Source organism: Methylophilus sp. VKM B-3414, assembly GCF_032248435.1.
In the GTDB taxonomy this organism is placed as follows: Bacteria; Pseudomonadota; Gammaproteobacteria; order Burkholderiales; family Methylophilaceae; genus Methylophilus; species Methylophilus glucosoxydans.
In genome coordinates this window covers 111,212-168,882 of the sequence record NZ_JAVTLI010000010.1, presented here as the reverse complement: position 1 = coordinate 168,882, position 57,671 = coordinate 111,212, and the positions used below count along the sequence as shown (strand labels likewise).

Below are 57,671 nucleotides of genomic sequence, written 5' to 3'. Positions count from 1 at the left end.
CAGGCTTCAGCCCATTTAATAGTTTGTCTAACTGTAACAGTATTTCCATCAATGCCATCTGTTCTTCAGGAGAAGGGGCAAGTGCTTCCGGCAGGTGAGTAAGCGCCTGTAGGTATGCCTGTTCGACCGCGTTGCGCCGAAACTGGTCTACCATGAGACCATGTGCAATGGTGGTTAAAAAGGCACGTGGTTCATCTACCTGTGAAATGATTAAGGATTTTGTAATTAACCTCAGGAAGGTGTCATGGGCCAGATCATTGGCATGGTGTATACAACCTAATCGCCGCTTTAGCCAGCCGACTAACCATCCATGATGGGCGTGATAGATCGTATGAATTTCTTGTTGCGGTGAGGCATCCACAGGGAGTGTATTTTTTGATATTGATAATTATTCTCAATATAATATGACGCTGACATATTACTGTCAATCATGTGACTGGTAAGTAGAGCTAAATCATAAGGCTGGAAAGACAGGTTTTTTGCTTCGACTGGAGGAGGTGATGTCATAAATGAATTTGCTGGCATACGTATGGTTGCATAATTCATTCGTCATTCAGTTCAATAGGTCGTGAGCATCTAGGCGTGTTTTGAAGGGCAGGATTTGTAATCGTGTTCATCCTTGTAAAAGGGATGTCATGATCAGTATGCAACCATATCAATTTGCACGATTTGTCTTTAATAAAAAACGCCAGCTTGCTGGCGTTTTTTGTAGAGTCATATAGCTAACCTGCTTAATACAAGCTTTCCCAGAATTTCCACCAGACTTTTTCTTCTTCCTGAACCTTACCGGCAATCATAGGATTATCAGGATAGTTGGTTTTTAAAACACGCAGCGCTTCATTTTTCAGGTCTGTCATGTCCATGGCATCGTAAGCACTGATCTCCATGACCAGCGCATCTTCGATGGAGCTGGAATTGGGATAGGTCTCAAGCACATAGCGAGCACGATTGAGTGCGGCGACGTAGGCTTTGCGTTGCATGTAATAACGCGCGACATGCATTTCGTGCAGTGCCAGTGTATTGACCAGGTAAATCATGCGCTGGGTGGCGTCGTTTTTATAACGGCTGGTAGGGAAACGCTCAACCAGCTCTTTAAAGGCGTTAAACGAAATACGCAGAGTTTTGGGGTCGCGGTCGTTAATTTCTTGCTTGGTATATTTTTCAATGACGCCTCGCTCGTTAAAGGTGGCCAGGCCCTTGAGATAGTAGGCGTAATCGAGGTTGGGGTGATTAGGGTGGAGCTTGATAAAGCGGTCTATCGCAGACAGGCAAAGAATCGGTTCTGATTTTTTGTAGTAGGCATAAGCAACTTCGAGTTGGGACTGCGTCGCATACGCACCATGCGGATAACGTGCCTCCAGCTTCTGGAAGTACTCAATCGCCTTGTCATAGTTACGGTCAACCATTTTTTCCTGGCCCGTGGCATAAAGGCGTTGTTCGCTCCAGCCTTTGGTTTCGTCAGGGGGATTCGGATTGCCGAAAATGGCACAGGCACTCAAGGCCAGCGCGCCAATCAAAATAAAAGCACGCGTGAACAGGGTGTTAAGCGGTAAAATGCGAAGCATGTTGATTTATGTTGTTTTATCAAGGGAACTCAAAGCATTATAACTGATGCTGTTTGAAAATATGAAAGAAAGCACCTCCTTACAGCTGGTCGTCCCCAGCAACCTTGGCGGGCAGCGCCTGGACCTGGCCTTGCAGCAGATGTTGCCAGACCATTCTCGCAGCCGCCTGCAGGCCTGGATTAAAGAGGGTCTGGTCTTGCTCGATGGCAAGGCGCCCACGGCCAAAACCAAGGTGTGGGGGGGCGAGCGACTGGTGGTGACTCCCCCTAAAAATGCGCAGGACAATGCGTTTGAGCCAGAAGACATTGCACTGGATGTTGTATACGAAGACGATGCACTGATCATTATTAACAAGCCTGCTGGTCTGGTAGTGCATCCGGCGGCCGGCAACTGGAGCGGCACCTTGCTCAATGCCTTGCTGTTTCACTGGCCAGCGCTCAAAGAGGTGCCACGTGCCGGTATTGTGCACCGGCTGGACAAGGATACCAGCGGTTTGCTGGTGGTTGCCAAAACGCTGGAAGCACAGACCAGCCTGGTGCGTCAATTGCAGGCGCGCACGGTTAAACGTGAGTACCGGGCCATCGTTTGGGGCCAGTTGTGGCGTAATGGTAAGGTGGATCAGCCGATAGGGCGCCATCCGCACCACAGAACCAAAATGGCGGTGGTGCGACGAGGTAAAACCGCCATCACGCATTACGAGATCCTTGAGCGGTTTGGCACCAATACCTATTTGCGCTGCAACCTGGAAACCGGTCGTACCCACCAGATCCGCGTGCATTTGCAGCATCTGAAAGCGCCTATGGTCGGTGATCCGCTGTATGGCATAGGCAATATTATTCCGCACAAGATGATGACGCCGGAATTGCGTGAGGTCATCGGCAATTTCAAGCGTCAGGCCTTGCATGCGATCAAGCTCGGCTTGATTCACCCGGTGACGAATGCGCCCATGGAATGGCAGATTGAGCTTGCTGATGACATGCGTGAACTGCTGGACGCTATGCGCACGACCGACTTGCCCGATGAGCCGCTGGCGCCTGTCGATTTCAATGTGGATGAAAACGGCTTGTTCATTGGTGAAGATGACGAAGATTGGGGCGATGAAGATTTTGACGAGGATCTCGATACTGAGCTAGATGAGGATGTCTGGGATGAAGAAGGCGAAGAGGACGAGGCATAATGGCTGACTTGCCTGTTATTTTGCCTGATTGGCCCGCGCCTGCTTGCGTGAAGGCCTTGCAAACCACGCGTCTTGGCGGTGTTAGTCAAGGCATCTATGCCAGTCTGAACTTGGGGGATCATGTCAAGGACTTGCCTCAGCATGTGGCGGCCAACAGACAATTACTGAGTCCCTATTTGCCGAGTGAGCCGGTGTGGCTTAACCAGGTGCATGGGGTACGCGTGATAGATGCGGCGTTATCCTCATGCCTGGAAAGCGCGGATGCCAGTTTTAGCACCCGCAAACAGGTGGTCTGCGTCACCATGACCGCCGATTGCCTGCCTGTATTACTCTGTGATCAGGCGGGGAGTGTGGTGGCGGCTGTGCATGCTGGCTGGCGCAGTTTGTGTGACGGGGTGATAGAAGCGACGGTAAAAGCCATGCCGGTTGAGCCTGCCAGGCTCATGGCCTGGTTAGGTCCGGCCATTGGCCCGCAAGCGTTTGAAGTGGGGAGTGAAGTGCGCGCGCAATTTATGGCGCAAGATGAACAGGCAGAACATGCATTTCAGGCGCATGGTGAAAAATGGCTGGGAGACATGTATACGATTGCGCGACAACGGCTTTCCAGGCTAGGAGTGACGCAGGTCTATGGCGGTGGACGCTGTACTTATCGTGAACCAGAGACGTTTTTCAGCTTTAGGCGTGATGGCGATACCGGGCGTATGGCCAGCTTGATTTGGCTGGAGTAGTGTATTTCGCCATAGTGGATACAGCGTCAGGCACGAACGTATTGGATCCTCATGAGGATTCATACGCTGGAGTATGTGAATATTGCGCTATTGCAAGCTGGTTGATAGAGATTGATCTCTGAGTGCCCTGTGGCTCAACCCAATATATTATTTAAATAATGAAAAAACATCTGATTTTTGACCTCGATGGCACGCTCATCGATTCCGCACCCAGTATTCTGCATTGTTTTGAGTCGGCTTTCCGTTCGACCAATACGCCACTCGGGATGGCACTGGGCAATGAGGTGATTGGCCCGCCGCTCATGGAAACGCTTAAACGGCTGTCTGGCAGCGAAGATGCGGCTGTGTTGAACGCCTTGGCCGCAGCTTTCAAGCAGCATTATGACAGCACCGGTTATCAGCAGTCAGTGGTGTTTGATGGTGTTCCGGCCATGCTGCAGCAACTCAAGGCAGAGGGCTATACGCTGTATATTGCGACCAATAAACGCTTTGATCCGACTGAAAAAATCATGGTCTATCTGGGCTGGCAGGACTTTTTTGCGGGCATCTATGCACTGGATTATTTCAGCCCGGCATTGAAGTCTAAAGCGCAGATGATAGGGCGCGTGGTCGCCGAGCATGATTTAAAAATCCAGGATTGCTTGTATATCGGTGACCGTCTTGAAGATGGCCAGTCGGCCGAGGCCAACCTGATGGACTTCGTGCTGGTGACCTGGGGCTATGCCGGCGATGTGGCCTTGCGTCAACCGCATTGGCAGTGCTGCGTCGCTGTGCCTGACTTGCCTGCCCTGGTGGCCGGGCTATGCGTGGATAGTGCCTTATGATGAAAAGATTGCGCGCCAGGCGGCACCCGGCAAATACACCGGGGGAGGTGAGCGCTACGCGTAGTACATTGCGCGCCTGGCCACAAATGGTATTGTTCGCGGTGGCTTTGCTTTGCTTGTTTTTACTGGGGCAGCATTTCCATTGGGATACGCGGGTACTGGCGGCGGTCACGCTGTTGTTCGGCCTGTTGTCAGGGTTGCTGGTGTGGCTGGTCGGCGTAATTGGCCTGGTGCCATTGATTGGCCCCATCATTGTCAAGGTGCTCAGCTTTGGCTTTATCTGGCTGCTCAATGCCGTAGGTTACCTAATGTCTTACATTGCCATTCGTCGTGGTTACTCACGGGATGTGTTGACCTACCGCGGATTGACCATGGCCTTGCTGATCGGCATTGTGATTGGCTACATCATTGCGCAGTTTATTTGAGCCAGCTGACCTGGCATCTGCACGCGTTAACTAATTGTTTATGCTTTGTTTTTTTGATAACTCACGTATAATGCGCGGCTTCCTTTAATCACTCGGCATGTTTGCTTTGACCCCTTTGTTGACTGATATTTCGCCTTTTACCGGCATGATGCTGGCCTGTTTGCTAGGGGGCGTGCTCAGTGTGTGTGTCGCAGCCCTGTTTGCGCTCAATGCTCAAAAGCATTGGGTGCCTTTGCTGGTGAGTTATGCGATTGGCGCCTTGCTGGCCGCGGTGTTTCTTGAGATTTTGCCGCACGCGATTGAAAGCAGCCCCAATATCGAGGCGATGACCGGTACCATGCTGTTTGGTGTGCTACTGTTTTTTACGCTGGAAAAACTGGTGCTGTGGCGGCATTGTCATGGCGAGCACTGTGAAATACATGCCATGCATGACGAGGCCCATTGCCCCGAGTTACATCCAGGCCAGCCTGTTACCAAAAAGCCGCAAGGCGCAATCAAGTTCAGATTGCCCGCGGCGCAGCCTAGCCAGATGATAGGGCATCCTCATTTACATGGTCACGCGCACGGCCATGATGGTGGCCGCAGTGGTTTGATGATCATGGTAGGCGATACCTTTCACAATTTTGTTGATGGCATCCTGATCTGCGCGGCATTTATGGTGGATATGCAGGTGGGCGTAGTGACTGCACTGGCGATTATCGCTCATGAGATTCCGCAGGAAGTCGGCGACTTCCTGATTTTGTTACATTCCGGTTACAGTAAACAAAAAGCCTTTTTGTTCAATATCGGCTCCAGTCTGGCCACCGTGCTTGGCGGTATCATTGCGTATTTTGCGCTGCATGCGGTGCAGCACTGGGTGCCCTATATCTTGAGTCTTGCCGCAGCCAGCATGCTCTATGTGGCGGTGGCGGACCTGATTCCAGGCTTGCACAAGCGTACGGCATTGCGCGATACCATGAATCAGTTATTGTTAATTGTGTTGGGGGTGGCTTCAGTTGCCCTGACCAAATGGTTGGTAGAAGGTTAAGAGGGAAGCATCATGCAAAGTTCACCTAAAGTTGGTTTCGTCTCATTGGGTTGCCCCAAGGCAGGCTCCGATTCCGAGCGTATCCTGACCCAGTTGCGGGCCGAAGGCTATGAAATCAGCAACAGTTACGAGCAGTCTGACCTGGTGGTGGTGAATACCTGTGGTTTTATTGACTCTGCGGTGCAAGAGTCGCTGGATGCGATTGGCGAGGCGCTCAACAAAAACGGCAAGGTGATTGTGACAGGTTGCCTGGGTGCGAAAAAAGACGTGGTCACGGACGCACACCCCAGCGTGTTGGCCGTGACTGGCCCGCATGCCCTGGAAGAGGTGATGGGGCATGTACATACACACCTGCCCAAACCGCACGACCCCTACACCGACCTGGTGCCGCCGCAAGGCATTCGTCTCACGCCCAAGCATTATGCTTACCTTAAAATTTCAGAAGGTTGTAACCACCGTTGCAGCTTCTGCATTATCCCCAGCATGCGCGGCGATTTGGTCAGCCGTCCGATTGGTGACGTGCTCAATGAGGCTGAGAGCTTGGTGAATGCTGGTGTCTCCGAAATTTTGGTCATTTCGCAGGATACCTCAGCCTATGGCGTGGACATGAAATTCCGCAAAGGCTTCTGGAACGGCAGGCCAGTTAGAACGCATATGACCGAACTCAGTAAAGCCTTGGGCGAGCTGGGCGTTTGGGTGCGCTTACACTATGTGTATCCCTACCCACATGTTGATGACGTGATCCCATTGATGGCAGAAGGGGCGATTTTGCCGTACCTCGATGTGCCGCTCCAACATGCCAGCCCGGCGGTGCTCAAAGCCATGAAGCGTCCGGCCAGCAGTGAAAACAACCTGGCCCGTATCAAGGCCTGGCGTGATATTTGCCCGGAAATCGCTATCCGTAGTACCTTTATTGTCGGCTTCCCCGGCGAGACTGAAGATGACTTTAAAATGCTGCTCGACTTTATGGAAGAAGCGCAGCTGGACCGCGTCGGTTGCTTTGCCTATTCGGCAGTGGATGGCGCAGCGGCCAACCATTTGCCTAATCCGGTGGCTGAAGAAATCAAACAAGAGCGCCTGAGCCGCTTTATGGAAGTGCAGGAACGCATTAGTGCCGCCAAGGTGGCGGCTAAAATCGGCAGCCTGCAAACCGTGCTAGTGGATGAACTCACTGAAGATGACGATGGAAACATCATCGGCATTGCCCGCACCAAGGCAGATGCGCCCGAAATTGATGGCATTGTTTATCTGCAAGATGCAGATGGCTTGAACCCGGGTGATTTTGTGGATGTACAGATTATCGATGCGCAAGGCCATGATTTGATCGGGGCGCCACCGGAGTTTTAGGGCTGCTAGGCCAAGTCGTTGATTCAGGCCACTTTAAATCAGACAGGCTTTTAAGCAGATCGCTGTCGTAGTGCTCAATTAGCGTTGAGATAAAAGGGTGACGCGTTTCAGCTTGGGTAGGCAACGGCCTAGCCTACCGTCTTTTTAAATGGCGAGCTGTGGCCGTTCGCTATCCGCGCGTTCAGCAAAAATATCGGTGGTAAACGGACAGCGTGTGAGCTTGGTGGCCGCATTTTTTTTACGTTTGTTGGCCTGTTGCAAGTTGACGTAAGGTGTTTGACTCAGGCGGATGTAGCCGGATTGCAGCAGCTTGCCGGCTGTGGTCTCAAACTGACTGAGCGGATTGTCCATATTTTGCAAGGTGATGCCCTGTTTGTGAACAGCCAGCACGTGATACAAGACGGCAATGTGGCCATCGGCGTCTGGCTTGCCATAGAGCTCGCCTACATGAATTTCCAAGTTTGTATCTAATTGCGCAGTTTGCATACGCGCATCTTAGCGTGATTTTAAACCAGCTTCAATGCGTCCTCTGCGCGCACGGCTTCAATCTTAACCAGACTAAACACGGTGTTGACAGGCGGCATGTTAAAATGCACGCCTGTTTTAATTTCAAGAGTCATCATGCAAGCTGTTAAAACCCGTTTTGCCCCCAGTCCTACCGGTTATCTGCATATTGGCGGTGCGCGTACCGCCTTGTTCTCATGGGCGTATGCCAAGCGCCATGGCGGCAAGTTTATTTTGCGTATTGAAGATACGGATGTTGCACGCTCCACGCCGGAAGCCGTGCAGGCCATTCTGGATGGCATGGCCTGGTTGCAACTGGATCATGACGAAGGTCCGTTTTACCAGATGCAGCGCATGGAGACTTACAAAAAAATGATCCAGCAGATGCTGGATGCTGGCCATGCTTATTATTGCTATTGCAGCAAAGAAGAGCTGGATGCCTTGCGTGAAAGCCAGATGCAGCAGGGTTTGAAGCCGCGTTACGATGGCCGCTGGCGGCCTGAGCCCGGTAAAGTGTTGCCTGAGCCGCCTAAGGATGTGCCACCGGTCGTGCGTTTCAAAAACCCGACCGAAGGCGTGGTGGCCTGGGAGGATATGGTGAAGGGTCGCATTGAGATTGCCAATGCCGAGCTGGATGACCTGATTATTGCGCGGGCTGACGGTACGCCAACCTATAACTTCTGTGTGGTGGTGGATGACTGGGAAATGGGCGTCACGCAAGTGATTCGCGGCGATGACCATGTCAACAACACTCCGCGCCAGATCAACATGCTCCAGGCACTGGGTGCACAGGTGCCGCAGTATGCGCACTTGTCCATGATTTTGGGTGATGATGGTCAGAAGCTGTCCAAGCGCCATGGTGCCGTGAGCGTCATGCAATACCATGAAGACGGTTATTTGCGTGAGGCGGTACTCAACTATCTGGCGCGTCTGGGCTGGTCGCATGGGGATGATGAAGTGTTCAGCATGGCGCAGTTCTGTGAGTGGTTTGATCTGGACCATATCACGCCGTCCGCCGCACAGTTCAATACTGAAAAACTCAACTGGCTCAATGCGCATTACATTAAAACCTTGCCCTTGGAGCGGATTGCCGATGAAGTCAAACCCCGTTTGGCTGCATTAGGCGTCACAGAAACACAGTCGCCAGATTTGCTGGCAGTATTGAATTTATACCGTGAGCGTGCCAATAACCTCAATCAACTGGCCAGGGAAATTGCCTTCTTCTACCAGATGCCTGAGATCAATGAGGCGGATAAAACCAAACATGTGTTGCCGGAAACCACTGGCTATATCGAACTTTTTTTAGAAAAAACTCAAGATTCTGACTGGACTGCCGATATGCTTCACGATGCGCTAAATCAGGTGGTCACTGAGCAGCAGATCAAGTTCCCCAAGCTGGCGATGCCTTTGCGGGTAGCTTTGATCGGCATAGCACAGTCGCCTAGCATTGATCAGGTGATGTCAATTCTGGGTAAAGAGGCTTGTCTGCAGCGCATCCGCGCTTTATTTCCAAAAAAGTAAAGCGCGGGGATTGAAAAAGGAACAAATTAGTACAATCATAGTCACTATGAGGGATTGGTGTTCAAGATAATAAAACTCCAATACGATTAAAACAAACAAGGAGCAATTCCATGAATAATAAAGGCCAAATGCTGCAAGATCCGTTTTTGAATGCACTCAGAAAAGAGCACGTTCAAGTGTCCATTTATCTGGTAAACGGCATTAAATTGCAAGGGCAGGTCGATTCTTTTGATCAATATGTCATTTTGTTAAAAAACACCGTGACACAAATGGTGTACAAGCACGCCATTTCCACCATCGTTCCTGCACGTCCAGTCAGCCTCGGATCGCACGACGCCGCTCAAGAATCTTAATGCATGTTTGATAGACCAAGCGGCGGAGATGCCGTCGTTCTGGTCAGCGTCAACTTTGGTGATGCTGACTACGCAGAAAGTTTGCAAGAACTCCGCCACCTGGCCGGAACTGCTGGCCTCAATATCTCAGCGACGCTGGAAGGCAAGCGTCATGCGCCTGATCCCAAATACTTTATCGGCTCTGGCAAGGCAGATGAGTTAAAGGCCTTGATGGCCGCCTATCACAGCAAAGTCGCGGCTTTCAATCACGACTTGAGCCCCTCGCAACAGCGCAACCTTGAAAAGTTGCTTGAAGCACGTGTGGTAGACCGCACCGGCCTGATTCTGGATATCTTTGCCCAACGTGCGCAATCGCACGAAGGTAAGCTGCAAGTCGAGCTTGCCCAACTGGAGCATTTGTCTACGCGGTTGGTGCGTGGCTGGACCCACCTTGAACGACAAAAGGGCGGGATTGGCGTGCGAGGCGGCCCTGGTGAAACCCAGCTCGAGCTGGACAGACGCATGCTGCGCGTGCGAGTCAAGCAGTTGCGTGAAAAGCTGGATAAACTCAAGCAGCAACGTGGCATGCAACGCCGTGCGCGCAAACGCTCCAACCTGATGACCGTGTCTCTGGTCGGCTATACCAACGCGGGTAAATCCACCTTGTTTAATCGCCTGACACACTCGGGTGTCTATGCGGCGGATCAGCTGTTTGCCACACTGGATACCACCTCTCGTAAAATGCACCTGCCGGAAGGTTATCCGGTGGTGTTGTCAGATACGGTCGGCTTTATCAAGCATTTGCCTACGACTTTGATTGAAGCCTTTGGTGCTACGCTTGAAGAGGCCGCGCAGGCCGATTTATTACTGCATGTGGTTGATGTGGCCAGCCCGAACCGTGATGCGCAAATCGAACAAGTCAATATCGTATTGAACGAGATTGGTGCTGCTAGGGTCCCACAGATTCTGGTGCTTAACCAGATTGACCGCATGGGCATGCCGCCCGGAATCGACCGCGACGAGTATGGTAATATCCGAACTGTTCGTGTGTCAGCCAGGGATGGCATAGGCATAGAGGATTTACGCCAGGCGCTGTTAGAGCATCAGCAATACCTGAAAAAACTCAGCACCGAAGAAAGTGCTTACGTTTAAAAAGATCAAAACATACGGAGTACACGCATGAAAAAATTTCCAGGCTTTTGGAATAAAAACAATGAAGGCCCGCCCGATCTAGACGAGGTGTTCAAGGATTTAAATCAAAAGCTGAACCGGTTATTTGGCAACAATAAAGGCGGGCAGGGTGGTCCGCGTGGATCAGCACCTGCGCCACAATCCTTGCCAGTGGCCCCGATTTTAGGGTTGGTGGCGCTGATCTGGCTGGGCTCTGGCTTTTATATTGTTGATCAGGGCTCTCGCGGTGTGGTGTTACGTTTTGGCAAACATGTGGAAACCACCATGCCTGGCCCGCGCTGGCATTTGCCATTTCCGATTGAGACCGTGGAAAACGTGAACCTCGAGCAGGTGCGTACCATTGAAATGGGCTACCGTTCTTATGAGGGCGAATCTGGCCGTAGCAAAGAGCTTAAAGAGTCTTTAATGTTGACCGATGACGAAAACATTATTGATTTGCAGGTGGCTGTGCAATACAACCTGAAGTCGGTGGAAGATTATCAGTTTAGCAACCGCTCCACCGAAGAAAGCGTGCGTGGTGTGGCAGAGACAGCCATCCGCGAAGTGGTAGGCAAGAGCAAGATGGACTTCGTGCTGTATGAAGGCCGGGATGATGTGGCTGCCAAAGCGAAAAAACTCATGCAGGACATGCTGGACAGATATCAATCCGGCGTCAATATTGTTAACGTCACCATGCAGAATGCACAGCCCCCAGAACAGGTACAGGCGGCATTTGATGATGCAGTCAAGGCCAAGCAAGATTTGGAACGCCAGAAAAATGAAGGTCAGGCCTATGCCAATGATGTGATCCCTAAAGCACGTGGTACAGCGTCGCGGTTGGCCGAAGAGGCCGCGGGTTACAAGCTGCGGGTGGAGAACGAAGCCAAGGGTAATGCAGACCGTTTCGAGCAGATTCTGGCGCAGTACAACAAGGCACCAGAAGTAACCCGCCAGCGTTTGTATCTCGATACGCAGGAACATATTTTGGCCAATACCAGCAAAGTGCTGGTTGATCAGAAAAATGGCAACAGCATGCTGTATTTGCCACTGGATAAACTCATGAGCATGAGTGGTGCAGGCAGTAATGCCGCAGCTGGCTCTGCCGTCCCGGCGGATAAGCCAGCCATCGAGCCACCGGCTGACGCGAGTGTGCTAGACCGCTCCAGGGATGCCATGCGTAGTCGTGATCGCGAATATCGCTAGTCTGCCCCTCAAGGAAAATACATGATGAGAAATATTGGAAGTTTGTTAATTGGGGTGTTTGTCTTGCTGGTCTTGGTGACATCATCAGCATATACGGTTGATCAGCGTGAATATGCGCTGGTCTTCCGTCTGGGCGAAATTGTCTCGGTGAAAAAAGACCCTGGTCTTTACTTCAAGATGCCTATGGTGGAGAACATCCGCTATTACGACAAGCGTATTCTGACGCTGAACTGGGAAGAACCAGACCGCTTTATCACCAGTGAAAAGAAAAACGTATTGGTGGATTCGTTTGTGAAATGGCGCATTATCGACCCGGCCAAATACTACGTTTCTGTGCGTGGCGATGAAGTGCAGGCCGAGCGTCGTTTGTCGCAGATGGTCAATGACGGCTTGCGTGCGGAATTTGGTAAACACACCATCCACGATGTCGTCTCTGGCGAGCGTTCACAGATCATGGAAATCCTGCGTCAACGCGCAGACAAGGAAAGCCGCCAAATGGGCATCCAGATTATGGACGTGCGCTTGCGTCGTGTAGATCTGCCGAAAGAAGTCAGCGAATCCGTGTATCAACGCATGGAGGCCGAGCGTAAATCGGTGGCCAATGAGTTGCGCTCACAAGGTGCAGCAGCGGCAGAAAAAATTCGTGCCGATGCTGACAAGCAGCGTGAAGTGATTATTGCTGAAGCCTATCGCGATGCGCAGAAAATCAAAGGCGAGGGCGATGCCAAAGCCTCAGAAGTCTATGCTCAGGCGTTTGGTAAAAATCCTGAGTTTTATGCCTTCTACCGCAGCCAGGAAGCTTACAAAAACAGCTTCAAGAGCAAGTCTGACGTGATGGTGATTGACCAAAGTTCAGACTTCTTTAAATACATGCGTAGCAGCGGTAAAAAGTAATACTTGCGCCATGAACTGGTGGTGGAGTGTGCTGGGCGGCGTGTTGCTGATTGAAGGCTTGATGCCGCTGTTATTAACCAAAGCCTGGCGCAATACTTTTGAGCGAATGCTACAACTGCGAGATGGTCAAATTCGCTTTATTGGTTTTATTTCCATGCTGTTTGGTTTGTTCATTCTCTGGTTAAATCGTTAACGGGTGAATGCCACCAAGCTGATATGGTTAAGCGTTTTAAAAAAAGCACACCTTGCGTGTGCTTTTTTGTTTGGATTTTAACGGAGTGCAAGGCTGACGCGACTTGCTGGCAGGTTGCTAAAGCCGTGCTTTCGGCAGGGGTTTGCAGGTATAATGGCGGGATGCATAATTGGTTACTCCCTGAATATATTGAAGATGTGCTGCCTGCTGAAGCAGCACGGCTTGAGTCCTACCGTCGGCAACTGCTGGATTTGTTCCGTGTCCATGGCTACCAGTATGTGATGCCGCCCATGATGGAATATGTTGAATCCCTGCTCACCGGGACCGGTCACGATCTGGATATCGCCACCTTTAAAGTGGTGGATCAACTGACCGGGCGCTTGATGGGCTTGCGTGCTGATACGACGCCACAGGCTGCGCGCATTGATGCGCATATGCTCAATCATGCCGGTGTCTCGCGCTTGTGTTATGCCGGGACCGTTTTGAGAACCAAGCCGGATGGCCTGGCGCGCACCCGTGAGCCTTTGCAACTCGGGGCAGAGTTGTATGGTCATGCCGGTATTGCCAGCGATATTGAAGTGCAGCGGCTGATGGTCAAAGCCTTGCAGTTGTTAGGCATGGAAACCTTGTTTGTGGACCTGAGTCATGCAGCGATTTTCGCCAGCCTGTCGCATACCGCGCAATTGGGCCTGCCGCAAGAACAAGCCCTGCAAGCGGCTTTGCAAGCCAAAGACATCTCATTGGTAGAGCAACTGGTGGTGAATCTGCCCGAAAAATCCAGGCAAGCTTTTATTGCCCTGGCCCAACTCAATGGTGGCATTGAGGTGTTGGATCAGGCGCGTGAAGTATTGCCTGACTCTGAAGAGATCGAACAGGCTTTGCTTGAGTTGGAGGCAGTCGCGAAAGCGCTGGGTGATCGTAATGTGACGGTGACCATTGATTTAAGTGAGTTGCGTGGATATCACTACCATAGCGGCATCGTCTTCGCGGCCTATGCCAAAGGCTATGCTGGCCCCATTGCACTGGGTGGCCGCTATGATGAGGTGGGGGCTGCCTTTGGCCGGGCACGTCCGGCGACAGGCTTTAGCCTGGATCTGCGTGGTGCCTTACTCGCCTTGGGCCCTGCGAGCATGGACAAAGGGATTTTGGCGCCTGCAACGCAGGATGCTGACTTGGTAGCCCTGATAGAGACCTTACGCGCGCAAGGTCAGGTGGTGGTTGAAGCCTTGCCTGATGCGCAGGTGGATTATTCTGAATTGGCCTGTGACCGTCTGTTGCAAAAGGTGGATGGTCGCTGGCAAGTGGTGGCTGTGTAATACGCCGCCTCTTTAATTTGTATAGACAAGATATTGATTGAACATGACACAATTTAAGCAAGCAAAGAACGTCGTTGTGATTGGCACCCAATGGGGCGACGAAGGTAAAGGTAAAATTGTTGACTGGCTGACCGACCATGCGCAAGGTGTAGTGCGTTTTCAGGGTGGTCACAATGCGGGTCACACCCTGGTCGTCGGCCAAGGGGATGCGCAAAAAGTCTACAAGTTAAACCTGGTGCCTTCTGGTATTGTGCGCGATGGCGTCAATTGCTATATCGGTAATGGCGTGGTGCTGGATACCACCCATTTGCTGCATGAGATTTCCACGCTGGAACAAGGCGGGCTGGATGTTAAAAACCGTCTCAAAGTCAGTCCTGGCTGTCCATTGATTTTGTCTCATCACGTTGCGGTTGATTTGGCACGTGAAGCCAAGCGCAGCGCCGAGAAAAAAATTGGCACTACAGGCAAGGGCATTGGCCCTGCCTATGAAGACAAGGTCGCACGCCGCGCCTTGCGTGTCTATGATTTGTTCCACCCTGAGCGCTTCGCCGAAAAGCTGCGCGAAGTCATGGATTATCACAATTTTGTATTGACCAATTATCTGGGTTCTGCTGCGGTAGATTTCCAGCAGCAATACGATGCCAGCATGCAGCACGCTGTGGCGTTGAAGCCGATGGTGGCTGATATTTCTGCGGCGTTATATGAAGCCAATGCCCGTGGCGAACACTTGCTGTTTGAAGGCGCACAAGGCACCTTGCTGGATGTGGACCATGGGACTTACCCCTATGTGACTTCCAGCAACTGTATCGCTGGCCAAGCCTCAGCAGGGACCGGTGTTGGTGCCAACATGCTGCACTATGTGCTTGGTATTACCAAAGCCTACACGACGCGTGTGGGTGGCGGCCCCTTCCCAAGCGAGCTGGATATTGAAACAGAAGGCGCACCAGGTTACCAGATGTCTCACAAGGGACAGGAAATCGGGACTGTGACCAAACGTAAACGCCGCTGTGGCTGGTTTGATGCTGCAGCCTTGCGTCGCTCTGCGCGAATCAACGGCTTGACTGGCTTGTGTATTACCAAGCTGGATGTGCTGGATGGCATTGAGTCACTGGATATTTGCACGGGTTACAAGCTGGATGGCAAAGTGGTTGATATGCTGCCGGTCGGTGCGGATGACGTCGCCCGTTGTGAGCCGATTTATGAAACCGTGCCAGGCTGGAGCGAAACCACCTTCGGTGTCAAAACCTGGGATGCATTACCCAAAAATGCGCAGCATTACCTCAAGCGTCTGGAAGCGGTCTGTGGCGTGCCGATTGCCATTGTCTCGACTGGCCCGGAGCGGGATGAAACCATCGTGCTGCAACATCCTTTCGCCTGAGTAAGGTGACTTGACATGCGTGCACAACGATTGGCATGGGCAATTACCGGTTCCGGCCATTATCTGCGAGAGTCATTGGCCATTCTGCAAACCTTGCAGGAGGTCGATATTTACCTGAGCCGTGCAGCGGCCGAAATTATCCAGCAATATGGCTTTCAGGCTGCACTGGAAGCCTCTGGCCACAAGGTCTATCAGGACAAAACAGCCAGCAGCGTCCCGGTCGAGCGTTTTTATGAGGGCGTATATCACACGCTGGTGATTTCACCTGCGACGTCTAATACTATCGCCAAAATGGCATATGGCTTTTCGGATAGCCTGGTCACCAACCTGTTTGCGCAAGCAGGTAAAACGCGGATCCAAAGCATTGTGTTTGCATGTGATACGGCGCCAGAGTTGGAGTCGGAAGCACCCAGAGACAACGTGGTCAAGGTCTATCCACGCCAGATCGATCTGGATAATGTGGCCCAGTTAAAACGCTTTGCGGATACCACGGTCGTTGAAGACATGGCTGGTTTGCAGCATGCGATCATGGCGCGTCTGGCAGCCGTGCATGAGTTGCATTTGCATCAGGGCGTACAGGTAGAGCACACTCACGACTAACACCATGAATCGACTGCTGTTTCTTACCGGAAAACTGGCAGAACACAGTCTGCATCAGGTATTACAAGCGATACAGGCCGACAGTAAACAGTCTCCGTTTGAATATGAAGTGAAACAGATCGGGGTGTCTGTTGCGGCATTGATGACGCCGCCCCTGATCGCCCGCCGCTTACCCAAAGTCGAGAATATTGATAAAGTCATTTTACCTGGTCTCTGTCAGGGCGATCTCGGCCTGCTGGAGTCGCAGTGGGGTGTGCCTGTAGAGCGAGGACCTAAAGACTTGAAGGATTTGCCACAATATTTTGGTCAGCAAGGAAAAGTGCCCGATTTAAGCCAGCATAGTGTGCTGATTTTTGCTGAAATTGTCGATGCACCAGATCTGACGGTTGAGCAAATCATCGCCAAAGCGCAGCATTTCAAACAGCAGGGGGCCGATGTCATCGACCTCGGCTGCCTGCCGGGAAAAGCATTTGCGCACATGACAGAGAGCGTGCGTGCGCTCAAGTCAGCAGGTTTTCAGGTAAGTGTAGATTCCATGCGTGAAGACGATCTGCTGGCAGCGGGTAAAGCCGGTGCCGATTACCTCTTAAGCCTGCATGAAAACAGTCTCTGGATTGCAGAAGAAGTCGCTTCTACCCCCGTGTTGATTCCAGCCAAGCCTGGCAGCATGCCCAGCTTGCAACGGGCCATCGAGTACTGCCTTAAACGGGAGCTTGCGTTTATTGCCGATCCTATTTTGGATCCCATCCATTTTGGTTTCACCGAATCGATTGTACGTTATCACAAGCTACGCAAAAAATATCCGGATATCGCGATCATGATGGGCGTGGGCAATCTGACAGAGTTGACGGATGCCGATACCACCGGGATTAACGCCATGCTGTTCGGGATGATCAGTGAACTGAATATCAACGCTGTCCTGGCGACCTCGGTTAGCGCGCATGCCTGTGAAGCTGTGGCTGAGGCAGATATCGCGCGCCGTGTTATGTACCGTGCCAAACAGGACAAACGGTTGCCCCGTGGCTATGATGCGGGCTTGCTTGGCCTGCATGATCGCAAGCCGTTTCCTTACAGTGCGGCGGAAATTGGCGAGATGGCCAGGCAAATTAAGGACCCCAGTTTTCGCATCATGGTGAGCGAAGCGGGTGTACATGTCTATAATCGGGATGGTCTGCAGCAAGCGACGGATCCCTATGTATTTTATCCAGAACTGCAGGTACAAGACGATGCTTCGCATGCGTTTTATTTGGGGGTAGAGCTGGCCCGCGCGCAAATTGCCTGGCAACTGAAGAAACGCTATGTGCAGGATGAAATGCTGGAGTGGGGCGTTGCCTCAGTCGCTCAAAATAAGCAGGCCAAGGTTGCACATCGTGAGGCTTCCATCAAAGAGCGTCAGGAAGCGACTAAACCTGATCAAGCCAGTGGTGCCACGGTTCACGCATCAGCGGAAAAGCCCGTTGGTAATTCAACCAGCCCGGAAAACAAAGAATGATTTACGAAACCATCATCACCACGTGCTCTCCTGAAGGTGAGGTTCACATTGCGCCGTTTGGGATCCAATGGCAGGCAGGGCGCGTGCTCATCATGCCTTACCAGCCCTCAACTACCTTGCAGAATATTTTACATACCCGGTCGGCCGTCTTAAATCTGACTGATGATGTTCGTGTTTTTGCTGCCGCTATTGCCAGAAAAAAAATGTTTTCCACCTTGCCAGTCGGGCATGGCCACAGCGTGCGGCTAACTGACTGTCTGGCGCATCATGTATTAAGCCTCGATACAGTCGAGCCGGATGAAAATCGACCAAAATTATGGATGCAAGTGGTTGAAAGTCAGACACATGCGCCATTTATGGGCTTTAACCGTGCCCAGGCGGCAGTGGTTGAATTGGCCGTGCTTGTCAGCAGGCTGCATCTGTTGCCTGCTGAGAAAATTACGCAAGAAATGCAGTATTTACAAATTGCGATTGATAAAACTGCTGGCCCCAACGAGCTTGAAGCCTGGCAATGGCTGGTGGATTGCGTTAACAACCACCAGGCACAGCAAACAGGCATGCAGCAGGCATAAGGATATCTATGCGCATATTAGTCAGTGTAAATTCGGTTGTCGAGGCGCAGTTGGTACTGGCCGCTGGAGTCAGCTTGATTGATTTGAAAGACACCAGTCATGGTGCGCTCTCTGCATTAAGTATGTCGCAGTCAGTTGCCATCATGCAGGCAGTGAATGGTTACAAAAAGCAGCATGCTCATGCGGACATTCTGGTCAGTGCCACCGTGGGCGATACTGCTGAATCCGTGGCTGCATTGCTGGAGTTGATCCAATCCCGTCTTGAGATTGGCGTGGACATTATTAAGCTGCCGGAAGCCATTTGGGATCATCCTTTGTTTACAGCGGCGATTAGCCAAGTGCTTGCGGCAGGCACGCGGATGGTTGCGGTGTTTAGCCCCGATAGTTTATTGCAAACATCTACGATTGAGTTGCGCTTGAACAAGCTCGCCACACAAGGGTATGTTGGGGTTATGGTCGACACGATAGACAAGTCTAGCTCAGTCTTGGACTGCGTTTCTATATTGCATATTCAGAAATTTACCGAGATGGCCAGACGCTTGCAGTTAATGGTCGGGGTGGCCGGCGGACTCAGACCGGCGTATTTGGCGCAATTGTGTTCGTTAGAGGCGGACTTTTTGGGTTTTCGTAGTGGTTTATGTGAAAAAGGGTTAAGGCAATCAAACCTATTGGCTGAATCAATTGTGAGCGTTGTCAGGCAGGTGTCAGGAAACTGTTGCAAAATGAGCGCCTAAACCAATAAATACTTGGGCTTGTAGCTCTCTAGGCTTGCGCCTCTTGCACTGTTTGCGTATAGTTGGGTTTGTAAGTATTTTCAAAGATGTGGCGAAAATGCCCAATAACAAAGGAGTCAATGAATGAAAAAAAGTTTTTTAGGCTTGGCAATTGCTTCTGCATTTGTTTTTGCATCGCAAGCTGCGCAAGCTGAAGACATGTACCGCGGTGCTTGGTATGTTGTGCCAGGTGCAAGCTACATGCACACTGACAGTGATCTGGATGCAGATAATGCCCGTGGTGGTTTCTTGTCCATTGGTAAAGAGCTGAGCGAGCACTGGGACATTCAAGGTCGTCTGGGTTATAACCGTGCTGATGAAGATACTGGCATTGCGGGTGCAAGTGGTAAATACAAACAAACCACTTTGGGTTTGGACGCATTGTATATGTTCAGTCGTGAAAAATTCCGCCCATTCCTGTTGGCTGGTATTGGTGCAGCCCGCAATGATTTAGATTACAACATTCCAAACGTTGATATTGATGGTAAAAAAACTTCTTGGATGGCTAACGTAGGTTTAGGTGCCCAGTATTTGTTTAATGATAAGTTTGGTATCCAAGCTGATCTGCGCCATCAATGGAGCAGAGCACGTTTGGTAGCTACCGGCCCTGGTGGAACAGCTGGTGATTCTGGCCGTGTTGATAACACATTATTTAATATTGGTGGTATCTTCCGCTTTGGCGCACCAGCGCCAGTGGTTGAAGAGCCAACGCCAGAGCCAGCACCAGCTCCAGTGGCTGCAGCTGAGCCAGCACCGGCACCAGCTCCTGCACCAGCGCCAGCACCTGTTTGCAAGCCAGTCAACGAAACAGTGACTGTTTCTGCTGAAGAGTTGTTTGGTTTTGACAAGGCTAACCTGAAAGAAAAAGGCCGCGTTACACTGGATGCAGTTGCTGCCAAGATCAAAGAAAATCCTGAAATCAAAGCTGTGATCGTCACTGGTCACACAGACCGTATCGGTTCTGAAGCTTACAACCAGAAGTTGTCTGAGCGCCGTGCAAAACAAGTGGCGGACTACTTGGTTGCTCAAGGTGTAGACAGCAGCTTGATCACTGCTGAAGGTAAAGGTAAATCTGAGCCAGTGGTTCAGTGCGAAGGTAAAAAAGTAAGCAAGAAATTGATCTCTTGCCTGCAACCTAACCGTCGTGTTGAAATCCGTGCAGAAGGTACGAAACAAGAAGGTTGCCAATAAGCACTGACTTGTGAGTTTAAAAAGCCACGCAATTGCGTGGCTTTTTTGTTGCTGCACGCAGGCGGACTTTCAATTTGCCAGCCTGCCTCAGTTATAATCCAAGCATGAGTGAATCCCAATTTATCATCAAACCACGCTGGCTCGTTACTATGGATGAAGGGCCACACGTGCGGGAGCAGCATGCAATTCTTGTGGATGCTGGAAAAATCAAGGCGATTGTACCCAAATCCGATATCCCGGATTGGGCGGTTGACTGGCCCGTCGTTGATTGTTCACAACATGTCGTGATGCCCGGGCTGATCAATTTGCATACTCATAGCAGTATGAGCCTGTTAAAGGGGTATGCTGATGATTATGCGTTGATGCCGTGGTTGAATGAGCATATCTGGCCAGCAGAAAAGAGATGGGTCTCACCCGCTTTCGTACAGGATGGCAGCTTGCTGGCTTGTGCGGAAATGCTGGCAGGCGGAATCACGACATTTAACGATATGTATTTTTTTCCGCAAGCGACCATAGAGGCTGCCAAACGCACAGGGATACGCGCACATATTGGCTTAACTATTATGGAGTTTCCCAGTAATTATGCGGCAACTGCCAGTGAATATATCCGCTTGGGCACAGAAGTGCGCGATCAGTATAAATCCGAGTCCTCTATCAGTTTTTCTTTTGCGCCGCATGCCCCCTATACGGTGAGTGATCAAACCTTTACCGACGTTGTCACACTTGCCGAACAGTTGAATCTGGGGATTCATACGCATTTGCATGAAACCCAGGCGGAAATCGCGCAAAGTCAGGAGCAATTTGGTGTACGGCCGTTGCAGCGTTTGCAAGCGCTGGGGGTAATTGGTCCCAGCACCGTATTGGCGCATGGAGTACACCTTGAAAAGTATGAACAGGAGACCCTAGCAACTTTAGGCGCGCATATCGCGCATTGTCCAAGTTCTAATCTGAAATTGGCGAGTGGGATTGCGCCAGTGGCATCTGCGTTGCGTTCGGGGATCAATATCGGTTTAGGCACTGATGGTGCCGCCAGTAATAACCGGCTCGATTTGTGGCAGGAAATGCGCACAGCAGCCTTGCTTGCCAAGGTGGCAGCGCAACAGGCAGAGGCTGTGCCAGCTTATCAGGCGCTACAGATGGCAACCATTAATGGAGCCACGGCACTGGGGTTGCAAGCACAGATTGGCAGCATTAGCGTCGGTAAGCAGGCTGATCTGATTGCGGTTCGTCTGGATGAGCTGAATAGCTTGCCTTGTTTTGACCCGATTTCTCATCTGGTGTATGTGGCTAGCCGCGAGCAGGTTACCCATACCTGGGTCAATGGTCAATTACGGTATCAGCGCTTACCAGATGGCCAGCCACAATTTGCAGGCATTGAGACCGAGGCATTACGGTCTATCGCTTTGCAGTGGCAGCTCAAGATGCAACAGCCCGCAGATTAATTTTGTTTAGGAAAACATCATGGCCAATGTCGAAATTGCAGAAGTAAACAAATTTGCTGAACTGGCACACCAGTGGTGGGACCAGCAAGGTGTCTTCAAACCTTTGCATCAGTTGAACCCAATACGTTTAAATTATATTGACAGTCGCGCGTTGCTTAAGGGCAAACAGGTGCTCGATGTCGGCTGTGGTGGCGGTATTCTGAGCGAGTCCATGGCACAACGTGGTGCCCACGTGATGGGGATTGATATGGCAGACAAGTCGCTGCAGGTGGCGCAATTACATGCGCTTGAAGCAGGGGCACAGGTTTCGTATCGCTGTATTGCCGTGGAAGCGCTGGCTGCAGAAATGCCGGAGCAGTTTGATGTGGTGACCTGCATGGAAATGCTGGAGCATGTTCCCGACCCATCCAGCGTGGTGCGTGCTTGCGCTGCACTGGTCAAGCCGGGGGGGCAATTGTTTTTTTCCACGCTTAATCGCAATGCCAAGGCATACCTGATGGCGGTGGTCGGGGCTGAGTATGTCCTTAATCTGCTTCCCAAAGGCACACATGATTACAGCAAGTTTATCAAGCCGTCTGAATTAGCGAGCTGGTTACGTCAATCTGGACTGGAGTTACAGCATCAGACAGGCGTCACTTATGACCCTTTCAGTAAACAATATAAATTGACAACAGATACCAGCGTCAACTACATGCTACATGCGGTAAAAGAGGGTTGAGCACATGCAAGCCGTATTATTTGATCTGGATGGGACGTTGGTAGATACCGCTCCAGATTTGGCATATGCACTTAATTTGCAGCGTGAACGGCATGGATTGCCCTTTTTACCAGAAGCGACGATTCGCCCCTATGCCTCGCATGGGTCTCGAGGGCTGCTGGAAATTGGATTTGGTCTGTTACCGGATCATGCTGAGTTTGAACAGATGCGCACTGAATATCTGGAGTTATACACGCAAGTCATGACCCGTCAGCCACAATTGTTTGACGGCATGGCAGAGGTGTTACAGGAGATTGAGCAGCGGGGGCTGCGCTGGGGCATCGTCACCAATAAGCCACGCCGGTTTACCTTGCCTATGATTACACACATGGCGCTGGATAGCCGCGCGGGTGCGGTCATCAGCGGGGATGATGCGCCCCAGCCCAAGCCGGCGCCCCAAACACTGTTATTGGCCTGTGAACGTATGCAGCTTGATCCTGAACAGGTGGTGTATGTTGGCGATGCCGAGCGAGATGTGCAGGCCGGTAATGCAGCGGGCATGACAACGCTGGTGGCTTTGTTTGGCTACCTGTCAGACGTGGATCGGCCTGAGGCATGGGGTGCGGATGGCTGTATCCAGCAGCCCCAGGACTTGCTGGCGTATTTATAACTGAGCAGATTCCGCGCCAATTTATCATTGCGCTTGCCGCTCAGCTAATTGCGCTTGCTGCTGAGTACCGCCATCGCCGCAATATTAATATCTGCGACTAAAATACTAGCCAGCTGGCCGTCCTCACCCAAAATTGGCAAAGAGACCGTGAGGCAGAAGTCTTCGGTTGCGGTAGACAGATAAATGCTTGAAATATAAGGCGCCTGAGTTTCTGCCACGCGACGATAATAGGCTTGTTGGCTCCGGTCTATGCCTGCACCGCCAGCCTTGATTTTTCCATACATGTTGGGATTTATCCAGTTGGCATAGCGTTGTACACCGTTTGGCTCCAACTCAAAGATCACCTCAAAGAAGGGGAATTCGGCAAAGCAGCTATCCAAATCATGGGCGCCTGTCGAACGTTGCGTGTGTAGCAGCGACTGTAAGGCGGACAGTGCTTTTTGCTGCCAGTCTGAATAAAATTCTTTTTTCGGCAGGATGGTTTGTGGCGGCGTATCTTCTACAACCACAATGCTGCCGATATTGGCCTTGCCTATCTTTTTAAGCAGCGCTGCGCGTTCAGCGGCAATGACGCTGTTTTCGAGCTTGCCTTGTTTGCCATTCACCACCGCAATCGAGACACTGGCGACCGGGTGATCCTTACCGTCTTCAGTGGTAAAAAATCCTCGTTCCAGATCTGTTGCGTCATACAGATGCACGGCCAGGGCCTGAAACTGGCTAATGATATGCAATAAGGTGTCATTAAGGGTAGGCGCCTTATGATCATAGATCAGCACAAAGTCATCGCCACCAATATGGCCCACCATCACGCCCGCTTTATCCTGAAACTCCTGTCGGATGATTTCGGAGAGGAGTCGTATCATGGCATCGCCACGGATAAAACCGTAGCGGTCGTTATAGGCCTTGAAATGATCCAGATCTATGTAGATCAGTTGCGTATTGGGATTGTTACGCAAGCTGTTATCCAGGGTTTGCCGGAGTGTCGGGCCTGTCGTCAGATGGCTTAAGGGGTGAAGATTGCCGGTAGCAGTTTTGCGGCTGATCAACTGAGCCATGATTTCCATCGGCTGCAAGATACCGACATAGCCGCCTTCGTCATTGACGGTGATCCAGATGTCGATATTGCCACGCTCCAGATAAAAAATGCGCGCCAACACCGAAGAGGGCAGTTTATGATTGATGACCTTGGGCAAGGGGTCGCAACAAGCGCCCAGGCCTGTGGGTTTCTTGGAGAATACTTTGCCCCGCCGCAATACCCCCAGCGGTTTTTGCCCGTCCAGCACCACCGCCGTTGCAATATCGGCATGCGCGTTAAACAAGCGTCTGGCTTCAGCCAGCGTGCTGCTGACATCAATTGTCAAGCCGTGACTAATATATTCACCAATATGAAAATCATCAGGAATATGCGAACGGTGGGCTTCATCCCGTACGGGCAGTGCCGCAACCTTGTCGCTCGGCGTGCTTTGTGGCTGGGCAAAATAATGGCCCTGGGCATAATGCAGGCCTAGATCCTGGCAATAGGTAATATCCTCTACGCGCTCCAGCCCTTCAGCGATAATGGTGCATCCCAGTCGTTGCGCCATCGAAATAATCGCCTCAAGTAACACTGTCCTCACACGGCTGCCTTGTGCTTCATGCACAATGGCACGGTCTATCTTGATAAAGTCAGCCCGTACCTCAGCCAGGATGCGCAAACCGTTAAAACCCGAACCCATGTCATCCAGTGCGATGCGCAGACCATGCATACGGATTTCATCGCAGTAACGCGCCAGTACTTCGGGATTGGTTTTTTCACTCTCAACAATTTCGATGACGATATCCCGTCGATCAATCTGCTGCTGGTTCAATAGATTTAAAATAAAATTGAGCCAGCCCGGACTCATGATTGTTTGTGGCAGCACATTAATAAAGAGGGGCTTGTCCACAGAAATTGATTGTGACTTGCCCATCAGCGCCAACTGTTGGCAGGCCAGGTCTAACTCGTGGCTGCGTTTAACCTCGGCGGCAAGGGCGAAAGCCTCCATGCCGTTGAGCCACTTACCTTCTGGTGTTTTCAGTCTGCACAAGGCTTCAAAGCCAAACACTTTGCCACTCTGGCCAAAGTCGACAATCGGTTGATAATGCATTTGCACATGTGGCGTCAGCTCAGACAGCAGCCACGGGTATTTATGCCTAGCATAAAAGGTATTGAATGGCATGGTGGCCTGCAAGGCTTCCATTGGATGCATGGCCTGCTTGTCCTGTGACACCAGCACCCAGGTATCTCTGAGTGTATGTGCAGGCTCCTCGGCAATGACACGGTCTAAAATCTGCAGGAGTTCTGCTTCAGTCTCATAACTGAAAGATGCGGTGTTGATGCCTGAAAAATGCGGACTTTCAGAGTTGGTATGACTATTGGCGTCAAAAGTATGCAGAAATAATTCCATGGAATACGACCTTGCTTTTATTTTTATTAGCTCACGATAATGACGACTCGCCTGATTAAAAACCGGGAGGCTGTCATTTGTATAACGACAGGACAGAGTGTTTATGAAGAGAAAAAACGAAGATAAAAGACAAGTCTGCTTAAAAACTTGTTAAGGTCTTGGCACAAGGGCATCAAATACAGCAGTTATCTTGACTGCTTGACGATTAATTTGCTGTTAAGTGACGGCTTTTCTTTCCAGCAACGCGGTAGACAGCGTGCCACTGTCCACATACTCAATCTCACCACCCATCGGCAACCCACGCGCAATCCGGCTGACGCGAATGCCACGCGATTTGAGCATCTGCCCAATATAGTGTGCAGTGGCTTCACCCTCGGAGGTAAAGTTGGTGGCAATAATCACTTCGTGGATCGCGCTGTCCTGTGCACGTTTGAGCAGTTTATCCAGGTGAATGTCTTTGGGCCCAATGCCATCCATGGGCGAGAGTTTTCCCATTAATACAAAATATTGGCCCTGATAGCTACGCGTATTCTCCAGCATCATGAGGTCGGTCGGCATCTCCACCACACATAGCGTGGATTTGTCTCTGTGGGTATCCTGGCACACGCTGCATACGCGATGCTCGCTGAAGTTGTTGCAATAATCGCAATGCGCCAGCTTATCCAGCGCCTGTTGCAGACTGGCTGCCAGCTTTTGTGCACCTTCACGGTCACGTTGCAGCAAGTGATAGGCCATCCGCGTGGAGGATTTGGGCCCCACGCCCGGCAGACAGCGCAGGGCACTGATCAGCTGATCCAGAACTGCCGGGTGATTCACGCCTGGTCTCCGCGTCGACGATAATATGGGTGGGCGTCAGGCACTAGAACGGCAACTTGAAGCCTGGTGGCATCAGGCCACTCATTTTCGCTGAACTGGTCGCTTCGGCTTTCGCTTTCGCATCTTTCAACGCAATCATAAGCAAGTCTTCCAGTGTTTCTTTGTCATCCATGGCCGCGTCATCAATCTGTACGCGTTTCACATCATTGCTACAGGTCATGGTCACTTTGACCATGCCATTGCTGGCAATACCTTCCACCTCAGTGTTTGCCAGTTCTGCCTGGGCTTTTTGCATATTGGCTTGCATCATTTGGGCCTGTTTCATCATATTGCCCATGCCACCTTTCATCATTGTCTGCTCCTGAAGTTACGTGTGGTTAATGTAAGGGTTTAATGGAATTTGGCACTATCGTTGCGCCCATTTCCTGCATCAGGCCTTGCACAAACCGGTCACTCATAATCGCTTGTGTAGCCTGATCCTGTAATTCTGCTTTTTCGACGGCCAGCTGTCTGGCGGGCGTATTGGCTTCCTGGCTGGTGGTGATGATCAGTTGCAAGCGGCGGCCAAAATGGCTGTTTAAAGCAGCATTGAGTTTTTCGAGATAATTGGCACTGGCCAGGTGTTTATGTGACTCGCTAATCCGCAATGTCATGGCATCGTCCTCAAACTGGACCAGCTCGCAATTTTGTGCCAGTGCGCGTACCAGGCCCAATTTGCTCAAATGGTTCTCTACCAGTGCACGCCAGTTGCCATCCCAGTCCAATGCAGCGCTTGTTTCTTGCGCCTCAGGCATCGCAACATGCACTGCCTCACTGGCAACGGCTGTCGGTGCTGGGGCCGAAAGCGCTGGCTGCGACATTTCTGCCAGGGGGGCAGTGGTGAAAGATGCGCCTGGTTCAGTAGCACTTTCGGGAGCCTGTTCCACCGCCCGCTTGCGCATCGCATGATCCGCTGTTGCAGGGTTGGTTGCGCTGCTGGCTTGATAACTTTGCGCCAAGGCGGCGCGCGCGCTGCCAACACTCGGAGCGCTGCCACGGCCATGACCTTCTGTGCTTGACGGGGGCGCGGGGGTGGTGGCCATTGCATCGGCTTTAAATGCCAGCATACGCAACAGCGTCATGGTAAAGCCTGCATAAGCATCCGGGGCCAGGCCAATATCGCGGTGACCTAAAATAGCAATCTGATAATACAGCTGCAGGGTTTCTGCGGGCAAGGCTGCGGCAAGTTCCAGCAAGTTCTGCCGCTCGGGGTGATCGTCTGCAATTGATTGGGGCGCGTATTGCGAGACAGCTAGCACATGCAACAAAGCTGCAAGGTCGTTCAGGGCACTTTCAAAGCCGATGCTGCGCGACTCCATTTGCTGTGCGATATTGAGCAGGCTGGCTGCATCTTGTGCGATCAACGCCCGCAACAAATCATACAGGTAGCTTTGGTCAATCGCCCCCAGCATGCTACGCACATCGCTTTCACGGACGGACTGGTTGCCATAAGCAATTGCCTGGTCGGTCAGTGAGAGCGCGTCACGCATACTGCCATTGGCCGCACGCGCTATCAGCTGTAATGCGGGCGCCTCAAATGGAATTTGCTCCTGGCCCAGAATGTCTTGCAAGTGGGCGGTAATGGTACTGCTGGCCATTTGGCGCAGGTTGAATTGCAGGCAGCGCGACAAAATGGTGACCGGGACTTTTTGTGGATCTGTGGTCGCCAGAATGAATTTGACGTGGGCAGGCGGCTCCTCCAGCGTTTTCAGCATGGCATTAAACGCCTCTTTGGTCAGCATATGCACTTCGTCTATCATGTAGACCTTGAAGCGGCCGGAGGACGGCGCGTAGATCGCCTGCTCAAGCAAGCTCACCATGTCTGCAATGCCGCGGTTAGAGGCCGCATCCATTTCCACGTAATCTACATACCGGCCGATATCAATCGCACGGCATGCCTCGCACTCGCCGCAAGGCGTTGCGGTGATGCCGGTCGCACAGTTCAGCGATTTTGCCAGAATACGGGAGAGGGTGGTCTTGCCGACGCCACGGGTGCCGGTAAACAGGTAAGCATGATGCAGGCGCTGTTGGCTCAGAGCATTGCTCAGGGCCTGGACTACATGGTCCTGGCCCACCAGACTGGCAAAAGATTTGGGGCGCCATTTACGCGCCAACACTTGGTAAGACATCGCGCACTCTACTGATTAAAAGCAATAAGGCAAACCTGTACTTTAGCCTAATTTGCCGACTCATGCTTGCCACAAACCATAACATTGAGATCAACGCTGGCATGACAAACAGAAGGGCTGGAGAGAAGGGGCGAGCCCAACCCCCGGCACTTGCTTGATAGTTGTGGCTGCTTGCTTCCGCACCTGACCAGGTTGGCTACCTTACAATGCGGGGAGGCCCGCGGACGCTATTGTAACGCAAAAACGTTTTTTTACCGCCTTATTTTCGCCGTGCCTCATTTCACCTGCAGAGGTAAAGCTTCTGAAATAAACAATTATTTACCTTCTTATACACCAATAAATTCCAATCATCGCCCCGCATAATATTTGCATCCTATTAATTTTAGTGTGATTTGGCAGAAAACGATGGCAGCAAACGGATCATCCATGACAGCTTCAGAAGTTGCACGTGAAACCATCAAGCAAATGGCTGTCAGGCGTGTCGAACCGACACCGGACAATTACATGCAGATTTACTATGAGATTGCAGGTAAACCGGTGAAGGAGGATGCTGCCAGTGCGTTGCGCAAGGCATTGAAGCAGTTGCCCCACGACACGCTGGAGCAAACCAACTGGATTAACCGCTGGGAAAAAGTGCTTAAACAGGATAACTGGCAAGGGCTGGGGGAATTGCTGACTGAGGCCATGCAACAGCAGCTTAGTCATTCCACCAAATGGCCCAAGGCGATTCGTGTTTTATTGCAAGCCTGGGACGACAAGCGCAGTGGCATAGATACTGCCAGAAAGCGTGAGACGCTGGAACGTGTGCTCATTAATTTTGGTGATGACGAGAGCCTGTCCGACAAGTTGATCGGCATGGCGAATATGTGGTTGCCTTCTGAAGCCCGGGTTGAGGGGATTGCCTTGACTGATGCGGCTGACGCGTCCACAGCTTCGACGTCGCAACCTGTCTTGGATATATCCAGTGAACAAGGTTTGCCCTCTGAAGTACAGCAGTTCCATGGCGCTTTTACCATTTTGCAGACCTTGTTGAAGCAAACACTTTACCTGGGCTTGATTCCCCGTTTGCAAGGGTATCCAGACTTGCAGGCGGAGGCGGTGGCCCTGCAGGAATCTGCCGAGCGCGCTAAAAAGCTTAAAGAGTGGGAGGCTTTGGCCAAGTCACTTAAAGCGTTATTGATGCGGGTCGAGGTGATGGGCGCGCAAGAGGATGACGTGCGTGGCGACATTATCGACTTGTTGCATTTGCTACTGGAAAATATCGGTGAACTGGTGGCTGAAGATAGCTGGCTGAGTGGTCAGGTCTATGCTGTACAGTCGATTATTACCGGTCCGCTGGATAGAACCAAGCTTAAACAAGCCGAAAAAAGCCTCAAAGAGGTTATTTACAAGCAAGGACTGGTCAAGCACAGTCTGATTGAGGCGAGGAACTCATTTAAAACCTTAATCAGTACTTTTATTGATAAGCTCAAATATATGGGTGAAGCCAGCGAACTCTACAGTGGCAAAATCGAGACCTATGCCAAAGAGCTCTCTCAAACTGATGATTTGATTAAAATTAATGAGCTGGTCAACCAGTTGATGCGCGATACTTCTGTCATGCAGACCGACATCCTGCGTTCGCGCGATGACTTGCTTATCCAACAGCGCAAGGCAACGGATACGCAAGACCGTATTGATCAATTGCAACTGGAGTTGCAGCAGTTGAGTGAGGTCGTCAGAATTGACCAACTCACCGGCGTGCTCAATCGCCGCGGTATGGACGATGCCTTCCAGGCCGAGATTGCGCGTTTTCAGCGTAGCGGTGAGTCATTTAGTGTGGCTTTGCTCGACATCGATAATTTTAAATCGCTCAATGACCAGCATGGGCATGCCGCCGGGGATGCTGCGCTCAAACATCTGGCTTCAGTGGTAAAACGTGCGGTGAGGCCGACGGATATTGTGACCAGAATGGGGGGCGAAGAGTTTGTTGTCATTCTGCCCAAGACCGACTTGCAAGAGGCGGTGATCATTATGTCGCGCTTGCAGCGATCACTGACCAAAGAGTACTTCATGGGTAATAACCAAAAGCTGCTGATCACCTTTAGTGCAGGTGTCGCCTTGTTCCAGAAAGAGGACGATGTCAGTGCCATCTTGTTGCGCGCAGATCAGGCCATGTACCTGGCCAAAAAACGCGGCAAAAACCGGGTGATGACTGAAACTGATCTAGTTGGCACCGTCAATCCCTAGCTTGTGCGCTTGGTCAGCACTTTGTTGATCGACAGCGGTTTTATCCGGGATCACTGACTGTCATATCCAGCCGTGGGTTGACATGATATGCTAGCTGGCATCTTGATTGAGGTGCCATGTGTCTACGCCAGCCAGCCATTTTCCTATTGATAGTGTCCAACATGCCTTGCATGAAAGCGAGCGCAGATTCTCCGCCATTGTTTCCAGCATTCCAGGACTCGTGTTCCAGATGCATATGACTGCAGATGCTCAAGTGGTTTTTACTTATGTGAGTGAGGGCTGCGAAGCCTTGCTGGGTATCCCGGCCGCAGCATTGCTCAAGGATGCCAACACCCTGTTTGATGCCATGGATCAACCTTCCGCCCATCTGTTCAAGCAAAACTTGCAAAAATCCGCCCGGCAACACAAACGCCTGGATTGGGAAGGACAAATCTGGATTGCCGACTGGCAAGACATGAAATGGGTCAATATCCGGGCTACCGTGCAAGACTTGGGGCAGGGCGCGGTGCAGTGGGATGGCATTATGCTCAATATTAGCCAGAGTAAGCATGAAAAACAGGAGATCGAGCAAGCCAGGCAAGATCTGCAGGCACTGACGGCGCACTTGAACCAGGTCAAAGAGCAGGAGCGCGTGTCGATTGCGCGTGAAATTCATGATGACCTCGGCGGCAACCTGACTGCGATGAAGCTGGGCTTGTCGACCATCATCCAGCAAATTGAGGCCGGTGAGCCGGTCAACCTCGAGCAAGCGCATTTGTTGCAAGGGATCATCAACCAGACGTTTGATTCCGTACATCGTATTTCTGGCAATTTGCGACCCAACATTCTCGATCTGGGGCTGGTGGATGCGCTGGAGTGGCAGGTGAGCCAGTTCAAAAAGCAATTAGGCATCTCGGCAAAATTTATCACCAATTGTCATGATTTGGAGTGTGATCCCGATCAATCCATGGCGTTGTTCCGGATTTGTCAGGAGGCGCTCTCGAACATCGCCAAATATGCGCAGGCCAATGCGGTCGAAGTGGAGCTCAGCCTCAAGGATCAGCTGTTATTCATGAACATCACGGATAATGGCATCGGCATTGCCCCTGCCGACAAGATCAAATCGAACGCATTTGGCCTGAGAGGTATGCAGGAAAGAGCGGCGGCACTGGGGGGCGAGTGCCAGATTGAATCTTCCAGCGCCGCATCTGGCACTTGTATCCGGGTGCAAGCGCCGTTCAAGCCCGCAGAGTCGTGACAGAATGGCTGATCCGATTTACAATCAACAGCGCAGTTTCTGGATTAGCCATGGTGCAACCAGCAAAACAGAGGGATCAGGTTGGATATACAAAAAATAAAAGTCATTATCGTAGATGACCATGCCATCTTACGTTCTGGCATCAAGCAAATATTGCTTGCGAGTGGGGATATTGATGTCGTCGGTGAGGCGGAGAATGTTGCGCAGGCGATTAAATGTGTACGTGAAGTGGCTGCCGATGTCATGCTACTGGACATTTCGTTGCCGGATAAAACCGGCATAGAAGCCTTAAAGCTCATCAAGCGAGAAAATGCTGCGCTCAACATCTTGATGCTTTCCATGTACATGGAAGAGCAGTATGCCGTGCGCTCCATTCGTTCTGGCGCTTCTGGCTACCTGTGCAAGCATACGGCGTCAGAAGAGTTGCTCACCGCCATACACACGCTGGCCAAAGGCAAAAAATACATTACCCCCAACGTGGCAGAGATTCTGGCCGAGCAGGTGGGGAATGATTATGCGGTGGCCTTGCACGAAACCCTTTCAGATCGCGAGTTTCAGGTCATGCGCATGATTGCTTCCGGGCAGTCAGTCAGTGAGATTGCAGATAAACTCGCATTGTCGGTGAAAACGGTCAGCATGTACCGGACGCGGCTGCTCGAAAAAATGCATCTTAAACATAATGCCGATATCACCCATTACGCCATCAAGAACCAATTGGTTTAGGGGCGCTTGAGATAGCACCGCACAATAAAAAAAGGCCTCAATAGAGGCCTTTTTTAATATTAATCAATATGCTATGAAATTTTCTTCGCGTAATTGATTAAGCCGTTGGTTGAGCTATCAAAGCTGTTTACCGGCTCGTTGGTATTCAGCTGTGGCAGAATTTGGCTCGCAATCTGCTTACCATATTCCACACCCCACTGGTCATAGCTGTTAATGTCCCAGATCATGCCTTGCACAAAAATCTTGTGCTCATAAAGCGCAATCAGTTTACCCAAGGTAAAGGGTGTGAGCTGTTTAAACAGGATAGACGTGGTTGGGCGGTTGCCTTCAAACACTTTATGCGGCAGCAGATCTTCCAGTGCCTGGCCGCTCATGCCTTGTGCTTCCAGTTCGGCACGTGCTTCTTCACGGGTTTTGCCCAACATCAAGGCTTGGGTTTGTGCCAGGAAGTTAGCCAGCAGGATTTTATGGTGCTGATCGTCTGGGCTACCCACTTTGTAATGGCTGTTGGCTGGCATCAAAAAGTCTGCCGGAACCATTTGTGTGCCCTGGTGAATCAACTGGTAAAACGCATGCTGGCCATTGGTGCCAGCTTCGCCCCAGATGACCGGGCCCGTTTTGTAGCTGACGCGGCTACCGTCACGGCAAATAAATTTGCCATTACTTTCCATGTCTGCTTGTTGCAGATAGGCCGCAAAGCGAGACATGCCCTGGTCATAAGGCAAAATCGCGTGCGTATCAACATGGAAGAAATTGTTGTACCAGACACCCAGCAAGGCCATGATGACAGGCATGTTCTGTTCCAGTGGCGCCGACAAGAAGTGCTGATCCATGGCGTGACCGCCTGCCAGCAACTGTTCAAAGTTGTCCATGCCGACATAGAGCGCAATGGACAGACCGATGGCTGACCACAGGGAGTAACGACCACCTACCCAGTCCCAGAAAGCAAACATGTTGTTGGTGTCTATGCCGAATGCCTGCACGGCCTTGGCATTGGTGGACAGCGCGACAAAATGTTTGGCCACATGCTGATCTTGTTTAGCTGCTTGCAGGAACCAGCGGCGCGCTGAGTGCGCGTTGGTCATGGTTTCCTGGGTGGTAAAGGTTTTGGAGGCAACGATGAACAGGGTGGTTTCAGGGTCGCAGACTTCCAGCACACGCATCAAGTGCGCGCCATCAATGTTGGAAACAAAGTGGGCTTTCAAGTTGGGGCTGGCGTAGGGTTTTAACGCATCACATGCCATGACTGGACCGAGGTCTGAGCCACCAATACCGATATTTACGATATCGGTAATCCGTTTGCCGGTAAATCCTGTCCATTGGCCGTTGCGTACTTGCTCGGTAAAGGCCCGCATTTGCGCCAGTACGGCATTCACTTCTGGCATCACATCCTTGCCATCCACATACACCGGTGTATTACTGCGGTTACGCAGGGCGGTGTGCAGCACTGCACGCTTTTCGGTAATGTTGATTTTTTCGCCGCTGAACATGCGGCTGCGCCATTGCTCAATATTTGAGTCGCGCGCTAACTGGAATAACTGGGACAGGGTTTCTTTAGTGATGCGGTGCTTGGAGTAGTCCAGCAGAATGTCGTCCACCGTTAAACTGAATTCTTCGAAGCGTTTGGGGTTTTGGTTAAACAGATCGCGCATTTGAACATCGCGCATTTCAATTTGATGCTGGTTCAGCGCATGCCAGCTCGGATGTGTGGTTAGTTTTGCCATGTCGTGTTGTTACTATCGTTTTTCAAGTCAATTAAATTTACGGGGCCAGACAAGGCAATCTCTGAATTTTCTTGTCTGGCCAAAAATCTTTACTGCCAGGCTACATCATATAGTCAGTGTAACCAGTTATTGTAACTGAAGTATGACACCCCCAAGTGGCGGCAAGTTTAGGCTGATGGAGGCTGGCTGGTTCATCCATGGCACGGGGTCACTAGGACAGCCGGAACCATTACCAACATTGCTGCCACCATAACAAGCGGCGTCACTGTTAAACAATTCCTGATAGTAACCCGATTGTGGTACGCCCAAACGGTATTGATGGCGCGGTACCGGTGTGAAATTAAGTAGGATTATAACAAAACTATGGTCTTTGCCGCGTCTGACGTAGCTTAATATTGATTGCGCGGCATCTTCGCAGTCTATCCATTGAAAGCCCTGTGCATCAAAGTCATGGGCATGGAGTGCGCTTTGTTGGCGATAGAGCCAGTTGAGGTCCTTGCAAACGCGCTGTATGCCGCGATGCATGTCATGTTCAGCGGCGGTGTCTTCAAGCAAATGCCAGTCCAGGCTTTGGTTGACGCGCCACTCACGGCGCTGGGCAATTTCATTGCCCATAAAGTTGAGCTTTTTACCTGGCATGGTCATTTGCAAGGTCATCAACAGACGCAAGTTGGCGAATTTTTGCCAATCATCCCCAGGCATTTTTTCGAGTAAGGACTTTTTGCCGTGGACCACTTCGTCGTGCGAGAACGGCAGGACAAAGTTCTCGGAATAAGCGTACATCTGACCAAAGGTCAGGCGATTATGGTGGTATTGGCGGTAGACCGGATCCAGTTGCATGTAGGTCAAGACATCATTCATCCAGCCCATATTCCATTTCATGCTGAACCCCAGGCCCCCGGCATAGACCGGACGCGAAACGGCGGGCCAGGCCGTTGATTCCTCGGCTATCGTCAATGCGCCGGGGAAGCGTTCGCCTACCATCATGTTCAATTGCTTGAGAAACTCGATCACGTCCAGGTTTTCACGTCCGCCATAGACATTAGGCAACCATTCTCCATCTTTACGCGAGTAATCCAGGTAAAGCATGGACGCCACGGCATCCACACGCAAGCCGTCAATGTGAAACTCTTGCAACCAGTAATAAGCATTGCTGAGTAAAAAGCTGCGCACTTCATTGCGGCCATAATTGAAAATATAGGTGCCCCAGTCCATATGTTCACCCAGGCGGGGGTCGGCATGTTCATACAGCGCCGTGCCGTCAAAACGCGCCAGCGCCCAGTCATCTTTGGGGAAGTGACCAGGGACCCAGTCCAGAATGACGCCGATATTGGCGGCATGACAGCGGTCAATAAAATACTTAAGATCATCCGGACTGCCATAGCGCTGGGTGGGGGCAAAGTAGCCCGTCACCTGATAACCCCAGGATTCATTCAGCGGATGTTCGGCAATTGGTAACAGCTCGATATGGGTATAGCCCATCTCTAACAAATGTGGAATCAGTGCCTCTGCCATGGCGCGATAGCCCATAAAGTGGCCGTTTGGGTCTCGTTGCCAACTGCCTAAATGCACTTCATAACAGTTAAAGGGGGCATGCAGCCAGTCATGCTGCTGGCGTTGCTGCAACCAGCCATCATCTTGCCAGGTGTATTCGCTATGGCAGATGCGATTGGCCGTGCCGGGTCTAGGCTCAAAGGCTCTGCCATAGGGGTCGGCCTTGAGCATGACATAGCCATGCTCGCGGTTGCGGATCTCAAATTTGTATAAATCATGTTCGGTCAGGTGGGGAATAAATAACTCCCAAACGCCGGTGCTGCCAATGACACGCATGGCATGGATACGGCCATCCCACTGGTTAAAGTTGCCGACCACACTGACCCGTGACGCATTGGGCGCCCAGACAGCAAACCGGACGCCCGCCACCCCATTCACCTGCATGGGGACCGCGCCCAGGGTATTGTAGGCTTGGTAAAAACGACCTTCAGCAAATAGATACAGGTCATCGGCAGACACGGTGCTGTCAAAACCATAGACATCCAGGGTTTCGTAACGGCTAGTTTGCCCCTTGGGCTGAACTTGCAGTGGGGCAGGGGTTGAAATCGGATTATCTGACTCGTAAATAAACAAGCCCTGGGCATGCGCCTGCTGCATGGGCTGCCAATTTTTGCCATTGTTGAGCCATACTTGTTCTGCCGTTGGTATGAACACACGCACCTGCCAGCGTTTGGTTTTCGCATCCTGATGCGACCCCAAATATTCAAAGGGATTATGATGGGTGGCGTCTAAAATCCGTTGCAAATGATGATTGTCGGTGGCAATTTGATGAGAAGCTTTGGCAGTCATGCTGTCGGTATCCGGTTAAGCAGATTCCATGCTATCAAAAAAAGTTAAGATTTACGTCATTCGCCCCCGGAATTTCGTTGTCTTTACCCCAATTATCATGCAGACTGTGGATGTCAGACCTGCAGATGCAAAGCCTTGTGTCGTCTCTGCTGAAACGCGCAACGCTGACAATAATGACTGTAGGCTGGTTCCCCGGATCAGGAAAAACAGGAATAGCATCATGTCTCAAGTAGCAGAGTTTGTTGAACGTCGTAAAGCCAACCGGCGGCAAGAACGTCCCTCCGACCGGTTTATCAGTAACCTGACGAAAAATACCGTTGCCATTATCCTGGCGGGTGGTCGTGGCAGCCGGTTAAAAAACCTCACCGACTGGCGGGCCAAACCTGCTGTACAGTTTGGTGGCAAATTCCGCATTATCGACTTCCCCTTGTCCAATTGCATTAACTCTGGCATCCGCCGCATTAATGTGGCGACCCAATACAAAGCGCAAAGCCTGATTCAGCATGTTCAGCGCGGCTGGGGTTTTTTGCGTGGGGAATTTAACGAATACGTCAATATTATTCCTGCCCAGCAGCGTCTGGGCGAGGAGTGGTACAAAGGCACGGCTGATGCGGTCTATCAGAATATTGATTTGCTGCGAGAGAATGGCGGCGAATATATTCTGGTCTTGGCCGGCGACCATATCTATAAAATGGACTACGGCAAAATGCTGGCGACGCATGCGCGCAGCAATGCCGATATGACCATTGCCTGCATCAATGTGCCGCTCGAAGACGCAAAAGGGTTTGGGGTATTGGAGGTGGACGCCACCGACCGCGTGATCGCCTTTGATGAAAAGCCAGCGCATCCCAAGCCTAGCCCGAACAATCCCGAGGTGGCTTTTGCCAGCATGGGTATTTATATCTTCAATGCCAAGTTTTTGTACGAACAATTGATCCGGGATGCTTATGACCGCAAGTCACACCACGACTTTGGGCAGGACATTATTCCTTACATCATCAAAAAATACCGGGTACAGGCGCACCGATTTACCGATAGTTGCGTCGGTGCACAAGGCAACAACTTTTACTGGCGGGATGTGGGAACCATAGATGCCTACTGGGAAGCCAATATGGAGCTGACCAAGGTGATTCCAGAGCTCAATCTGTATGACAGTGAATGGCCGATCTGGACGTATCAGGAACAACTGCCGCCGGCCAAATTTGTATTCAAGGATGAAGGCCGTACGGGCAAGGCGACAGACTCGCTGGTGTCAGGGGGCTGCCTGATCAGTGGTTCTTGCGTGTCTAACTCAGTGCTTTTTTCCGGCGTGCATGTGGCGGATTATTCCGATCTGGATGGCGCTATAGTGCTGCCCAAGGTCAAAATTAACGAGGGGGTCATCATGCGCAACGCAGTGATAGACCGCGGCTGCGAGATTCCTGCTGGCATGCAGATCGGTGTCGATCTGGAGCGCGATAGAAAGCGCTTTCATGTCTCTGAAAAAGGCATCGTACTGGTCACACCCGACATGCTGGGCCAAGATTTATACCGTGTGAAGTAGTTTAAAAGTCATTGAGTGAGTGAAAGAGGTTGAAGGATGTCCGATAAAAAATTGCTCTTGAATTTATATTGGCACATGCACCAACCGGATTACCGTGATCTGGTGACAGGCGAGTTTGTGCTGCCATGGACGTATTTGCATGCGCTCAAGGATTACAGTGATATGGCCTTTCACTTGGAGCAAAATCCAAACGCCAGGGTAACCTTCAATTTTGTACCTATTCTGGTGGAGCAGCTCGAAGATTATGCTGAGCAGTCACGGTCCGGACAGTGGCGCGACCCATTACTGCGTTTGCTGGCAAATCCCAATCTGGAAAACATCACGGATGAAGAGTGTCGCCTGATTGTGGACAGCTGTTTCAAGGCACACCATGAAAAAATGTTGAGTCCTTTTCCGCATTATCAGCGCTTGCTCAAGCTGTATGAACTGGTGGCGCCTATTATGCAAAACGGCCAGTTTCATTATCTCTCGGCGCAATATAAAGCGGACTTGCTGGTCTGGTACCACCTGGCATGGACGGGGGAGAGCTTGCGCCGCAAAAACAAAACTGTGCAAACCCTGATGCAAAAAGGCGTGTTGTTTACCCTGGAAGACAGGCAAGCGCTGTTAGCCGTGATTAGCGAGACCTTGCAAGGCATTTTGCCGCGCTATCAGGCCTTGCTGAAAAAAGGCCGCATTGAAATGACCACCACGCCTTACTACCATCCCATCTTGCCATTGCTCATTGATTTGGAAAGTGCTCGTGACGCCATGCCCGATGCGCCGTTGCCGCAGTCAGCCACCTATCCAGACGGTTATCCGCGTGCGATTGCTCATGTGCAGGCGGCACAGCGCTATCATGAAAAAATATTTGGTCAGCCCGCCAATGGCATGTGGCCTGCTGAAGGCGCGGTCTCACATCCTGCACTATCGTTGCTGGCAGAGCAGGGCGTGGCCTGGGCGGCCACTGGCCAGGGTGTGCTGGCTAACAGCTTGCGTAAACTCGGTCTGCCGCACGACACGCCATCGCAATACCTGTATCAGCCTTATAAAATCACCAATGGTCAGCAGGATATTGTGTGCTTTTTCCGTGACGATCATCTGTCTGACAAAATCGGCTTTGAGTATTCCAAGCAATACGCAAGCGAAGCGGTGCATGACTTTATTCAGTCGCTGGAGCATATCCTGGCCAACAGTGAAGAGACGCCGGTGGTTAGCGTGATTCTGGATGGCGAGAATGCCTGGGAATACTATCCATACAACGGTTATTATTTCTTGCACGAGCTCTATCAGGCGCTGGCGCAGCATCCGGATATCCAGATGACGACTTTTAGCGATATTCTCGCCTTGCAGCAGAAACAAGCATTGCCAGCGCCACGCTTGCTGGATGATATTTGCGCCGGGAGTTGGGTCTATGGCACCTTTAGTACCTGGATTGGGGAACCGGCCAAAAACCGTGCCTGGGATCTGTTGTGCGAAGCCAAGCGGCATTATGATCAACAGATACACCAACTTTCAGCCGAACAGAAACAAAAATGCCAGCAGCAATTGGCCTTGTGCGAAGGCTCGGACTGGTTCTGGTGGTTTGGCGATTACAACAGCGCCCAAAGCGTACAAAGTTTTGACCAGCTCTATCGCCGTAATTTGAGCAACCTGTACAAATTACTTGGCCTGACAGCCCCTGCACATTTGTTACAACCCATCAGTCTGGGCGGTGGCGATGCCGAAAATGCAGGCACCATGCGCCGGGGCAACGCCTGATTCTTTCAACTGATTTGAATGCCAATCCATGACGCAACATAGACAAGCGGGTGTGCTGATGCACATCACTTCATTGCCTGAGGGCAATCTCGGCCCAGAGGCCTATCGTTTTGTAGACACCCTGGTCAAAATGGGCGTATCGGTGTGGCAGACCTTGCCGGTCAACCAGCCACATGGAGACCAGTCGCCCTATCAAAGTGTCTCCGCGCATGCAGGACATAGCGGCATGATCAGCGCGCAGCAATTGCAGCTTGATGGCTGGTGTCTGCCCAATGAGCTGACGCTGAGTTTGCCTGCATTGATGGCCAAAGTCATGGCGCGCGTGCAGTCAGGCAGCGCCCCCACACATGGCGAAGGCCATGGCCTGTCGTGGTCCGGGTTTGCGAGATTCTGTCAGACGCAGCAATACTGGCTGGAAGATTTTGCCTTGTTTGGCTGCTTGCGTGAGCAGCACCATAATCAAAGCTGGCAGCAGTGGCCACAAGCTTACCGCAAGCATGATCCACAAGCCTTGCAAGCTTATCGGGTCACGCACCAGGAGCCGTTGACGCTGATTAAATTTACGCAGTACGTGTTTTTTCAGCAATGGGCGCAGCTCAAACGTTACGCCAACCAGCGTGGCATTCGCTTGTTTGGAGATATCCCGATTTTTGTCGCTTACGACAGTGCCGATGTCTGGGCGCATCCCGCATGGTTCAAGCTGGATGACACCCTCAACATGACCGTCGTAGCGGGTGTGCCGCCAGACTATTTCTCTGAAACCGGACAACGCTGGGGGAATCCGCATTACGACTGGCTGGCCATGCAAAAAGATGGCTTTTCATGGTGGCTGGGGCGTATCGATACGCAGGCACAGCTGTTTGATGTGCTACGGATTGATCACTTCAGGGGCTTGCAGGCCGCTTGGGAAATCCCCGCAGAAGAGCCCACTGCCATTAACGGGACTTGGCAAGAGGCGCCAGGTGAAGCGCTGTTAAACGCCATCACCGAGACCTTCCCGGAGCTGAGTCTGGTGGCTGAGGACTTGGGCATTATCACCGCAGAAGTGGATGCCTTGCGCCATGGATTCGACTTGCCTGGCATGAAAATTTTACAGTTTGCGTTTGGTGGCGGTGAGGATAATCCTTACTTGCCAGAAAACATAGAACAAAACAGCGTCGCTTATACCGGCACGCATGATAACGATACCACCTTGGGCTGGTACCTCACCGCGCCAGAGCATGTGCGTAATCATTTACATGATTACCTGAATCAACATCCTCCGCAAATGCCCGCAGCCCTGATTAAACTGACCCTGGAGAGCCAGGCCAAGCTGGCAATTATCCCCATGCAAGACATTCTCGCGCTGGACAGCCAGGCGCGCATGAACACGCCAGGCACCATAGAAGGTAACTGGTGCTGGCGCATGCAATGGTCGCAACTGAGTGAAGAGAAATTATTGTCTTTTAGACACAGTGTTGAAGAAAGTGGCCGCTTCCATGCGTGATGTGACTCCGGTTTATCGTTTGGGTCTGGATGTGGGCGGGACCAATCTGCGTTTAGGTGTGTTTTCTGATCTGCGCCTGATTGAAGAAACGCGTTTTGAGGCAAACTATTCTGCCATTTGCAAGCAGCACTCGCCAGCACAGGCCTGGCAAAAGATTATTGCGGTTACGGCAGAAGCCATCCAGCCATTGCTTGAAAAATATCCGACGATTCAGAGTATAGGCATTGGTTTTCCCGGCTTTATTGATCCGCACACGGGCATCCTGGCGCAATCGCCCAATTTACCGGGCTTGTTGAACGTGAATCTGGGCCACGATCTGGGTGCCCGGCTTGGTTTCAATATCCGGGTCGAGAACGATGCCAATGCTGCAGCCTTTGGGGAATTTAGCCTGCTTGGTCAGCCTGCTGGTGGCTTGCTGTATCTGGGCTTGGGCACCGGAGTGGGTGCCGGCTTGGTCGTGAATGGTCATGTTTGGGCCGGGCAGCATGGTTATGCGCTCGAGGCTGGGCATATTATTGTCGAGCATCAAGGCCGCTTGTGTGGCTGTGGTAACCGAGGTTGCGTCGAGCAATATGCTTCTGCCACCGGCATCAGCAAAGGCTATGCCGAGTTGACTGGCCAGACAAGGAGTGCTTTGGAGATTGCGCTGGCTGCGGAGCAGGGCGATGAACATGCGCGCGCAGTCTACGCGGATGCTGGTCGCAAACTGGCGCAAATGCTGGCGAGTGTACTCAAGGTGGTTGATGTTGGCACCGTTTTGATTGGCGGTGGCGTGGTTGCCGCATGGTCGCTGATGTCTGAGGCGTTTTATCAACGGCTAGAAGCTGACTTGATCCCGGTACTCAGAGGCAAGATCGTGGTTCATCTATCTCGTTCTGGCGATATTGCGGGCATGTTGGGTGCCGCCTTGCTGGCCGAGTCCACCACCCGCTCAGCATAACCCTTCATGCGCGTGCGCCTGGTGTTGCGCCAGTGCCCAGGCCACATGCTCCCGCACCAAGGCATTTTCGTCTTGTGCCCGTGACTTCAGTGCTGCAATCACCGCCATCGACGTCGGCGCATTACCCAAGCCGACGGCAATATTGCGTAACCACTGCGTGTAGCCTATGCGGTAGATCGCGCTCCCCGCCATTTTTTGCTGAAATTCAGCTTCGGTCCAGCCAAAACAGGTCACCAGGCTCAAGCTGTCGAGCCCATGCCGTACCGCAAAGTCGGGCTCTGAGGTCCTGACGGCAAATTTGTTCCACGGGCAGGTTAGCTGGCAATCGTCACAGCCATACACCCGGTTACCCATCAGTGGCCTTAACTCCTCGGGAATGCTGCCTTGATGTTCTATGGTGAGGTAAGAGATACAGCGGCGGGCGTCTAGTTCGTAAGGTGCAACGATGGCAGCTGTCGGGCAGACATCAATACACGCAGTGCAACTGCCACAATGTGCTGAGATGGGCGGGTCCACTGGTAGCGGCAGGTTGGTATAAATTTCCCCCAGAAAAAACCATGATCCCTGCTGGCGATTGAGTAGCAGCGTATGTTTGCCGCGCCAGCCCACACCCGCTTTGGTCGCCAGTGCTACCTCCATCACCGGCGCACTGTCCGCAAATACACGGTATTCAAAACTGCCAAAGGTCTCGGTGATGCGGGTACACAATTGCTGCAATTTTTGCCGCATCACTTTATGGTAATCGCGCCCCATGGCATAGCGGGCGACATAAGCCTGCTCAGGGCTCTCCAGCACCTGCCAGCCGTCGGCTGCATCTGCGGGCAAATAATTGAGGTTGACCGAGATCACGCGCAAGGTGCCAGGCACCAATTCTGCCGGACGGGTTCGCTTGGTCCCATGTTTTGCCATATAATCCATGTCGCCGTGGTATTGTTTGTCCAGCCACTTTAAAAATTCAGGCTCCGCGGCAGACAAGTCGGTATCGGTAATGCCGATATTGCCAAACCCCAGTTCTCGCGCCCAGCCCTTGATGGTCGCTGCCATTTGCGCAGCGACATGAACATCAGGCAGTTGAAGCGGGACGGGATGTGATTGATGTGACATGACAGAAACGTATTCTACACAGATTTTAAAAGACGAAGCAGCGACCGTGCATGCCGCAAGCGTGCTGGCAAAGCAATTGCAGCCTGGGCAGGTCATTTACCTGCACGGTGATCTGGGGGCCGGAAAAACCACGCTGGTGCGCGGCATGCTGCATGCCTTGGGGCATGTCGGCAAAGTGAAAAGCCCCACCTATACGCTGGTGGAACCCTACATGCTGCCATTCGCCACGTGCTATCACTTTGATCTTTACCGCTTTCAGGATGCAGAGGAATGGGAAGCTGCAGGCTTCCGCGATTATTTCAACCCTGCCAGTGTTTGCCTAGTCGAGTGGCCTGAGCGTGCAGCCGAGCTATTGCCTGTCGCAGACATCGAGATTCGCTTTGATATCCTGCCGCACGGCCGCGTGCTGCACATCACAAGTCAGCAGGTGCTGGCCTTGGAAACACTATGCCAGTAAAGCGTAAGCATTGCCTGGGCTGGCTATTGCCAGTCCTGTTCTTCATCCTGAGTCAGGCCGCACATGCCGCTGAAGTCATCCTGGCCAATTTGCAGCAGCAAGGCGGTCAGGCACATGTCGAGCTTTTGCTCGACCAGCAAGTCAAATACCGTGTCTTCACGCTGGATAATCCATTCCGCGTGGTGATTGATATGGACGGTGTTGCCATCAGTCCAACCCTGAAAGCGCTCGCGCTGCAGTTGGATGCCCAACATCCTTACCTGTCTAAAATCCGCATAGCGCCGTTTACCGAGAAAACGGCGCGTATCGTTTTTGACATCAAATCTGATATCAAACCGCAGGTCACCGATATGAATGCGGGCAGCTCGCAACAACGCTTGGCCATCAGCATAGGCCCTGCGAGTGGTCCTGTCGAGTCAGCCATGGCGAGCCCGGTGCTGACACCTTCCCGGCAATTGCAAGAAGTGCCACGTCAAGACGACAAACCCGCTGAAAAAGCAGCCGAGCCCACACCAGACAATGCCAATCCAACGGTGGAAAAATCTGCCGAAAAACCGGCGGATAAAGTGGCCGACAAGCCAGTTGAAAAACCACTCAAACAGGCAAAACCTGGCCAAAAACTCATTACCATTGCCGTCGATGCCGGTCACGGCGGTGAAGATCCTGGTGCACGCGGTTCCAATGGCAGCCACGAAAAGAACATTACTCTGGCCATTGCGCGCAAGCTCAAGCAACAGATCGATGCCGAAGAAAACATGCAAGCGATCCTGATCCGCGATGGCGATTATTTCGTGCCACTGGGGGACCGTGTCAAAAAAGCACGGGCGGCCAAGGCCGACTTGTTTATTTCCATCCATGCCGACTCGTTTGTGAACAGCACCGCCAAAGGGTCTTCTGTGTTTGCCCTGTCTGAGCGTGGCGCCACCAGTGCTGGCGCCCGCTACCTGGCGAAAAAGGAAAACGCGGTAGACTTGATTGGTGGTGTGGCGATTGATACCCGCGATATGGACCTGGCAAGAACCTTACTCGATTTGTCGCAAACGGCCACTATTCACGACAGTATCCGCATGGGTAAAGCCGTGCTGGGACGCATCGCTAAAATCAATACGCTCCATTCCAAGTATGTTGAACAAGCGGCGTTTGCGGTGCTTAAATCACCGGATATCCCTTCGATTCTGGTCGAGACGGCGTTTATCAGCAATCCTGAAGAAGAAGCCAGGTTGAATGATGATGCTTATCAGGATAAGTTGGTCAATGCGATTTTGTCTGGCGTGAAGTCTTATATTGCGACCAATCCTTCCTTCGCTAAAAAATAAGTGTTATTTATTTGGTTCAAAAGTTATTCGATGATTGGGCTTATTTTTCCTACAGGCGAAAAGGACGCCGTAAGCGTTCTTGGTAGAAGTGCTATTAAAAGTATTGCCCTAATTCCGCCTCTCGCTGCGTCTTGCCATAGCCCGCCTGAACTCTCAACACCCGACCAATAAAACCATTGAGCTTTTTCCTGGCGTCATCAATCAATGCGCTATCCACAAAGATGCGTGGATATTGATACGATAACCAGCTATACAAGCTCAAATGCTGGCATATGAGTTCAGCCTGCTCCAGATATTGCGCCTGTTGGCCATTCAGCCATTCTGGCATTTGCGGCAATGACCTGGCTTGTTGCGTAGCGACGGCTTGTACGCATTGCAAAAAATAGTCTCGTGCAATCGGCACCTGGATCGCGAGCGGGGCGCACATCAAGCGGTATTTGTCCCGCATGGAGAGTTGCGGTGCGGTTTGGTCGATCAGCATGGCTTGCTGGTGTTGCAGGCTTGTCACTTGCCACTGCAAGGCATACTGGCCGGGTGACCTGGCATATTGCTTGTGCAGGTACTCCATGCATTCGGCCAGTCGCCAGGTAGGGATGCGTACACTCAGCGCTTCAATATCCCCGCCACCAACCGCAATCGGCAAGGCAAATGGTGGCACCGTGTCATCGGCGTCTAACATAGCCTGTAAATGCCATTGCTCGTCGTCTTCCAGGACGGTGACATATCCCGTGTCATATAAGCCATGGCGTCCGGCCCGACCGGCAATCTGGCGCATTTCGGTGGCATTGAGCGGCCGCGAGGCGATGCCGTCAAATTTATGGATATTGGCAAAAATCACGCGGCGGATCGGCAGGTTGAGCCCCATGCCGATGGCATCTGTGGCGACCAGAATGTGCGCCTCGCCGCTGGCAAAACGCGCAGACTCGACGCGGCGGACTTCAGGCGAGAGGGCGCCATAGATGGTGGCGACAGACAGCCCCCATTGGCGGATACGCGCAGCCAGTGTCAGCACATCTTTGCGGCTAAAGGCGATGATGGCATCACCGGTTTGCAGGGCTTTGCGTAGTTTGGCGGCGTGGTAGCGTGCACCGCAAATACTATGTTCTTCGATCAGCAACGGTGTCATGCGCTGTAAATGAGTGAGAGTGTAGGGCTCGTTGAGCGCATCTAGCACGCGGGTACAGCTGCTGGTGACACTGTTCGCCCCGCAGATAAATACTTGTTTTGCCGGGACCCCGACCAGCGCCGCCGTCCATGCACTGCCACGGTCCGGGTCCATCAGCATCTGGATTTCATCAATCACTGCGACGTCTACGGCGTGGTCTGGTCGCAGCATTTCGATGGTGGAGGCGGTGTGTCTGGCACCGGGCACCATGACACGTTCTTCGCCAGTCACCAGATTGCAAGGGACGCCCGCCTGCATCAGCCGGTCGCGGACCTCCATTGCCAGTAGACGTAATGGTGCGAGATAAACACCAGACTCAGCCTGGCGCAGGGTTTCGAGTGCCTGATAGGTTTTGCCGGAGTTGGTGGGCCCGACATAAAAATGATGTTGGCGATCCAGCTGGCGGGCGAGGGTAAAGCGAGATAAATACGCCTGAAATTCTTGTGAGAACATACAGTCATTCTACCAAACGGTTTAAAATGCCAAGATGCAAATTAAACTTCTCCCCGATCAACTGATTTCTCAAATTGCCGCCGGTGAGGTGGTTGAGCGCCCAGCCTCCGCCCTGAAAGAGCTGCTTGAAAACAGTGTGGATGCTGGAAGCACGCAGATTCAGGTGGCCTTGCAACAAGGCGGTATCAAGCTGCTGAAAGTCACTGACAATGGTCACGGGATTGCCAAGGATGAATTGGCCCTGGCGCTGACACGGCATGCCACCAGCAAGATTGAGAGTCTTGAAGATCTCGAACAAGTTGGCAGCCTGGGCTTCAGGGGCGAGGCATTGGCCAGTATCGCCTCTATCTCGCGTACTGTGCTCACCAGTCGTCAGCAAAGCGCCAGTCATGCCTGGCAAATCGCCGCAGAAGGCACGCAAGCGCCACAGCTGAGCCCGGCCGCGCTGGATGCTGGCACAATTGTTGAGGTGCATGATTTGTATTTTAATACCCCGGCGCGGCGCAAGTTTCTCAAAACCGAAAATACCGAGTTTGGCCATTGTGAAGATGCCTTTACCCGCGTCGCCCTGTCGCGTCCGAATATCGGGTTTTTGTTGCAACACAATGGCAAAGCCATTAGCCGCTTGGCGGCCAATACCCCGCAGCAACGCATCACAGATGTGTTAGGGAGCGAATTTGCTGCACAAAGTCTCTGGATAGAAGAGGATAGCGGTGGCTTGCGCCTGTGGGGGATGACCGCTTCGCCCACTTACCAGCGCCACAGCCGCGATAGCCAATATGTGTTTGTGAATGGCCGGTTTGTGCGCGACAAGCTGATTGCGCACGCCATTAAGCAAGCCTATCAGGATGTGTTGCACGGCGATAAACATCCGGCCTTTGTGCTGTTTCTTGAGCTGGATCCCTCCCTGGTCGATGTCAACGTGCATCCCGCCAAAACCGAAGTTCGCTTCCGCGAATCGCAAGCGGTACATCGTTTTATTTTTCATAGCCTGCACAAGGCCCTGGGCAAAACATCTGCCGAGATACAAGCCAGTCAGCCTGTGCAAGCGCCGTTTAACCCTTTCCGTCCAGGCACGGATGCCTCTGTGTTTAGCATGCCACGCGAACAAGTGGAAATGCCACTGCACAATCGCCCGGCCTTTGGCGGCAGCTACCCCCCCAATATCAGCAACGGGGGTGACATGGCGCAGCAGTTTTATGGTCAACTCTACGGCGACTTAAAACCGGCCGCGATGGATCAAGCGACCATCCTTGAAAGTAATTCTTTAGAGGTGTTTGCTACGGTGGCGGCCTTGGATCAGCCGATACAACCCACGCCAGATCTGCCGCAACAATACCCGTTGGGGTTTGCGCTGGGGCAGTTACATGGGATTTATATCCTTGCCCAAAACGCCCAAGGCATGGTGGTGGTCGATATGCACGCCGCGCATGAGCGCATCATGTACGAGCGCCTGAAAAATGCCCTGAGCGAGCAGGCCATTGCAACTCAGCCGTTGCTGATTCCCATCAGTTTTTATGCCGAAAAAGTTGAAGTTGCCACGCTGCAATCCTTGCAAGGCAGCGACACATTACAGCAACTGGGCTTTGAGTTGGCTACCTTGTCACCCACCACGATTGCCATTCGTGCCATCCCCACCATGCTGCAAGATGCCGATGCCGTCGCGTTGGCCCGTGCTGTATTACGCGACTTACACGAATATGGCGCCAGCCGCGTGCTGCTAGAACGCCAAAACGAAGTACTGGGTACCATGGCCTGCCACGCTGCCGTTCGCGCTAACCGGCAACTGACCATTACTGAAATGAACGCCTTGTTGCGTGATATGGAAGCGACTGAAAGAAGCGGGCAGTGCAATCATGGCAGACCTACTTGGTTTCAGGTGAGTTTGGCCGATTTGGACAAGATGTTTATGCGGGGGCAGTAGCCGTCTAGCCCCGATTTTAAAAGCGTGTGCGTCTTACTCGTTAAAGTCTAGGGTAAATTGCGCTGAATCCGTTTGGTTTATACGATCAGCACGCAGCAGACCGCTGACTTTAACGCCTAACAATCGTATTTTCTTATCTAAATCTATCCTTTTCAGGCATTTTCCAGCAAAAAGCCGTAACGATTTCGCATCGCTGATCGCCGTGGACAAGGTGAGGTCACGCGTAACCGTTTTAAAGTCCTCAAAACGCAGCTTGATCCCGACCTTGCAGCAGGTATAGCCTTTCTTCTGCAGATCGTTGGCGACACGTTCACATAAGCGGGTAAATGCCTCGCTCAGCGCTGGTTTGTCTCTCACCGGATGCAAGTTGCGTTCGAAAGTGGTCTCCCTGCTCATGGAGACCGGGACGCTTTCTGTCACGACCGGTCTGTCGTCCTGCCCGCGGGAAACACGGTATAACCACCGGCCATAGCGATTGCCAAAATGTTGAACAAGCCAGGCTTCGCTCATAGCTGCGATTTGGCCTATGGTCTTAATCTGCAACGATTCGAGTTTTGCACTGGCTTTGGGACCAATGCCATTGATCTTTTTTGCCGCCATCGGCCAGATGCGGCTGGGGACATCTGACATCGTGATGACCGTGATGCCATCTGGCTTTTGCATTTCAGAGCATAACTTTGCCAATAGTTTATTGGGGGCGATCCCGACAGAACAGGTCAGGCCGGTGGCTGCAAATACGGCCGATTTCAGCTGTTGTGCAATCTCGGTGGCGTCTCCTGGCAGCGCCGAAACATCGGCGTAGACTTCATCGATCCCAATATTCTCCACCTGCGGGCTGATGCTGCGAATCGCTGCTTTGAACAACTGCGAGTAATGGCGATAGAGTTCGAAGTTGACCGGTAGCAAGACCGCATCGGGCGCGAGTTTGGCTGCCTGCATGGTGGGCATGGCCGAGTTCAAGCCTAGCGCCCGCGCTTCGTAGGTGGCTGTGGTCAACACGCCGCGCCCTGCGTAATCACGCAAGCGCGAGAATTCGCGTGTACCATCTTCTCTGATCCTCGGCACATGTGAGGAGCCACCGGCCACCACCATGGGCAAGCCTTTCAACTCCGGGTAGCGTGACAATTCGCAAGATGCAAAAAAAGCATCCATATCAATATGTGCGATGCGTCTGTGCTCTTGGTCTGACATGTCCGGCACTCACTAATTGATCAGCAGATTAACAATCAGAGATTTACGCATAAAATGAAGTATCAAGGATGGCAGCCAAAGAGATAGAGGAGATTGCAAAGCCGGATTATCCCACGAGAGTACTTAAAAACAATTCTTGTCCAAGAGTGCTTTTTTAAACGCCTTCTACAATCACCATCGCTTTATCCGCTATGAAAACCGCCGTAAAAAATAGCCCGCTTGGGCGGCATATTCGTTCCGTTTCCCGGTAATGATTGTGTTGCATGCGTTTTTTCAACAGCGATGTACTGATTGATTAATACCGCGGTTGGATCATATAGTTTAAATCGCTTTAAGCAGTGCGGTAGCGGATATTGCTGTAGGCGCAAAAAAGGCCTATCTTGGATAGGCCTTTTTAATCGGTGAAAGTTACTGAATAACGCCTAGTTGTTTGAACAAGCCATAAGCATCCAGCACATCCCAGTGCTCGGCCAGTTTACCGTTCTCGATCCTGAAAATATCCACGGCGTAAATACTGTAGTGCTTGCCTGTAGCCGGGATGCCTAACCAGTCGCCTTTTTGTGTCCCTGAATACACGCCATACGCCCAAACGGTATCCCCTTCGGCGACCAGCTTTTCCAGTTGATAGTGCCAGTCTGGTACAGCTTTAAACCAGGCACTAAAGAATTGCTCGAAGCCAGTCAGGCTTTGTGGCACGAGCGGGTTGTGTTGAATATAGCCTGGCTGCATGAAGTTGGGCAGTTGGCTCAGGTCTTTTTTCACAAAGACGGCAGTGGCAAAGTCTGCCAGCAGTTGTTTGTTTTGTTGCGTTTGGTCTTGTGCCATGGTGAGGGTTCCTTTGGTTAACAGGGTGGTGAATAGCAAGGTGGTAAGCAGCGATTTGAATAGATGCATATGGCTTCCTTAAGTGAGTTGAAAATGCTTGCGTGTTGTAGGTGTTGCGCATCATAATTTCAATGGTTACTTTTAGTAAGTAGGCACCTTAAAGTAACTTATGCACTTGTTACTCACTTGAACGTCTTAGATACCGAGGGAAAGCCATGCTGGAACAGATAGAACAACCGTTGCAGATTGTCAGTAGCTGGAATGCGTATCAGGCAGCGTGCCCGACACGTTTGATGTTGAACCGGATAGCGGATAAGTGGACGGTGCTGGTATTGGGGTTGCTGGAGAGTGAAACCAAGCGGTTTAGTACCTTGCAGCGTGAGATTGGCGGAATTTCACAGAAGATGCTGACGCAAACATTGCGTGGGTTGGAGCGGGACGGGCTGATTGCGCGTACGGTGTATCCTGAGGTGCCGCCAAGAGTGGAGTACAAGATGACCCCGCTGGGGAACACGCTGGTGGGCCTGCTAGCCGCATTGCGGGACTGGTCTGAGACGCATATGGATGAGGTGTTGCAAGCGCAACGTGATTATGATCAGGCGCAGCAGGCAGCCTCTAATATCGAGGCTGCCTCTGGTGTGCGGGTGGTACGTTTTTGATCCCTTAGGCTAGCAGCAAAAAAACGGTCGGTTTTTTATGCAAATCTGGCAGGGGTGCTTTCTTCCAGTCAGCCACTGTTTTTGTCACAATCAATTCTTCTTTGCCTGACACATTGCAGGCCACACATAATTTTGTTTGTGCTTGCAGGTTAGCAATCAGGTCTTCTAATACATGCTGATTGCGGTAGGGTGTTTCAATAAACAGCTGGGTAGCTTGCTGTTTTTTTGAGTCAAACTCAATGCCTTTGATGGTTCTGATACGTTCATTTTTATCGCTGGGAAGATAGCCTAAAAACGTAAATCTCTGGCCGTTCAAGCCGCTGGCCATCAGTGCCAGCAGCAAGCTGCTGGGGCCGATGAGCGGGGAGACGCGTATGCCTTTGTGATGAGCAACGGCGGCGAGCGCGGCCCCTGGATCGGCGATACCCGGACAACCGGCTTCACTCATCAAGCCAACATCCATGCCCTGTTGCACAGGTTGCAGTAACTTTTGCAGGTCTTTATTCGGTGTATCTTTAGTCAGCACCGTGAGCGTGATTTCACGCATAGGCACTGGGTGCCCGCTGGCGCCTAGAAAGTGACGGGCCGTTTTTTCGTTCTCGACGATAAAGTGACGCAAGCTGTGCATACGTTGTATGACTTCAGGCGGTACGACTTGTTGGGGCGTGGTGTCTTCCGTGAGGGGGACGGGAATAAAGTAGAGGGTTCCAGCAGTCATGGCAATCTTAATGAGTTAAACAGCGTGATTATCCCACGGCCAGACAGCAAAAAAGCATTCTTTTGCAAGAATGCTTTTGTTGACGCCCTTGAAGCATGTTGAGCGGGAGTGTGGCAGGCTAATATTTCACCTGCACACGATATTTCAGCGTGGTATCGCCATCGGCAGGCACATTGATTTTCCAGCTGGCCTGGTGGGCACTGGTTTTCTGGTGTGGCTGTGATTCGCTTAGTATTTTCCAGCTACCTGCAATCGGCTCTTGCACGGTGACGGTGACCGCTTCTTTTTTCGCGTTGTGCAAAGTGATGGTATAAGCGCTTTCATACACGGGTGGCTGGTTTTGCTTGCTCAGGTTTTTAAAATCGGTTTGCACACGGTCAGCCGTCACATCAAAGGCATTGCCAAGTTTGAGGCGCACCGTGTCGTTCTTTGGCGTATGGTCGATCTGGTCTTCGCCCACAAACTGTGCCGTGCCGTCGTGATCTTTTTTGTAAACGCGCATGGTGCCTTTAGGCAGAGGAATGCCCAACTGACTACTTTCTTTGTTATCAAATTCTACAAAGACCTGCACTTTGAGTTTTTTGTCGATATCAGGATACTGACCCTGGAAATAATACTCCGAGCCATTCAGCACCAGTTCTTTATGCGCCGGGATATGTTGCGCAGAAAGCAAGGCCACTTGTTTGGTTTGGTTTTCTGCAATGGTCGTGGGGCGTGGCAGGGTGTATAAATGATATTCGAGTAATGCTTGCTCGGTGGGCATGGCGGCTTCGGCGACCATGGCATCCGCGCGCATCATCATGGTTTTGGGGTGGATCACTTCACGCACACGGTTGACATCCCCTGCCACCAGTTGCACTTTTCCGTTGGGATAGCTGGTGCCGCTGGTATTGGTGAGCGTGACCCAGCCAGACAGATCTATCGCATCCTCTTTGCTGCTGAGCTCAGCGACATAGTCGGTTTTCCACTGCAAGCCGCCTGTGAGGTAACTGAGCTCCAGAGTGGACTGTTCACCGCCTTTATATTGCAACTGCGTCGTCAGGGTTGGACGGTCTTTGAGCATGCCGGGGACGTTAGGATAGGCGATACGGCCCGGGATCACGGTTTCGATACGGTTACCTATTTTGAGCACCGGGCCATCCTGGGCAGAGAGTACGGTGGCTGTTTCTTCAGTTTCGGCACCTGTGGTCGGGTTGGTACGAATCACGGTGACTTGTTGGCCGACATATTTTTCCAGCAGTTTGTGCGGGGTGAGCAAGTCAAAGTCGAAGTTCTGCTCCAGCACCTGCAAGCTGGTGTTAGGGAGCAAGCTACGCAATAAGGCAGTTTCAGGCTTGATCTGCGCACTGACATCACGGAAAGAAACGGCAGACAGGCCGTTGCTTAACTTTAACTTGCGACTGTCTTTGACCAACGCAAGGTCTTCATTATAAATCGTCACCGCCACACTGGTCTGGTCAGATTGTGGGCTGGTGAGGGTGGTTTCCGCTTGTGCAGCGGCTGCGTACGTCAATGCAGCCGTCCCCATGGAGAAAAATAGCAGGGTGCTGAGTCGCATGTGTATCCTTTCGTTATAGGTTATTTGCGTTTTAAGCATGAGACTGCCTAAACGCATTGGCCGTTCAAAAGTTAACACACGACTTTGTTTTATGCTATCGAGTTGAAGCCGATAATACGTCTACACCCGCTTGTCGCAGCATCTCGACCAAGGCAATCAAGGGCAGTCCTATCAGCGCATTCGGGTCATCGCCCCGCATATAGTCCAGCAGCGCGATGCCCATGCCTTCAGATTTGGCACTGCCTGCACAATCATAAGGTTGTTCAAGGTGCAGGTAGGTCTCGATCTGGCTGGCACTTAAGGATTTGAATTTAACGAAATAGGGCACGATGGTGGCTTGAAGGTGCTGCCGTTGGCTGTCATACAGGCACAAGGCACTATGAAAAACCACCTCTTTGCCGCTGAGCATGGTGAGTTGCGTGACAGCATTGGCATGATTACCAGGTTTACCTATCTGCATACCATCCACGGTCGCGACCTGGTCGCAGCCAATAATCAGCGCATCAGGCTGGGTTTCTGCCACTTTGCGGGCTTTGGCCTCTGCCAAGCGCAAAGCAGTCTGTTCGGGGCTTTCATTTGGCCACGGGGTTTCATCAATCTCTGGTGACAAGCAGGTAAACGGTAAATGCAGCTTTTGCAGTACTTCACGACGGTAACGTGAAGAGGAGGCAAGAATCAGTGATTGTTTCATGGATCAGGCAGCTCAAAAGCAAAAATCCCTGAATTGCTTCAGGGATTTTTGTTGATTGTAATTATTCAGGTTGAATTTCAATCAGTGTTTCATCTGGCGTGACACTGTCGCCCTTGGCCACGTGAATGGCGACCACGGTGCCCGATTTGCTGGCCTGGATCTCGTTTTCCATTTTCATGGCTTCGATCACCAACACGCCATCACCGGCATTGACTTTGTCACCCACATTCACTTTTACCGTCACTATCGTGCCTGGCATTGCAGTGGTGACGCAGCCTGGATGGTGAGGGCGTGGACGCCCACTCGCGGCGACTGCAGCGGCTTTTTTCTTGCTGCCGTTACTGCCGCCACCGCTGACTTCCATTTCGCTCAAGGTCTCAACAAACACTTCTTCAGAAATGCCGTCTACCTTGACATAGTAAGGTCTGCGCTCTTCACCCGCGTGACCGCTGCCGGTCAGTTTGATGTGGTAGGTTTCACCGTGCAGGGTAATGTTGAACTCATTCGGCGCATAACGGGCGGCCGCTGTTTGCTGGGTGACCGCGTCTTTGCTCAACAATGGCTCGGGATTTAATGAGCCTGCATTGCGTTCTTGCAAGAAGGTTTTACCAATGTCCGGGAACATGGCATAGGTCAATACATCTTGCTCGTTATTGGCAAAGCGCTCGGCCTCGGACTGCAGCTTGACCATTTCTGGTTGCAGCAAGTCTGCTGGACGGCAGGTAATGACTTCAGCATCGCCGACCGCTTGTTTACGCACCTCAGCATTCACTGCCGCAGGGGCTTTGCCATATTGGCCTAACAAGTAATTTTTGACTTCGTTGGTAATGGACTTGTAGCGGCCACCGGTCAATACGTTCAGTACAGCTTGTGTCCCGACGATTTGCGAGGTGGGCGTCACCAACGGAGGATAACCAAGATCTTGACGCACACGTGGAATCTCGGCCAGCACCTCGTCCATACGGTTAAGCGCACCTTGTTCCTTCAGCTGGTTGGACAGGTTGGAAATCATGCCTCCTGGTACCTGGTTGACCAAGACGCGTGTATCCACGCCGGTAAACTCGCTTTCAAATTGCCAGTATTTCTTGCGCACTTCTTTAAAGTAGGCGGTGATTTCCTGCAATTTGCCTAAATCGAGGCCTGTGTCGTATTCCGTGCCTTTCAATGCGGCCACCAGGCTTTCTGTGGTCGGATGGCTGGCACCTTCGGAGAATGAAGAGTTGCAGGTATCAATAATATCCACGCCGCTTTCCACGCTCTTGAGCAAGACCATACTGGCCAGACCGGAGGTGGCGTGGCTGTGCATGTGTACGGGCACGCTGACCGCAGCCTTCAGACCCTTGACCAGTTCGGCGGCCATGGTCGGTGTCAGCAGGCCAGCCATGTCCTTGACGCCAATGCTGTCACAGCCCAGCGCCTCAAGCTCTTTGGCCATGCTCACAAAGTAGGCCACATCATGCACCGGGCTGGTCGTAAAGGACAGGGTGCCGATGGCATGTTTCTTGACCGATTTAACGGCTTCAATCGCGGTTTTCAGGTTGCGGATGTCGTTCATTGCATCAAAAATACGGAACACATCGACACCGGCATCGGCTGCCTGTTTGACAAAGGCATGCACGACGTCATCAGAGTAATGACGGTAGCCCAGCAAGTTCTGGCCACGCAACAACATATTGATAGGCGTATTGGGCAAGGCTTTACGCAAGCTGCGCAGGCGTTCCCATGGATCTTCCTTCAAAAAGCGGACGCAAGCGTCAAAGGTTGCACCGCCCCAGGCTTCGAGAGACCAGAACCCAATCTCATCCAGCTTGCTGCAGATCGGCAGCATGTCTTCGGTGCGCATGCGCGTTGCAATCAGGGATTGGTGACCATCTCTTAAAACGAGTTCGGTGACATGTATTTTGCTCATAGTCTTGTCGATCTAAATAAATATCTTGCAATGCGGGTTAATCAAATACCTTCGTGGGCGGCAATCGCAGCCGCAATGGCGGCTGCCATCAACTCTTTGGGTAATCCTACGTCGTACTCAGTCAGCTCGGGGTGTTGCTCCACAAAACTGGTGTTGAAATCAGCGGCGCGGAAGTCCGGATGCTGCATGATCTGCTGGTAGTATGGAATGGTCGTTTTGACGCCATAGACAATCATGTCATTCAAGGCACGGCGACCGCGCTCAATCACGCTTTCCCAATCCAGAGCCCAAACCGTCAGTTTGGCACACATGGAGTCGTAATAAGGCGGAATGACGTATCCGCTGTAAATCGCCGCATCCATACGTACACCCGGACCGCCGGGCGCATAGTAGCGGGTGATTTTACCAAAGCTGGGCAAAAAGTCCTTTTTCGGGTCTTCTGCGTTAATCCGGTACTCCATGGCAAAGCCACGGAAAGCAATTTCACTTTGCTTGTATTGCAGCGGTAAGCCGGCCGCAACACGAATCTGCTGTTGAACAATGTCCACGCCAGTAATGGTCTCGGTCACAGTATGCTCTACCTGTAAGCGCGTGTTCATTTCCATGAAGTAAAAGTTATTGTCTGAATCCAGCAAGAACTCAACCGTGCCTGCGTTCTCATAGCCGACGGCCTTAGCCGCTTTCACACCCAGACCACCGATATATTCACGTTGGGCTTGAGTCAGTTGTGGAGAGGGGGCGATCTCGATCAGTTTCTGGTTACGACGCTGGATGGAACAATCGCGTTCAAACAAATGAATGACATTGCCATGTGAGTCGGCCAGCACTTGCACTTCGATATGGCGCGGATGCACCACGCACTTTTCGAGAAAAACTTCTGGCTTGCCAAAGGCTTTGCTGGCTTCTGAAATGACACGGTCATAGTTACTGAGTAGCTCTTTCTCGTTGTCGCAACGACGAATTCCGCGGCCACCGCCACCATTCGTCGCCTTGAGCATCACGGGATAGCCAATTTTATTGGCCAAAGTCACCGCGGCCTCTACCGATTCCAGATTGCCTTCACTGCCTGGCACGCAAGGAATGCCTGCGTTAATCATGGCATTACGTGCCTGGATCTTGTCACCCATTTGACGGATGACGTCGGCATCAGGACCAATGAACTTGATGCCGCGACGTGCGCAGACTTCAGCAAGTTCTGGATTCTCTGACAGGAAGCCATAACCAGGATGCAAGGCGTCACAGCCTGCAGCCACAGCAATGTTGACTATATTGTGTGCGTTCAGGT

At 51.8% G+C, this 57,671-nt stretch carries 51 protein-coding genes and 1 other RNA gene (2 of these 52 running past the window's edge); 33 read left to right on the top strand and 19 right to left on the bottom strand.

Features of this window, described 5'->3' with window-relative positions; translation table 11 throughout:
• Positions 1 to 361, bottom strand: partial view of a sigma-70 family RNA polymerase sigma factor gene (locus Q9292_RS10645; protein ID WP_313987797.1) — the 5' portion only. Its footprint begins 143 nt before the window's first position; 361 of the gene's 504 nt are visible here — the first part of the coding sequence; the start codon lies at positions 359 to 361; its stop codon lies beyond the left edge, outside the window.
• A 370-nt stretch (positions 362 to 731) separates the two neighbouring features.
• Entirely contained in the window at positions 732 to 1,565 is an 834-nt protein-coding gene (locus Q9292_RS10640; protein WP_194747762.1) for an outer membrane protein assembly factor BamD, read from the bottom strand.
• Positions 1,566 to 1,611: 46 nt separating this feature from the next.
• On the opposite strand from Q9292_RS10640, the gene rluD reads away from it, so the two are divergent.
• The 6 genes from rluD (at position 1,612) to rimO (ending at position 7,093) form a co-directional block, all read left to right on the top strand.
• A complete protein-coding gene (gene rluD / locus Q9292_RS10635) occupies positions 1,612 to 2,742 on the top strand; it encodes a 23S rRNA pseudouridine(1911/1915/1917) synthase RluD (protein WP_313987794.1) in 1,131 nt (376 codons plus the stop codon).
• On the top strand, positions 2,742 to 3,470 hold the full coding sequence (gene pgeF / locus Q9292_RS10630) for a peptidoglycan editing factor PgeF (RefSeq protein ID WP_313987792.1): 729 nt from the start codon (positions 2,742 to 2,744) through the stop codon (positions 3,468 to 3,470). The genes rluD and pgeF overlap by 1 nt, the downstream gene beginning before the upstream one ends.
• Before the next feature lie 158 nt (positions 3,471 to 3,628).
• Positions 3,629 to 4,294: an HAD family hydrolase gene (locus Q9292_RS10625; protein WP_313987789.1), complete on the top strand. Its 666-nt coding sequence runs from the start codon at positions 3,629 to 3,631 to the stop codon at positions 4,292 to 4,294.
• Positions 4,291 to 4,719 (top strand): hypothetical protein, encoded by a 429-nt coding sequence (locus Q9292_RS10620; protein WP_313987786.1) that lies wholly within the window; start codon positions 4,291 to 4,293, stop codon positions 4,717 to 4,719. Before Q9292_RS10625 ends, Q9292_RS10620 begins: the two co-directional genes overlap by 4 nt.
• A gap of 97 nt (positions 4,720 to 4,816) precedes the next feature.
• Entirely contained in the window at positions 4,817 to 5,746 is a 930-nt protein-coding gene (locus tag Q9292_RS10615; RefSeq protein ID WP_313987783.1) for a ZIP family metal transporter, read from the top strand.
• A 12-nt stretch (positions 5,747 to 5,758) separates the two neighbouring features.
• Positions 5,759 to 7,093, top strand: a complete 1,335-nt coding sequence (rimO, locus tag Q9292_RS10610; protein WP_313987780.1) for a 30S ribosomal protein S12 methylthiotransferase RimO — start codon at positions 5,759 to 5,761, stop codon at positions 7,091 to 7,093.
• 144 nt (positions 7,094 to 7,237) lie between these two features.
• Here rimO and Q9292_RS10605 read toward each other — a convergent pair whose 3' ends face one another.
• On the bottom strand, positions 7,238 to 7,579 hold the full coding sequence (locus Q9292_RS10605; RefSeq protein WP_313987778.1) for a hypothetical protein: 342 nt from the start codon (positions 7,577 to 7,579) through the stop codon (positions 7,238 to 7,240).
• Between the two features lie 135 nt (positions 7,580 to 7,714).
• Here Q9292_RS10605 and gltX point away from each other — a divergent pair, with 135 nt between their 5' ends.
• The 16 genes from gltX to Q9292_RS10525 all read left to right on the top strand — a co-directional run bounded on the left by gltX (position 7,715) and on the right by Q9292_RS10525 (position 23,041).
• The gene (gene gltX, locus Q9292_RS10600) at positions 7,715 to 9,118 is read left to right on the top strand and encodes a glutamate--tRNA ligase (RefSeq protein WP_313987775.1); all 1,404 of its coding nucleotides are present in this window, start codon (positions 7,715 to 7,717) and stop codon (positions 9,116 to 9,118) included.
• A gap of 110 nt (positions 9,119 to 9,228) precedes the next feature.
• Positions 9,229 to 9,471: an RNA chaperone Hfq gene (gene hfq / locus Q9292_RS10595; RefSeq protein ID WP_194747747.1), complete on the top strand. Its 243-nt coding sequence runs from the start codon at positions 9,229 to 9,231 to the stop codon at positions 9,469 to 9,471.
• Positions 9,472 to 9,474: 3 nt separating this feature from the next.
• Positions 9,475 to 10,602: a GTPase HflX gene (gene hflX, locus Q9292_RS10590; RefSeq protein WP_313987771.1), complete on the top strand. Its 1,128-nt coding sequence runs from the start codon at positions 9,475 to 9,477 to the stop codon at positions 10,600 to 10,602.
• Positions 10,603 to 10,629: 27 nt separating this feature from the next.
• On the top strand, positions 10,630 to 11,823 hold the full coding sequence (hflK, locus tag Q9292_RS10585; RefSeq protein ID WP_194747743.1) for an FtsH protease activity modulator HflK: 1,194 nt from the start codon (positions 10,630 to 10,632) through the stop codon (positions 11,821 to 11,823).
• 24 nt (positions 11,824 to 11,847) lie between these two features.
• Positions 11,848 to 12,717 carry a protease modulator HflC gene (gene hflC / locus Q9292_RS10580; protein WP_194748434.1) on the top strand — a complete coding sequence of 290 codons (870 nt, stop codon included), beginning with the start codon at positions 11,848 to 11,850 and terminating at the stop codon, positions 12,715 to 12,717.
• A 10-nt stretch (positions 12,718 to 12,727) separates the two neighbouring features.
• Positions 12,728 to 12,910, top strand: coding sequence for a DUF2065 domain-containing protein (locus Q9292_RS10575; RefSeq protein ID WP_194747741.1), 183 nt, complete (start codon positions 12,728 to 12,730; stop codon positions 12,908 to 12,910).
• 161 nt (positions 12,911 to 13,071) lie between these two features.
• Positions 13,072 to 14,226, top strand: coding sequence for an ATP phosphoribosyltransferase regulatory subunit (locus tag Q9292_RS10570; RefSeq protein ID WP_313987766.1), 1,155 nt, complete (start codon positions 13,072 to 13,074; stop codon positions 14,224 to 14,226).
• 43 nt (positions 14,227 to 14,269) lie between these two features.
• Positions 14,270 to 15,604 carry an adenylosuccinate synthase gene (locus Q9292_RS10565; RefSeq protein ID WP_313987762.1) on the top strand — a complete coding sequence of 445 codons (1,335 nt, stop codon included), beginning with the start codon at positions 14,270 to 14,272 and terminating at the stop codon, positions 15,602 to 15,604.
• A gap of 15 nt (positions 15,605 to 15,619) precedes the next feature.
• Entirely contained in the window at positions 15,620 to 16,204 is a 585-nt protein-coding gene (locus Q9292_RS10560) for a flavoprotein (protein WP_313987759.1), read from the top strand.
• Positions 16,205 to 16,208: 4 nt separating this feature from the next.
• Entirely contained in the window at positions 16,209 to 17,696 is a 1,488-nt protein-coding gene (locus Q9292_RS10555; RefSeq protein ID WP_313987756.1) for a DUF6513 domain-containing protein, read from the top strand.
• Complete coding sequence (locus Q9292_RS10550) at positions 17,693 to 18,268, top strand: DUF447 domain-containing protein (RefSeq protein WP_313987753.1); 576 nt, start codon at positions 17,693 to 17,695, stop codon at positions 18,266 to 18,268. The genes Q9292_RS10555 and Q9292_RS10550 overlap by 4 nt, the downstream gene beginning before the upstream one ends.
• Before the next feature lie 8 nt (positions 18,269 to 18,276).
• Positions 18,277 to 19,002, top strand: a complete 726-nt coding sequence (locus Q9292_RS10545; RefSeq protein WP_313987750.1) for a (5-formylfuran-3-yl)methyl phosphate synthase — start codon at positions 18,277 to 18,279, stop codon at positions 19,000 to 19,002.
• A gap of 123 nt (positions 19,003 to 19,125) precedes the next feature.
• Positions 19,126 to 20,232, top strand: coding sequence for an OmpA family protein (locus tag Q9292_RS10540; RefSeq protein ID WP_313987749.1), 1,107 nt, complete (start codon positions 19,126 to 19,128; stop codon positions 20,230 to 20,232).
• A 104-nt stretch (positions 20,233 to 20,336) separates the two neighbouring features.
• A complete protein-coding gene (locus Q9292_RS10535) occupies positions 20,337 to 21,674 on the top strand; it encodes a TRZ/ATZ family hydrolase (protein WP_313987746.1) in 1,338 nt (445 codons plus the stop codon).
• A 19-nt stretch (positions 21,675 to 21,693) separates the two neighbouring features.
• Positions 21,694 to 22,392 (top strand): bifunctional 2-polyprenyl-6-hydroxyphenol methylase/3-demethylubiquinol 3-O-methyltransferase UbiG, encoded by a 699-nt coding sequence (ubiG, locus tag Q9292_RS10530; RefSeq protein ID WP_313987743.1) that lies wholly within the window; start codon positions 21,694 to 21,696, stop codon positions 22,390 to 22,392.
• A 4-nt stretch (positions 22,393 to 22,396) separates the two neighbouring features.
• Positions 22,397 to 23,041: an HAD-IA family hydrolase gene (locus Q9292_RS10525; RefSeq protein ID WP_313987741.1), complete on the top strand. Its 645-nt coding sequence runs from the start codon at positions 22,397 to 22,399 to the stop codon at positions 23,039 to 23,041.
• Positions 23,042 to 23,085: 44 nt separating this feature from the next.
• On the opposite strand, the gene Q9292_RS10520 is transcribed toward Q9292_RS10525, so the two are convergent.
• The 5 genes from Q9292_RS10520 to ffs form a co-directional block, all read right to left on the bottom strand.
• Positions 23,086 to 25,467, bottom strand: coding sequence for an EAL domain-containing protein (locus Q9292_RS10520; RefSeq protein WP_194747729.1), 2,382 nt, complete (start codon positions 25,465 to 25,467; stop codon positions 23,086 to 23,088).
• Between the two features lie 216 nt (positions 25,468 to 25,683).
• Positions 25,684 to 26,283: a recombination mediator RecR gene (gene recR, locus Q9292_RS10515; protein ID WP_313987738.1), complete on the bottom strand. Its 600-nt coding sequence runs from the start codon at positions 26,281 to 26,283 to the stop codon at positions 25,684 to 25,686.
• 43 nt (positions 26,284 to 26,326) lie between these two features.
• Positions 26,327 to 26,635, bottom strand: coding sequence for a YbaB/EbfC family nucleoid-associated protein (locus Q9292_RS10510; RefSeq protein ID WP_194747725.1), 309 nt, complete (start codon positions 26,633 to 26,635; stop codon positions 26,327 to 26,329).
• A 25-nt stretch (positions 26,636 to 26,660) separates the two neighbouring features.
• Entirely contained in the window at positions 26,661 to 28,451 is a 1,791-nt protein-coding gene (dnaX, locus tag Q9292_RS10505; RefSeq protein WP_313987733.1) for a DNA polymerase III subunit gamma/tau, read from the bottom strand.
• A gap of 126 nt (positions 28,452 to 28,577) precedes the next feature.
• An RNA gene (gene ffs / locus Q9292_RS10500) (signal recognition particle sRNA small type) lies at positions 28,578 to 28,674 on the bottom strand.
• A 203-nt stretch (positions 28,675 to 28,877) separates the two neighbouring features.
• Between ffs and Q9292_RS10495 the strand changes: the two genes are divergently transcribed.
• From Q9292_RS10495 to Q9292_RS10485, 3 genes are all read left to right on the top strand, one after another.
• Positions 28,878 to 30,680: a GGDEF domain-containing protein gene (locus Q9292_RS10495; RefSeq protein ID WP_313987730.1), complete on the top strand. Its 1,803-nt coding sequence runs from the start codon at positions 28,878 to 28,880 to the stop codon at positions 30,678 to 30,680.
• A gap of 118 nt (positions 30,681 to 30,798) precedes the next feature.
• Positions 30,799 to 31,917, top strand: coding sequence for an ATP-binding protein (locus Q9292_RS10490; protein WP_275355396.1), 1,119 nt, complete (start codon positions 30,799 to 30,801; stop codon positions 31,915 to 31,917).
• 81 nt (positions 31,918 to 31,998) lie between these two features.
• Positions 31,999 to 32,640, top strand: a complete 642-nt coding sequence (locus Q9292_RS10485; RefSeq protein ID WP_275355394.1) for a response regulator transcription factor — start codon at positions 31,999 to 32,001, stop codon at positions 32,638 to 32,640.
• A gap of 71 nt (positions 32,641 to 32,711) precedes the next feature.
• Here the strand turns inward: Q9292_RS10485 and pgi are convergent, their stop codons facing one another.
• Both pgi and glgB read right to left on the bottom strand, forming a co-directional pair.
• Complete coding sequence (gene pgi, locus Q9292_RS10480; protein ID WP_275355392.1) at positions 32,712 to 34,364, bottom strand: glucose-6-phosphate isomerase; 1,653 nt, start codon at positions 34,362 to 34,364, stop codon at positions 32,712 to 32,714.
• Between the two features lie 126 nt (positions 34,365 to 34,490).
• Positions 34,491 to 36,707, bottom strand: coding sequence for a 1,4-alpha-glucan branching protein GlgB (gene glgB / locus Q9292_RS10475; RefSeq protein WP_313987722.1), 2,217 nt, complete (start codon positions 36,705 to 36,707; stop codon positions 34,491 to 34,493).
• A gap of 220 nt (positions 36,708 to 36,927) precedes the next feature.
• Between glgB and glgC the strand changes: the two genes are divergently transcribed.
• From glgC to Q9292_RS10455, 4 genes are read left to right on the top strand one after another with little or no spacing between them, the layout of a single operon-like run.
• A complete protein-coding gene (gene glgC, locus Q9292_RS10470) occupies positions 36,928 to 38,250 on the top strand; it encodes a glucose-1-phosphate adenylyltransferase (RefSeq protein WP_313987719.1) in 1,323 nt (440 codons plus the stop codon).
• 36 nt (positions 38,251 to 38,286) lie between these two features.
• Positions 38,287 to 39,990 carry a glycoside hydrolase family 57 protein gene (locus tag Q9292_RS10465; RefSeq protein ID WP_313987716.1) on the top strand — a complete coding sequence of 568 codons (1,704 nt, stop codon included), beginning with the start codon at positions 38,287 to 38,289 and terminating at the stop codon, positions 39,988 to 39,990.
• A 28-nt stretch (positions 39,991 to 40,018) separates the two neighbouring features.
• On the top strand, positions 40,019 to 41,476 hold the full coding sequence (malQ, locus tag Q9292_RS10460; RefSeq protein WP_194747708.1) for a 4-alpha-glucanotransferase: 1,458 nt from the start codon (positions 40,019 to 40,021) through the stop codon (positions 41,474 to 41,476).
• Entirely contained in the window at positions 41,469 to 42,416 is a 948-nt protein-coding gene (locus tag Q9292_RS10455) for an ROK family protein (RefSeq protein ID WP_313987712.1), read from the top strand. The genes malQ and Q9292_RS10455 overlap by 8 nt, the downstream gene beginning before the upstream one ends.
• On the opposite strand, the gene queG is transcribed toward Q9292_RS10455, so the two are convergent.
• Entirely contained in the window at positions 42,408 to 43,520 is a 1,113-nt protein-coding gene (gene queG / locus Q9292_RS10450; protein WP_313987709.1) for a tRNA epoxyqueuosine(34) reductase QueG, read from the bottom strand. The genes Q9292_RS10455 and queG overlap by 9 nt on opposite strands.
• On the opposite strand from queG, the gene tsaE reads away from it, so the two are divergent.
• Together tsaE and Q9292_RS10440 are read left to right on the top strand one after the other, a co-directional pair.
• On the top strand, positions 43,519 to 43,977 hold the full coding sequence (gene tsaE, locus Q9292_RS10445; protein WP_313987706.1) for a tRNA (adenosine(37)-N6)-threonylcarbamoyltransferase complex ATPase subunit type 1 TsaE: 459 nt from the start codon (positions 43,519 to 43,521) through the stop codon (positions 43,975 to 43,977). The genes queG and tsaE overlap by 2 nt on opposite strands.
• Entirely contained in the window at positions 43,968 to 45,293 is a 1,326-nt protein-coding gene (locus Q9292_RS10440; RefSeq protein WP_313987704.1) for an N-acetylmuramoyl-L-alanine amidase, read from the top strand. The genes tsaE and Q9292_RS10440 overlap by 10 nt, the downstream gene beginning before the upstream one ends.
• A 94-nt stretch (positions 45,294 to 45,387) precedes the next feature.
• Here the strand turns inward: Q9292_RS10440 and Q9292_RS10435 are convergent, their stop codons facing one another.
• Positions 45,388 to 46,911, bottom strand: a complete 1,524-nt coding sequence (locus tag Q9292_RS10435) for a helicase-related protein (protein ID WP_313987701.1) — start codon at positions 46,909 to 46,911, stop codon at positions 45,388 to 45,390.
• A 34-nt stretch (positions 46,912 to 46,945) separates the two neighbouring features.
• Between Q9292_RS10435 and mutL the strand changes: the two genes are divergently transcribed.
• Complete coding sequence (gene mutL, locus Q9292_RS10430) at positions 46,946 to 48,835, top strand: DNA mismatch repair endonuclease MutL (protein ID WP_313987698.1); 1,890 nt, start codon at positions 46,946 to 46,948, stop codon at positions 48,833 to 48,835.
• Positions 48,836 to 48,868: 33 nt separating this feature from the next.
• Here the strand turns inward: mutL and dinB are convergent, their stop codons facing one another.
• Both dinB and Q9292_RS10420 read right to left on the bottom strand, forming a co-directional pair.
• Positions 48,869 to 50,026: a DNA polymerase IV gene (gene dinB / locus Q9292_RS10425; RefSeq protein WP_313987695.1), complete on the bottom strand. Its 1,158-nt coding sequence runs from the start codon at positions 50,024 to 50,026 to the stop codon at positions 48,869 to 48,871.
• 408 nt (positions 50,027 to 50,434) lie between these two features.
• A complete protein-coding gene (locus Q9292_RS10420) occupies positions 50,435 to 50,920 on the bottom strand; it encodes an ester cyclase (RefSeq protein WP_275355368.1) in 486 nt (161 codons plus the stop codon).
• Positions 50,921 to 51,066: 146 nt separating this feature from the next.
• On the opposite strand from Q9292_RS10420, the gene Q9292_RS10415 reads away from it, so the two are divergent.
• A complete protein-coding gene (locus Q9292_RS10415; RefSeq protein ID WP_313987691.1) occupies positions 51,067 to 51,510 on the top strand; it encodes a helix-turn-helix domain-containing protein in 444 nt (147 codons plus the stop codon).
• Between the two features lie 4 nt (positions 51,511 to 51,514).
• On the opposite strand, the gene Q9292_RS10410 is transcribed toward Q9292_RS10415, so the two are convergent.
• From Q9292_RS10410 to Q9292_RS10390, 5 genes are all read right to left on the bottom strand, one after another.
• Positions 51,515 to 52,228, bottom strand: a complete 714-nt coding sequence (locus tag Q9292_RS10410) for an SAM-dependent methyltransferase (RefSeq protein WP_194747690.1) — start codon at positions 52,226 to 52,228, stop codon at positions 51,515 to 51,517.
• Between the two features lie 118 nt (positions 52,229 to 52,346).
• Positions 52,347 to 53,786 (bottom strand): DUF4139 domain-containing protein, encoded by a 1,440-nt coding sequence (locus Q9292_RS10405; protein WP_313987688.1) that lies wholly within the window; start codon positions 53,784 to 53,786, stop codon positions 52,347 to 52,349.
• A gap of 94 nt (positions 53,787 to 53,880) precedes the next feature.
• Positions 53,881 to 54,477, bottom strand: coding sequence for a Maf family nucleotide pyrophosphatase (locus tag Q9292_RS10400; protein WP_313987685.1), 597 nt, complete (start codon positions 54,475 to 54,477; stop codon positions 53,881 to 53,883).
• Between the two features lie 61 nt (positions 54,478 to 54,538).
• On the bottom strand, positions 54,539 to 56,386 hold the full coding sequence (gene oadA, locus Q9292_RS10395) for a sodium-extruding oxaloacetate decarboxylase subunit alpha (protein ID WP_194747687.1): 1,848 nt from the start codon (positions 56,384 to 56,386) through the stop codon (positions 54,539 to 54,541).
• 41 nt (positions 56,387 to 56,427) lie between these two features.
• Positions 56,428 to 57,671, bottom strand: partial view of an acetyl-CoA carboxylase biotin carboxylase subunit gene (locus Q9292_RS10390; RefSeq protein WP_275355359.1) — the 3' portion only. It continues 175 nt past the right edge of the window; only the last 1,244 of its 1,419 coding nucleotides appear in the window; its start codon lies beyond the right edge, outside the window — the gene reads right to left on this strand; its stop codon occupies positions 56,428 to 56,430.

Coding starts and splice junctions, on each gene's coding strand:
- Q9292_RS10465 (WP_313987716.1), top strand. CDS start 38,287: ATGTCCGATAAAAAATTGCTCTTGAATTTATATTGGCACATGCACCAA.
- Q9292_RS10570 (WP_313987766.1), top strand. CDS start 13,072: ATGCATAATTGGTTACTCCCTGAATATATTGAAGATGTGCTGCCTGCT.
- Q9292_RS10535 (WP_313987746.1), top strand. CDS start 20,337: ATGAGTGAATCCCAATTTATCATCAAACCACGCTGGCTCGTTACTATG.
- pgeF (WP_313987792.1), top strand. CDS start 2,742: ATGGCTGACTTGCCTGTTATTTTGCCTGATTGGCCCGCGCCTGCTTGC.
- hflX (WP_313987771.1), top strand. CDS start 9,475: ATGTTTGATAGACCAAGCGGCGGAGATGCCGTCGTTCTGGTCAGCGTC.
- hfq (WP_194747747.1), top strand. CDS start 9,229: ATGAATAATAAAGGCCAAATGCTGCAAGATCCGTTTTTGAATGCACTC.
- Q9292_RS10605 (WP_313987778.1), bottom strand. CDS start 7,579: ATGCAAACTGCGCAATTAGATACAAACTTGGAAATTCATGTAGGCGAG.
- malQ (WP_194747708.1), top strand. CDS start 40,019: ATGACGCAACATAGACAAGCGGGTGTGCTGATGCACATCACTTCATTG.
- Q9292_RS10510 (WP_194747725.1), bottom strand. CDS start 26,635: ATGATGAAAGGTGGCATGGGCAATATGATGAAACAGGCCCAAATGATG.
- Q9292_RS10620 (WP_313987786.1), top strand. CDS start 4,291: ATGATGAAAAGATTGCGCGCCAGGCGGCACCCGGCAAATACACCGGGG.
- rluD (WP_313987794.1), top strand. CDS start 1,612: ATGCTGTTTGAAAATATGAAAGAAAGCACCTCCTTACAGCTGGTCGTC.
- Q9292_RS10495 (WP_313987730.1), top strand. CDS start 28,878: ATGACAGCTTCAGAAGTTGCACGTGAAACCATCAAGCAAATGGCTGTC.
- glgC (WP_313987719.1), top strand. CDS start 36,928: ATGTCTCAAGTAGCAGAGTTTGTTGAACGTCGTAAAGCCAACCGGCGG.
- Q9292_RS10555 (WP_313987756.1), top strand. CDS start 16,209: ATGAATCGACTGCTGTTTCTTACCGGAAAACTGGCAGAACACAGTCTG.
- mutL (WP_313987698.1), top strand. CDS start 46,946: ATGCAAATTAAACTTCTCCCCGATCAACTGATTTCTCAAATTGCCGCC.
- Q9292_RS10420 (WP_275355368.1), bottom strand. CDS start 50,920: ATGCATCTATTCAAATCGCTGCTTACCACCTTGCTATTCACCACCCTG.
- glgB (WP_313987722.1), bottom strand. CDS start 36,707: ATGACTGCCAAAGCTTCTCATCAAATTGCCACCGACAATCATCATTTG.
- Q9292_RS10410 (WP_194747690.1), bottom strand. CDS start 52,228: ATGACTGCTGGAACCCTCTACTTTATTCCCGTCCCCCTCACGGAAGAC.
- Q9292_RS10405 (WP_313987688.1), bottom strand. CDS start 53,786: ATGCGACTCAGCACCCTGCTATTTTTCTCCATGGGGACGGCTGCATTG.
- gltX (WP_313987775.1), top strand. CDS start 7,715: ATGCAAGCTGTTAAAACCCGTTTTGCCCCCAGTCCTACCGGTTATCTG.
- Q9292_RS10400 (WP_313987685.1), bottom strand. CDS start 54,477: ATGAAACAATCACTGATTCTTGCCTCCTCTTCACGTTACCGTCGTGAA.
- tsaE (WP_313987706.1), top strand. CDS start 43,519: ATGACAGAAACGTATTCTACACAGATTTTAAAAGACGAAGCAGCGACC.
- hflC (WP_194748434.1), top strand. CDS start 11,848: ATGAGAAATATTGGAAGTTTGTTAATTGGGGTGTTTGTCTTGCTGGTC.
- Q9292_RS10540 (WP_313987749.1), top strand. CDS start 19,126: ATGAAAAAAAGTTTTTTAGGCTTGGCAATTGCTTCTGCATTTGTTTTT.
- Q9292_RS10550 (WP_313987753.1), top strand. CDS start 17,693: ATGATTTACGAAACCATCATCACCACGTGCTCTCCTGAAGGTGAGGTT.
- Q9292_RS10560 (WP_313987759.1), top strand. CDS start 15,620: ATGCGTGCACAACGATTGGCATGGGCAATTACCGGTTCCGGCCATTAT.
- Q9292_RS10525 (WP_313987741.1), top strand. CDS start 22,397: ATGCAAGCCGTATTATTTGATCTGGATGGGACGTTGGTAGATACCGCT.
- dnaX (WP_313987733.1), bottom strand. CDS start 28,451: ATGTCTTACCAAGTGTTGGCGCGTAAATGGCGCCCCAAATCTTTTGCC.
- Q9292_RS10545 (WP_313987750.1), top strand. CDS start 18,277: ATGCGCATATTAGTCAGTGTAAATTCGGTTGTCGAGGCGCAGTTGGTA.
- Q9292_RS10455 (WP_313987712.1), top strand. CDS start 41,469: ATGCGTGATGTGACTCCGGTTTATCGTTTGGGTCTGGATGTGGGCGGG.
- dinB (WP_313987695.1), bottom strand. CDS start 50,026: ATGTCAGACCAAGAGCACAGACGCATCGCACATATTGATATGGATGCT.
- pgi (WP_275355392.1), bottom strand. CDS start 34,364: ATGGCAAAACTAACCACACATCCGAGCTGGCATGCGCTGAACCAGCAT.
- Q9292_RS10435 (WP_313987701.1), bottom strand. CDS start 46,911: ATGTTCTCACAAGAATTTCAGGCGTATTTATCTCGCTTTACCCTCGCC.
- rimO (WP_313987780.1), top strand. CDS start 5,759: ATGCAAAGTTCACCTAAAGTTGGTTTCGTCTCATTGGGTTGCCCCAAG.
- hflK (WP_194747743.1), top strand. CDS start 10,630: ATGAAAAAATTTCCAGGCTTTTGGAATAAAAACAATGAAGGCCCGCCC.
- Q9292_RS10625 (WP_313987789.1), top strand. CDS start 3,629: ATGAAAAAACATCTGATTTTTGACCTCGATGGCACGCTCATCGATTCC.
- Q9292_RS10415 (WP_313987691.1), top strand. CDS start 51,067: ATGCTGGAACAGATAGAACAACCGTTGCAGATTGTCAGTAGCTGGAAT.
- Q9292_RS10440 (WP_313987704.1), top strand. CDS start 43,968: ATGCCAGTAAAGCGTAAGCATTGCCTGGGCTGGCTATTGCCAGTCCTG.
- Q9292_RS10615 (WP_313987783.1), top strand. CDS start 4,817: ATGTTTGCTTTGACCCCTTTGTTGACTGATATTTCGCCTTTTACCGGC.
- Q9292_RS10575 (WP_194747741.1), top strand. CDS start 12,728: ATGAACTGGTGGTGGAGTGTGCTGGGCGGCGTGTTGCTGATTGAAGGC.
- Q9292_RS10520 (WP_194747729.1), bottom strand. CDS start 25,467: ATGGAATTATTTCTGCATACTTTTGACGCCAATAGTCATACCAACTCT.
- Q9292_RS10640 (WP_194747762.1), bottom strand. CDS start 1,565: ATGCTTCGCATTTTACCGCTTAACACCCTGTTCACGCGTGCTTTTATT.
- Q9292_RS10565 (WP_313987762.1), top strand. CDS start 14,270: ATGACACAATTTAAGCAAGCAAAGAACGTCGTTGTGATTGGCACCCAA.
- ubiG (WP_313987743.1), top strand. CDS start 21,694: ATGGCCAATGTCGAAATTGCAGAAGTAAACAAATTTGCTGAACTGGCA.
- oadA (WP_194747687.1), bottom strand. CDS start 56,386: ATGAGCAAAATACATGTCACCGAACTCGTTTTAAGAGATGGTCACCAA.
- queG (WP_313987709.1), bottom strand. CDS start 43,520: ATGTCACATCAATCACATCCCGTCCCGCTTCAACTGCCTGATGTTCAT.